This window comes from Halovibrio variabilis, assembly GCF_007991175.1.
Taxonomy (GTDB): Bacteria; Pseudomonadota; Gammaproteobacteria; order Pseudomonadales; family Halomonadaceae; genus Vreelandella; species Vreelandella variabilis.
Window position 1 is genome coordinate 1 of record NZ_BJXV01000001.1, and the last position, 56,913, is coordinate 56,913.

Annotated in this window: 52 protein-coding genes (1 of these 52 only partly in view); 25 read left to right on the forward strand and 27 right to left on the reverse strand. The window is 56.6% G+C overall.

Annotated features, from left to right (window positions below; genetic code table 11):
* Positions 1-50 precede the first annotated feature (50 nt).
* The 3 genes from HVA01_RS17350 to HVA01_RS00010 form a co-directional block, all read right to left on the reverse strand.
* On the reverse strand, positions 51-203 hold the full coding sequence (locus HVA01_RS17350) for a hypothetical protein (protein WP_170243430.1): 153 nt from the start codon (positions 201-203) through the stop codon (positions 51-53).
* 108 nt (positions 204-311) lie between these two features.
* A complete protein-coding gene (locus HVA01_RS00005) occupies positions 312-2,435 on the reverse strand; it encodes a putative bifunctional diguanylate cyclase/phosphodiesterase (RefSeq protein ID WP_146872425.1) in 2,124 nt (707 codons plus the stop codon).
* A gap of 587 nt (positions 2,436-3,022) precedes the next feature.
* Positions 3,023-4,654 (reverse strand): YifB family Mg chelatase-like AAA ATPase, encoded by a 1,632-nt coding sequence (locus HVA01_RS00010; RefSeq protein ID WP_371860112.1) that lies wholly within the window; start codon positions 4,652-4,654, stop codon positions 3,023-3,025.
* A gap of 85 nt (positions 4,655-4,739) precedes the next feature.
* On the opposite strand from HVA01_RS00010, the gene HVA01_RS00015 reads away from it, so the two are divergent.
* A complete protein-coding gene (locus HVA01_RS00015; protein WP_146872427.1) occupies positions 4,740-5,075 on the forward strand; it encodes a type II toxin-antitoxin system PrlF family antitoxin in 336 nt (111 codons plus the stop codon).
* The gene (locus tag HVA01_RS00020; protein ID WP_146872428.1) at positions 5,072-5,569 is read left to right on the forward strand and encodes a type II toxin-antitoxin system YhaV family toxin; all 498 of its coding nucleotides are present in this window, start codon (positions 5,072-5,074) and stop codon (positions 5,567-5,569) included. The genes HVA01_RS00015 and HVA01_RS00020 overlap by 4 nt, the downstream gene beginning before the upstream one ends.
* Before the next feature lie 53 nt (positions 5,570-5,622).
* On the opposite strand, the gene HVA01_RS00025 is transcribed toward HVA01_RS00020, so the two are convergent.
* From HVA01_RS00025 to HVA01_RS00040, 4 genes are all read right to left on the reverse strand, one after another.
* Positions 5,623-6,510: an ABC transporter substrate-binding protein gene (locus HVA01_RS00025; protein WP_146872429.1), complete on the reverse strand. Its 888-nt coding sequence runs from the start codon at positions 6,508-6,510 to the stop codon at positions 5,623-5,625.
* A 191-nt stretch (positions 6,511-6,701) separates the two neighbouring features.
* Positions 6,702-8,837, reverse strand: coding sequence for a TonB-dependent siderophore receptor (locus tag HVA01_RS00030; RefSeq protein WP_146872430.1), 2,136 nt, complete (start codon positions 8,835-8,837; stop codon positions 6,702-6,704).
* A gap of 160 nt (positions 8,838-8,997) precedes the next feature.
* Positions 8,998-9,996, reverse strand: coding sequence for a helix-turn-helix transcriptional regulator (locus HVA01_RS00035; RefSeq protein ID WP_146872431.1), 999 nt, complete (start codon positions 9,994-9,996; stop codon positions 8,998-9,000).
* Between the two features lie 364 nt (positions 9,997-10,360).
* The gene (locus HVA01_RS00040; protein ID WP_146872432.1) at positions 10,361-10,744 is read right to left on the reverse strand and encodes an accessory factor UbiK family protein; all 384 of its coding nucleotides are present in this window, start codon (positions 10,742-10,744) and stop codon (positions 10,361-10,363) included.
* Between the two features lie 346 nt (positions 10,745-11,090).
* Between HVA01_RS00040 and HVA01_RS00045 the strand changes: the two genes are divergently transcribed.
* The 3 genes from HVA01_RS00045 (at position 11,091) to glnK (ending at position 13,319) form a co-directional block, all read left to right on the forward strand.
* Complete coding sequence (locus HVA01_RS00045) at positions 11,091-11,429, forward strand: P-II family nitrogen regulator (RefSeq protein WP_146872433.1); 339 nt, start codon at positions 11,091-11,093, stop codon at positions 11,427-11,429.
* 101 nt (positions 11,430-11,530) lie between these two features.
* Positions 11,531-12,778: an ammonium transporter AmtB gene (locus HVA01_RS00050; RefSeq protein WP_146872434.1), complete on the forward strand. Its 1,248-nt coding sequence runs from the start codon at positions 11,531-11,533 to the stop codon at positions 12,776-12,778.
* Positions 12,779-12,980: 202 nt separating this feature from the next.
* Positions 12,981-13,319, forward strand: coding sequence for a P-II family nitrogen regulator (gene glnK / locus HVA01_RS00055; RefSeq protein WP_146872435.1), 339 nt, complete (start codon positions 12,981-12,983; stop codon positions 13,317-13,319).
* 310 nt (positions 13,320-13,629) lie between these two features.
* On the opposite strand, the gene HVA01_RS00060 is transcribed toward glnK, so the two are convergent.
* Entirely contained in the window at positions 13,630-14,406 is a 777-nt protein-coding gene (locus HVA01_RS00060) for a ferredoxin--NADP reductase (protein ID WP_146872436.1), read from the reverse strand.
* 180 nt (positions 14,407-14,586) lie between these two features.
* On the opposite strand from HVA01_RS00060, the gene HVA01_RS00065 reads away from it, so the two are divergent.
* Positions 14,587-15,513 carry a LysR family transcriptional regulator gene (locus tag HVA01_RS00065; protein WP_146872437.1) on the forward strand — a complete coding sequence of 309 codons (927 nt, stop codon included), beginning with the start codon at positions 14,587-14,589 and terminating at the stop codon, positions 15,511-15,513.
* Positions 15,514-15,515: 2 nt separating this feature from the next.
* Here the strand turns inward: HVA01_RS00065 and HVA01_RS00070 are convergent, their stop codons facing one another.
* From HVA01_RS00070 to HVA01_RS00080, 3 genes are all read right to left on the reverse strand, one after another.
* A complete protein-coding gene (locus tag HVA01_RS00070) occupies positions 15,516-17,636 on the reverse strand; it encodes a methyl-accepting chemotaxis protein (protein WP_146872438.1) in 2,121 nt (706 codons plus the stop codon).
* Between the two features lie 20 nt (positions 17,637-17,656).
* Positions 17,657-19,522 carry a methyl-accepting chemotaxis protein gene (locus tag HVA01_RS00075; protein WP_146872439.1) on the reverse strand — a complete coding sequence of 622 codons (1,866 nt, stop codon included), beginning with the start codon at positions 19,520-19,522 and terminating at the stop codon, positions 17,657-17,659.
* A gap of 123 nt (positions 19,523-19,645) precedes the next feature.
* Positions 19,646-20,074 carry a host attachment protein gene (locus tag HVA01_RS00080; RefSeq protein ID WP_146872837.1) on the reverse strand — a complete coding sequence of 143 codons (429 nt, stop codon included), beginning with the start codon at positions 20,072-20,074 and terminating at the stop codon, positions 19,646-19,648.
* 88 nt (positions 20,075-20,162) lie between these two features.
* On the opposite strand from HVA01_RS00080, the gene HVA01_RS00085 reads away from it, so the two are divergent.
* Positions 20,163-20,756: a histidine phosphatase family protein gene (locus HVA01_RS00085; RefSeq protein WP_246129351.1), complete on the forward strand. Its 594-nt coding sequence runs from the start codon at positions 20,163-20,165 to the stop codon at positions 20,754-20,756.
* On the opposite strand, the gene HVA01_RS00090 is transcribed toward HVA01_RS00085, so the two are convergent.
* The 7 genes from HVA01_RS00090 to hemE all read right to left on the reverse strand — a co-directional run bounded on the left by HVA01_RS00090 (position 20,753) and on the right by hemE (position 27,733).
* Positions 20,753-21,148 carry a RidA family protein gene (locus tag HVA01_RS00090; protein WP_146872440.1) on the reverse strand — a complete coding sequence of 132 codons (396 nt, stop codon included), beginning with the start codon at positions 21,146-21,148 and terminating at the stop codon, positions 20,753-20,755. The genes HVA01_RS00085 and HVA01_RS00090 overlap by 4 nt on opposite strands.
* Positions 21,149-21,275: 127 nt before the next feature.
* Positions 21,276-22,037 (reverse strand): amino acid ABC transporter ATP-binding protein, encoded by a 762-nt coding sequence (locus tag HVA01_RS00095; protein WP_281288452.1) that lies wholly within the window; start codon positions 22,035-22,037, stop codon positions 21,276-21,278.
* 54 nt (positions 22,038-22,091) lie between these two features.
* Positions 22,092-23,192, reverse strand: coding sequence for an amino acid ABC transporter permease (locus HVA01_RS00100; protein ID WP_146872441.1), 1,101 nt, complete (start codon positions 23,190-23,192; stop codon positions 22,092-22,094).
* 15 nt (positions 23,193-23,207) lie between these two features.
* Positions 23,208-24,398: an amino acid ABC transporter permease gene (locus tag HVA01_RS00105; protein WP_146872442.1), complete on the reverse strand. Its 1,191-nt coding sequence runs from the start codon at positions 24,396-24,398 to the stop codon at positions 23,208-23,210.
* Between the two features lie 88 nt (positions 24,399-24,486).
* A complete protein-coding gene (locus tag HVA01_RS00110) occupies positions 24,487-25,512 on the reverse strand; it encodes an amino acid ABC transporter substrate-binding protein (protein ID WP_146872443.1) in 1,026 nt (341 codons plus the stop codon).
* A gap of 242 nt (positions 25,513-25,754) precedes the next feature.
* Positions 25,755-26,621, reverse strand: a complete 867-nt coding sequence (gene speE / locus HVA01_RS00115; protein WP_146872444.1) for a polyamine aminopropyltransferase — start codon at positions 26,619-26,621, stop codon at positions 25,755-25,757.
* Complete coding sequence (gene hemE / locus HVA01_RS00120; protein ID WP_146872445.1) at positions 26,618-27,733, reverse strand: uroporphyrinogen decarboxylase; 1,116 nt, start codon at positions 27,731-27,733, stop codon at positions 26,618-26,620. The genes speE and hemE overlap by 4 nt, the downstream gene beginning before the upstream one ends.
* Positions 27,734-27,987: 254 nt before the next feature.
* On the opposite strand from hemE, the gene ribA reads away from it, so the two are divergent.
* The 3 genes from ribA (at position 27,988) to cheZ (ending at position 30,153) form a co-directional block, all read left to right on the forward strand.
* The gene (gene ribA / locus HVA01_RS00125; RefSeq protein ID WP_146872446.1) at positions 27,988-28,623 is read left to right on the forward strand and encodes a GTP cyclohydrolase II; all 636 of its coding nucleotides are present in this window, start codon (positions 27,988-27,990) and stop codon (positions 28,621-28,623) included.
* A 45-nt stretch (positions 28,624-28,668) separates the two neighbouring features.
* The gene (trhA, locus tag HVA01_RS00130) at positions 28,669-29,355 is read left to right on the forward strand and encodes a PAQR family membrane homeostasis protein TrhA (RefSeq protein ID WP_246129353.1); all 687 of its coding nucleotides are present in this window, start codon (positions 28,669-28,671) and stop codon (positions 29,353-29,355) included.
* 108 nt (positions 29,356-29,463) lie between these two features.
* Positions 29,464-30,153 carry a protein phosphatase CheZ gene (cheZ, locus tag HVA01_RS00135; RefSeq protein ID WP_146872447.1) on the forward strand — a complete coding sequence of 230 codons (690 nt, stop codon included), beginning with the start codon at positions 29,464-29,466 and terminating at the stop codon, positions 30,151-30,153.
* A gap of 45 nt (positions 30,154-30,198) precedes the next feature.
* On the opposite strand, the gene djlA is transcribed toward cheZ, so the two are convergent.
* The 4 genes from djlA to HVA01_RS00155 are packed head-to-tail and all read right to left on the reverse strand — an operon-like array spanning position 30,199 to position 34,115.
* Positions 30,199-30,960, reverse strand: a complete 762-nt coding sequence (gene djlA / locus HVA01_RS00140) for a co-chaperone DjlA (RefSeq protein ID WP_146872448.1) — start codon at positions 30,958-30,960, stop codon at positions 30,199-30,201.
* Between the two features lie 49 nt (positions 30,961-31,009).
* On the reverse strand, positions 31,010-32,935 hold the full coding sequence (gene dxs / locus HVA01_RS00145) for a 1-deoxy-D-xylulose-5-phosphate synthase (RefSeq protein WP_146872449.1): 1,926 nt from the start codon (positions 32,933-32,935) through the stop codon (positions 31,010-31,012).
* A 2-nt stretch (positions 32,936-32,937) separates the two neighbouring features.
* Positions 32,938-33,831, reverse strand: coding sequence for a (2E,6E)-farnesyl diphosphate synthase (gene ispA / locus HVA01_RS00150; RefSeq protein WP_146872450.1), 894 nt, complete (start codon positions 33,829-33,831; stop codon positions 32,938-32,940).
* The gene (locus HVA01_RS00155; RefSeq protein ID WP_146872451.1) at positions 33,825-34,115 is read right to left on the reverse strand and encodes an exodeoxyribonuclease VII small subunit; all 291 of its coding nucleotides are present in this window, start codon (positions 34,113-34,115) and stop codon (positions 33,825-33,827) included. The genes ispA and HVA01_RS00155 overlap by 7 nt, the downstream gene beginning before the upstream one ends.
* Before the next feature lie 236 nt (positions 34,116-34,351).
* Between HVA01_RS00155 and serA the strand changes: the two genes are divergently transcribed.
* A complete protein-coding gene (gene serA, locus HVA01_RS00160) occupies positions 34,352-35,596 on the forward strand; it encodes a phosphoglycerate dehydrogenase (RefSeq protein WP_146872452.1) in 1,245 nt (414 codons plus the stop codon).
* 351 nt (positions 35,597-35,947) lie between these two features.
* On the opposite strand, the gene HVA01_RS00165 is transcribed toward serA, so the two are convergent.
* Positions 35,948-36,637 (reverse strand): pirin family protein, encoded by a 690-nt coding sequence (locus HVA01_RS00165; protein WP_146872453.1) that lies wholly within the window; start codon positions 36,635-36,637, stop codon positions 35,948-35,950.
* Positions 36,638-36,885: 248 nt separating this feature from the next.
* Here HVA01_RS00165 and trhO point away from each other — a divergent pair, with 248 nt between their 5' ends.
* The 4 genes from trhO (at position 36,886) to ybiO (ending at position 41,891) form a co-directional block, all read left to right on the forward strand.
* Positions 36,886-37,878: an oxygen-dependent tRNA uridine(34) hydroxylase TrhO gene (trhO, locus tag HVA01_RS00170; protein ID WP_146872454.1), complete on the forward strand. Its 993-nt coding sequence runs from the start codon at positions 36,886-36,888 to the stop codon at positions 37,876-37,878.
* Positions 37,879-38,058: 180 nt separating this feature from the next.
* The gene (locus HVA01_RS00175; protein WP_146872455.1) at positions 38,059-38,880 is read left to right on the forward strand and encodes an IclR family transcriptional regulator; all 822 of its coding nucleotides are present in this window, start codon (positions 38,059-38,061) and stop codon (positions 38,878-38,880) included.
* Positions 38,881-38,897: 17 nt separating this feature from the next.
* Positions 38,898-39,329: a YqaA family protein gene (locus HVA01_RS00180; RefSeq protein WP_146872456.1), complete on the forward strand. Its 432-nt coding sequence runs from the start codon at positions 38,898-38,900 to the stop codon at positions 39,327-39,329.
* A 153-nt stretch (positions 39,330-39,482) separates the two neighbouring features.
* Complete coding sequence (ybiO, locus tag HVA01_RS00185; protein ID WP_146872457.1) at positions 39,483-41,891, forward strand: mechanosensitive channel protein; 2,409 nt, start codon at positions 39,483-39,485, stop codon at positions 41,889-41,891.
* Between the two features lie 61 nt (positions 41,892-41,952).
* On the opposite strand, the gene HVA01_RS00190 is transcribed toward ybiO, so the two are convergent.
* Positions 41,953-42,726 (reverse strand): SDR family oxidoreductase, encoded by a 774-nt coding sequence (locus HVA01_RS00190; RefSeq protein WP_146872458.1) that lies wholly within the window; start codon positions 42,724-42,726, stop codon positions 41,953-41,955.
* Positions 42,727-42,889: 163 nt separating this feature from the next.
* On the opposite strand from HVA01_RS00190, the gene folK reads away from it, so the two are divergent.
* Both folK and HVA01_RS00200 read left to right on the forward strand, forming a co-directional pair.
* Positions 42,890-43,336 carry a 2-amino-4-hydroxy-6-hydroxymethyldihydropteridine diphosphokinase gene (folK, locus tag HVA01_RS00195; protein WP_146872459.1) on the forward strand — a complete coding sequence of 149 codons (447 nt, stop codon included), beginning with the start codon at positions 42,890-42,892 and terminating at the stop codon, positions 43,334-43,336.
* 74 nt (positions 43,337-43,410) lie between these two features.
* On the forward strand, positions 43,411-44,229 hold the full coding sequence (locus tag HVA01_RS00200; RefSeq protein ID WP_146872460.1) for a flagellin N-terminal helical domain-containing protein: 819 nt from the start codon (positions 43,411-43,413) through the stop codon (positions 44,227-44,229).
* 28 nt (positions 44,230-44,257) lie between these two features.
* On the opposite strand, the gene HVA01_RS00205 is transcribed toward HVA01_RS00200, so the two are convergent.
* Complete coding sequence (locus tag HVA01_RS00205) at positions 44,258-45,811, reverse strand: BCCT family transporter (RefSeq protein ID WP_146872461.1); 1,554 nt, start codon at positions 45,809-45,811, stop codon at positions 44,258-44,260.
* A gap of 138 nt (positions 45,812-45,949) precedes the next feature.
* Positions 45,950-47,518, reverse strand: a complete 1,569-nt coding sequence (locus HVA01_RS00210; RefSeq protein ID WP_146872462.1) for a BCCT family transporter — start codon at positions 47,516-47,518, stop codon at positions 45,950-45,952.
* Positions 47,519-47,864: 346 nt separating this feature from the next.
* On the opposite strand from HVA01_RS00210, the gene HVA01_RS00215 reads away from it, so the two are divergent.
* The 3 genes from HVA01_RS00215 (at position 47,865) to HVA01_RS00225 (ending at position 50,678) form a co-directional block, all read left to right on the forward strand.
* Positions 47,865-48,923 (forward strand): ABC transporter substrate-binding protein, encoded by a 1,059-nt coding sequence (locus HVA01_RS00215; protein ID WP_146872463.1) that lies wholly within the window; start codon positions 47,865-47,867, stop codon positions 48,921-48,923.
* Positions 48,924-48,925: 2 nt separating this feature from the next.
* Complete coding sequence (locus HVA01_RS00220) at positions 48,926-49,708, forward strand: ABC transporter ATP-binding protein (RefSeq protein ID WP_146872464.1); 783 nt, start codon at positions 48,926-48,928, stop codon at positions 49,706-49,708.
* 199 nt (positions 49,709-49,907) lie between these two features.
* Positions 49,908-50,678, forward strand: coding sequence for an ABC transporter permease (locus HVA01_RS00225; protein ID WP_146872465.1), 771 nt, complete (start codon positions 49,908-49,910; stop codon positions 50,676-50,678).
* Positions 50,679-50,680: 2 nt separating this feature from the next.
* On the opposite strand, the gene HVA01_RS00230 is transcribed toward HVA01_RS00225, so the two are convergent.
* Positions 50,681-51,463: a DUF481 domain-containing protein gene (locus HVA01_RS00230; protein WP_146872466.1), complete on the reverse strand. Its 783-nt coding sequence runs from the start codon at positions 51,461-51,463 to the stop codon at positions 50,681-50,683.
* A 100-nt stretch (positions 51,464-51,563) separates the two neighbouring features.
* Between HVA01_RS00230 and HVA01_RS00235 the strand changes: the two genes are divergently transcribed.
* From HVA01_RS00235 to HVA01_RS00255, 5 genes are all read left to right on the forward strand, one after another.
* Positions 51,564-53,252, forward strand: coding sequence for an ATP-binding protein (locus HVA01_RS00235; protein WP_146872467.1), 1,689 nt, complete (start codon positions 51,564-51,566; stop codon positions 53,250-53,252).
* A gap of 62 nt (positions 53,253-53,314) precedes the next feature.
* Positions 53,315-54,058 (forward strand): response regulator, encoded by a 744-nt coding sequence (locus HVA01_RS00240; protein ID WP_146872468.1) that lies wholly within the window; start codon positions 53,315-53,317, stop codon positions 54,056-54,058.
* 172 nt (positions 54,059-54,230) lie between these two features.
* On the forward strand, positions 54,231-55,229 hold the full coding sequence (locus HVA01_RS00245; RefSeq protein WP_146872469.1) for a Bug family tripartite tricarboxylate transporter substrate binding protein: 999 nt from the start codon (positions 54,231-54,233) through the stop codon (positions 55,227-55,229).
* Between the two features lie 111 nt (positions 55,230-55,340).
* On the forward strand, positions 55,341-55,823 hold the full coding sequence (locus HVA01_RS00250) for a tripartite tricarboxylate transporter TctB family protein (protein ID WP_146872470.1): 483 nt from the start codon (positions 55,341-55,343) through the stop codon (positions 55,821-55,823).
* A 56-nt stretch (positions 55,824-55,879) separates the two neighbouring features.
* Positions 55,880-56,913, forward strand: the 5' portion of a protein-coding gene (locus HVA01_RS00255; protein ID WP_146872471.1) for a tripartite tricarboxylate transporter permease. It continues 472 nt past the right edge of the window; the window shows 1,034 of its 1,506 coding nt (coding positions 1-1,034); it begins with the start codon at positions 55,880-55,882; its stop codon lies beyond the right edge, outside the window.

The window sequence follows — 56,913 nt, forward strand, 5'->3', positions numbered from 1 at the left end:
TTAGGGGAGTTATTCGGTGGTTTTAACCCTCTAGTACATGCTTATGCTCGCTACTCAGTGTTCAGGAAGTCCTCCACATTGAGCAGTATTAGCTCATTATCGTCAGCGCGTCCTTGTTGGCGGCCAATTGAGAAAGGGTAGTTATTGTCGTTGGCGACAATGATGGTGCTTTCATCGACACGCTCCACGTTTTCAATGGTCACAAAGGGAAAATTTAAACAGCCTCCGACTAACTAATCAAGCGGAAGCTCTTATGATTGATGATTTGTGTGTAATTGAAAGCCGGTGACTCCATCTTGAGCCGAACGTCTTTAAGAAGGCTTTGTCTGGCGATCCTGTTTTAGCAATGCCTCGAAATCATCCTGGCGAAGAGGCTGGGAGAACAGGAACCCCTGAGCATAGTCGCAGCCGGCTTGGGAGAGGAATTGCAATTGTTCATCCTTTTCAACGCCCACTCCAACCACTCGGACGTTTATCGCGTGAGCCATGGCGATGATGGCTTCCAGCATGCGGTCGGCATCGCCACCCTGGCCGGCGTCCTTGATCAGTTTTCTGTCTACCTTGACACTGTCCAGCCCGAACTCCTGAAGAGCCTTCAGGGAGAATGGTTCGATTCCAAAGTCGTCGATTGCTAGGCGTAGCCGCAAACCTGCCGAACTGAAGTTCTCGGCTGGACTGAACCCGAAGGCACGAATGTTGTTAAGGGAGGCCGGACTCAGTTCCATGGTGATCCGGCTGTCACCGAGACCAATGTGTGTCAGCCGCGCTCGCCATTGGTCCACAAGGCTACGGGTAACAAAGGAGGCTGGTGATTCGTTGATGTTGATCGGAAAGGGCTCGCCATCGAGATCGGGCCACCGGAGCGAGCAGCTCGCCGCCTGCTCCAGGACGTAGGCGTTGATCTTGTCCCTCATGGTGCTTTGTTCAGTGATGCCGAGAAAAGTGGCCGGAGTCAACAGTCCCTTGTTTGGGTGATACCATCGGAGCAAAGCTTCTGCGCCGGATATGGCTCCAGTGGGGATATCGATTATAGGCTGGTAGTAAACCTCCAGTTGGTTTTCCTTGAGGGCATCATTCAGCTCCCCGTTCAACCGCATATGCTCCGATTCGATCTGCGCCATCCAGGGCTCGTAGACCTGAACCTGTTGGCCTCCATGCTCCTTGGCGGCGTACATGGCCTGATCGGCTTTGTGCATTAGCTGGTCGAGATCCTTGGCGTCATCGGGGAAAAGAGTCAGGCCGATACTGCCCGAAATGTGTACCCGTTGACCATCAACGTCAAACGGCTGTTCGAGGCTGCTCAGAAGTGTCTCGGCAACTTCCTTCGCACCATGTCTACCGGATTCTTTCAGAATTAGGGTGAATTCGTCTCCGCCAAGACGGGCCACGGTGTCCATGGCCCGGATCCCAGTGCTTATCCGTTCGGCCACCTGCGCCAAAAGCCGGTCACCGGCCTCGTGGCCGAGCTGGTCGTTGGCTTGCTTGAAGTGGTCCAGGTCAATGAATAACAAAGCAAAGGAGCTGCCCTTTCGCTCGACCTCCAGCACGGTCTGCTCAAGCCGATCGAAGAACAGCTGCCGATTGGGGACGCCAGTGAGCGAATCAAAATTGGCGCTTCGCCAGACCTGATATTCAGTCTGTTTACGCTCAGTGATGTCTCGCGACGTCGTAATGACAGCTTCAACTTCGTTCTGGTCGTTGATAACCGGGACAAGTTGACAGTCAAAGTACAATTCACGGCCTGAGGGTGAATGGCAGCAAAATTCCATACGCTGGGACTGGCGGGTTGTAACGGTTGTGGTGATTTCGTCCTGAAGCGCTGTGGCAAAGTCCAGACCCAGCTCAATGGGGGTTTTATCAATGACTTCCTGGTGCGGCGCATTGATCAGATCGGCCATCGCCGTATTGAGAGTCAAGAGCTTGCCATCGGGATCGAATATGGTGGCGGGATCGGGGGAGGCTTTCAGCATGGTTTGGAACAGGCGTGTTTCCTGTTCTTTGCGCGTTGAGTAACTCGACACCGAGTGGACAATCAACTCGTCGACGGCCTCGTTGAATCGCACCAGTTCATTGATGTCTTTTGTGGTGAGGCCCTGCTGCTCGTCGCCCCAGGCTTTGGTTACCCGCGCCCGCAAGGCCCGGAGTTCCTGTATCATCTGAAGTGTGGACAAGCCCTGCCTGAAACGGTCCCTACCATGCCCTTCATCGAAGCCCAAGCCAGGGGCTTTGTGTTTGCCTAGCGCTTTGCGAGCCGACTCGTCTGTGGTCTGTGAGGTCAAGAGATCTTCGATGATGAAATCCAGCATCTCACGGGCGTGGTCCCTTAGGGCGCGGCTATCTTCGCCCTTCAGTTCTGGCGCAATTTTCAGCGCGGCTTCTTCCCAATCTTCGAGCAGTTGCTCCATTTTCGTCTGGATGAATTGAGCAAGCTTCATAACCAAAGTCCCTTATTCGCTGGAGAGTTTCAGTCTGGTCCATTCACAACCAGGAGCCTAGGCTCGTCTTACCCCAACGACCCGCTATTGAGAATAGGTCATTGGCGTATACACATCAAAATCCGATATCGAGTTGGAACAGGCTGATTGCAGAACGAGTCGCAGTGGTGATTTTGGGTGTGTATGTAGTGGTCCAATGAAACCGACGCACCGGGTTCCAAACATTGGGCGACAATCTCGGCGTTGAATTCCCGGGAAAACCGGCGGCAGCGCCAGGCTCAAGAGGGGATTACCGGCTTTCAATTATTCACATCCGAGTAAGGGTTGTCATTGCTCACTCTCGGTCGACTGTAAGACATCAACATCCCCAGCTCGGTTAACCTTGCTTTAAGCGTATAAGACGTCATCGGCGCCGTTATCCGAGTGCAACACCGGGGTCTGATGCCAGCATCCTTCTCGTAGTAAGGCGCGTTCCAGCCGCTGTTTCGCTAACTCGCCTGATGCCGCATCATGGGCTTCCCAGGCGATGATGTTGCGACTGTAGATATCCATGATCAGATAGGGATACCAGTGCTGACCACCCAGCGCTAAGCGCCCTTTAGCATACGATCCAACTGCCGGTAGCCAATCGCTTCAATGAGGTGCGGTTGGGTAGGTTTGGGAGCACCCTGCAGGTCGGCGAGCGTTAGAGCGACGCGTAGCACACGGTGGTAGGCGCGGGCGGAGAGCTTGAGCTTTTCTAGCACGCCTGCCAGCCAGGCGCGCTCTTCATCATTAAGCGCGCAGGCGGCTTCGAGGGCTTTGCCGCTCAGCTGGCTGTTCAGCGCACCTCGGGCCATTTGGCGTTCCCGGGCCGCCACTACTCGCTCGCGAACGGCTGCTGATGATTCGCCTTGGGTTTGCGCGGTAAGTTGTTCTGGCGGCAGCGCGGGGACTTCCACCTGGAGGTCGATGCGGTCTAGTAGTGGGCCGGAAAGCCGCGCTTGGTAGCGTTGGATTTGACTGGCGGTGCACTGACAGCGCTGGCGGGGGTCGCCTAAATGCCCACACGGGCAGGGGTTCATCGCGGCGACTAATTGAAAGCGGGCTGGGTAACGGCGCTCATGGCTGGCGCGAGCTAAATGTATTTCGCCTGTTTCCAGTGGTTGGCGAAGGACCTCTAACACGCTGCGGGAAAACTCCGGCAGCTCATCCAAAAACAGCACGCCGCGGTGGGCAAGTGAAATTTCGCCGGGTTTGGGTTTTGAGCCGCCGCCTACCAGTGCTGCTGCACTGGCACTGTGGTGGGGTTGCCTAAACGGCCTTTTACCCCAGTCGGCTTCCAGCGGTAATCCGCAAACCGAGCGCACGGCGGCAACTTCCAGGGCATCTTCTTCGGAAAGTGGCGGCAGTATCCCGGGTAGTCGGCTGGCCAGCATGGTTTTGCCGGTACCGGGTGGGCCAGCAAACAACAGATTATGGCCCCCAGCCGCAGCGACTTCCAACGCCCGCCGCGCTTGCTGCTGGCCACGTACATCGGCAAGATCATCCACCGGGGTAGTGTTTTTCACCGAGGCACTTAGCTTGTGCGGAGGGATCTTCTCCTGGCCGAGCAGGTGGGCGACGACTTGCCAGAGGCTGTCGGCGGGCAGCACAGGCAAATCACCCGCTAATGCCGCTTCATCGGCGCAGTCGCGGGGTATGATCAGCGCTTTTTTCGCCCGCCGTGTGGCCAGCGCAAAAGGCAGTATTCCCGGCACGGCACGCAGCTTGCCGTCCAGGGCTAGCTCACCCGCACACTCCATGCCTTCTAACGCCTCCACCGGGATTTGCCCCGAGGCGGCGAGAATACCCAAGGCAATGGGCAGGTCGAAACGGCCACCCTCTTTGGGCAGATCAGCGGGGGCAAGGTTTAACGTGATACGTCGCGTATTGGGAAAATCAAAGCCCGCATTGACGAGCGCGCTACGCACCCGTTCGCGGCTCTCTTTTACCGCCGTTTCCGGCAAGCCCACCAGCGTAAGGCCCGGCAAGCCATTAGCCAGATGTACTTCAACATGCACCGCCGGTGCATCTAAACCTACGCCTGCGCGCGTGGCGACAATGGCTAGCGTCATTGCGTTCCCTCGCTGTTGGTTGCTAGAAGCTTTGACCTCAAAGTAAGCGAAAACTACTTTAGCGTAAGTGCTTAAAATACCGTACTTAAGAACGCTTTGGTAGCGCTTAAGCAACCGGTTCAAGTAGCGGAGACGGCTTGACGAGGTAATGCGCTTGCATTAACTTTGTATGCATTACCTTTGCATTGCTATCAAGCGGGGAGCGACAGTGAGCACGCTTATCGAAGACGACTCAACTCTGACGGATCGCTATCAAACGACTGTTCCGGCATCGATTCGCCGGGCGCTAAAGCTGAAACGCCGAGATCGTATCCATTATACCGTGCGTCCAGATGGTGAAGTGGTGCTTTCCCGGGCCAGTGATGAGGCCAAACATGACCCTGTGATGGTCAACTTCCTTAATTTTCTGGAGCGTGATCTTCTGGCGCATCCAGAAAATATTCGCCCGATAACTGCCAGTAGCTTTGCCGAGGCCGAACGGCTTACCGCAGGTATTGAGGTAGACCTCGAAGAGGCTCTGGAAGAGGATGATGACGACGAATGAAGCCTCTGGAGGTTAACGGCTGGACGATCTATGCCCATCCGCTGTTCCTGGCACAAGTCGAAGCTCTCACCGTGAAGGTGAGACATCTTCAATCGAAAGATCCTGCCGGTTATCGCAATAAGGCGGCCACCAAGCGCCTGGCAGCGATCATGAAGCTGGCTTTGCATGATATCCCGCAGGATCCATCAAGCACTCAATACCGCCAAGGGAACACGCTGGGCACAGAGCATACACACTGGCAACGAGCAAAGTTCTACCAACAGTACCGGCTGTTCTTTCGTTACGATGCTGCGAGCAAAATCATTATTTACGCGTGGGTCAATGATGACGCTACGAAGCGCGCTTACGACAGTAAGCATGATGCGTACACTGTCTTTCAGAAAATGCTCAGAAGTGGTAATCCACCAGACAGCTGGAAAGCCTTACGGGAAGCCTCAATGAGAGAAGTTGAACGCATCGATACGCTCTTTGCGGCTGATAGTGATGAACACTAATGGAGGCATGATGTGAGAGCGCTATTGTTTTGTAGGCTCCACATCCCACTGCCCTAGTTGCTAACCACTGGCGCTGCCTCCAGCGCCCCAGCCAGTTTCCGGGCAAAACGTTGGGCGGAGGGCAGCGCGCCAAAGCTCCATACCGGCGGGAGGCGCACGAGCCTGTCGTTTTTGACGCTGGGGAGCTGTTGCCACAGGCCGCTTTTTGCCAACTGCTCTTCGACCCCGGCGGGCAGCGGGTCGATGATCACCAGCATTGCCTCGGGGTAGCGCGCCAGCGCTTCAACCCCTACCAGGGAAAATCCCCAGGCATTGGTGGCTTGGCCCCAGGCATTGGGAAGGTCGAGCTGCTCCAGCACGGCATTGTATAAGCTGTTCTCCCCAAACACCCGCACATGGCGGGCATCCATAAACTGCACCATCAGCAGCGGCGCGATTTCGGACTGTGAGAGGGGACGGGATTCGCGCAGCGTAGCCATCAAGGCTTGGGTCTCTTCAATAAGCTGCTCTGCCTGGGGCTGGTACTCGGTTAACTCGCCTAGTTCGCGGGTTCGGGTTTGCATTTCTTGCCAGGTGTCAACGCCGGGAGAGTAGAGCGAGAAAGAGGTGACCGGGGCAATTTTCTCCAAGCGCGGTGTTAAACCCGCAAACATGGGCGAAATCAGCGTTTGCTGTGGCGGCTCCTGGGCCAGTAGCTCCAAGTTGGGCTGGGAGCGCAGCCCCATATCGCTCACGCTATCAGGAATACGCGGCTCGCCCACCCACTCGTGGTAGGCGCTCTGCTGGGCGACGCTGCTGACCGGTGCGTCAATGGCCAGCAAGGTTTCGGCGATCGTCCAGTCCACCGTGGCCCACTGGGCCTGGGCGGTTGACAGGTGCAGCATACAAACGGCAAACAGCCCGCAGCGGGCGAGCAAAGAGAACGGGTTGGTGTGGCGCATGGTTGTGAGAGGCCATCCGAAAAATAAGAGCTGTATTTAAACGATAATATTTATTGTTTGCAAACCTCTATTCAAGAAAAAGGCTCTTTACCGCTGCGTGTGGAGTGACCTCTGTCAGCCCGATAGTGGCTCCAGTGGGAGGGAGCTTTAGCTCGCGATTATTTAGGCTGCCAGCTTTCTAGCACGAGCGTTTAGAAACGGTAGTGGACGCTGGCGGTCACGCCGCGCTCAGCGCCAAAGTAGCAGTACTCCAGCGAGTTGCAGGAAGCTACGTACTCTTTATCCAGCAGGTTGTTCACGTTTAAGCGTGTCTCGACCCCTTCAACGCCGAGTTGGCTGAGGTCGTAACCAATAGTGGCATCGACCAGGGTGTAGTCAGGCACGGTTTCAGTGTTGGCCCGGTCAGCGGCGATATCCGCATAGTGGCGGACGCCGACACCCATATCCACGCCGTTTAGCCAGCCGTCGTTAGCCTTGTAGCGGCCCCAGAGCTGTACTTGATGGCGTGGGGAGTAAATGGCGTTATTACCTTGGTTGCCGTCGTCGCTTTTGGCGTAGGTGATATCGGTGAAGCTGTAGCCCGCCTGCAGCGAGAGGGTATCCGTTAGCTGGGTTTGGGCTTCCAGCTCCAGCCCCTGGGATTCGATCTCCCCCACGGCGCGGTAGGGGTCGGTGGGCTGCTCCTTGGTGGCAACGTTCTCCTGGCTGATATGAAACAGCGCCGCGCTGTATTGGTTTTGGCTACCGTTAGGCTGGTATTTAACCCCGGTTTCCCACTGTTCGCCTTCCATCGGGGACAGCAGATCACCATTCGCATCCACGAAGCTGGTGGGGGTGAAGGCGGTGGAGTAGCTCAGGTAGGGCGCGAGGCCATTATCAAACAGGTAGACCACCCCGGCGCGGCCACTGAACTGGGTGTCGCTGAGGGAGCTGGTGCCACCGCTATCGCGGTTGGTATTGTCGATATTCACCCAGTCGTAGCGGCCGCCGAGGGTGAAGCGCCAGTTATCGAGGGCGATCTGATCTTGCAGATAGACGCCGGTCTGGTCGATCTCATGGCGTTCACGCACGGGGGCGTAAAACTCGATGGGGTCGCTGCCATAAACAGGGTTAAACGCATTGATCGACGGGAAATACCCCGAAGGCCACGACACATCGTTTTCCCGCTGCTGGTAATCTGCACCAAAAAGCAGCGTGTGATCCATAAAGCCGCTGCTGATGTTGGCTTCTAACTGGTTATCGAGCGTCCAGGCTTGTAGTGACTCATCGCTGCCGGAATAGTAACGGGTGAGCTCGTTAGATTCCGGTGACGTCCAGCCAAAGCCGTAGACCTGATTGAGCACTACGTCAGAATTGAGGTAGCGCATCAACTGACGGCCGGTCACCTGGTCGTTAAAGCGGTGCTCCAGGGTGTAGCCAAGCATGCGCTGGGTGCGCTCATAGGTATCGTAATCCTCTTCGCCATCGAAGAAGTTATTGCTGATTTTGCGGCCATTGTGGGCGACTACGGCCCCTTCATAGGGGACGCCGGAGTGGTAGCCGCCTTCCGGCTCATCCTGCAGATACGCCTCCACGGTGAGGCTGGTGTCGTCGGTCATATCCCAGGTGAGGCGTGGCGCAATGGCGTAGCGCTCTTCTTCTGCCGGGCCAAACTGGGTATCCGCGGCGCTGGCAATCCCGGTCAGGCGGAAGGCCAACCGCTGCTCTGCGCCAATCGGCCCGGTGAGGTCAAATGCGGCGCTGCGCTGGTTGTTATTACCGATCCGGAAACGCAGCTCACCGCCCTGCTCAAACTCAGGACGCTTACTGTTCAGAGCCACCACTCCGCCAGGGGAAGCGCGGCCATAGAGCACCGAGGCGGGGCCGCGTACCACTTCAATGCTCTCCAAGAACCAAGGGTCAACGCGCATGCTGCTATGGGAATTGGCATCGCCCATGACCTTTAGGCCATCCAGAAAGGTATTGCTCAGACTGCCGTCAGAAAATCCGCGCAGTACCAGGTAATCGAAGCGGTTGGAGGCGCCAATTTGGTTGCTGTAGACACCCGGCGTGTAGTCGGTGGCGCGTTGCACGGTGTCTACCCCGCGGTTATCCATCTGCTCCCGGGTAATGGTGGAGACGCTCTGGGGCGTTTCGATAAAGGGGGTTTCCACCTTGGTGGCGGCCTGCTGCGCAGTCACCGTAACGGTATCCAGCTCGGCTCTTTTTTGGACGTGCAGCTCTTGGGCGTGCAGCGGTGATACCGCCAGAACGGCGATAACGGCGGCGCTGATGGGTGAGCGTAAAAACAGCGCAGAGGGTAGAAAGCGGTGATGGGGAGTGAACATGGGTAGCACCTGCAATAAGAATCAATTAACCAATGTGTTAATGAGAATTATTGCGCCTATTTGGTTATAAAAGGTATGTGCAATGACAAAAGGCGTATGCGCCATGCCAAAAAGCCTCCTACAGAGGAACTTATCGCTGCAAAAAAACACCCTGCAGCTTTTAATGACGGTTAAGCACTTCATGGGGCGCGATGCCGAAGGCGCGCTTAAAGGCGGTAGCAAAATTGGTGGCGTGTTGATAGCCACAGGCGTGGGCGGTTTGCTGCACGCTATACCCTTTGCGTAAGTACGCCTGTGCCTGGGCCAGGCGGCAGCGGCGTAGGTAGTCGAAGATCGAGCAGCCGTAACAGCGCTGGAACTTGCTGCGTAGGCTACTGGGGCTCATGGCCGCATTGCGGGCCAACTGCTCCAGCCGATACGCCTGGCAGGGATGCTCTTCGAGCTGCTGGCGCAAGCGTTCCAGGCGTTGGTGGTCGCGATGCGAGAGCCCCAGCGGTTGGCCTACCGCTTGCCCTTCGTCGCTGGGCTCGAGGCAGGCGTCGGGTAGCCCGTGAGCGAGTAGTTGGAGCGCGAGGCCCTGCCATAACAGGCGCTGCCGCTCTGCTGGCCAGTTCGACGCCAGTGCCGCTTCGAGACTATGGCGAAGAAGCGGAGGCACCTGCCAGGTATGCAGCACTGGCGCTGACGGTGGCGCCACCTTGATAGGCGAACCGGTAGCGGGTAAGAAAGAGTGGGATCCGCTGCTGGCGAGAATCGAGACGTTGAGGATGCGCAAGCGTTGTGGCGCGGGCTGGAAGACGTCGAGCCCGGTCTGTTCGTTGAAGTGCGCACTGAAGGCGTCGCCGGCCTGCAACTGGAACGATTGGCGACCAAGCCCCACCTGGATACGCCCCTCGAGTATCACGCTGAGAAACCATGGCGCAGCACGCCGGGAGGTGGAGGCATAAGGGTGCAGGACGTCAAGATCCGAGTGTGTCACCCGTAGAGTGGGGTCGATCTCAACGTCCATTACCCGCCCGCGGGCAATGTAAGGCGCTGACTGGGCGCGGTCAGGCGCCTCGGGAAAGCGGTAGTCGATCCCGAAGCGCTGACCAATAGCCAGCAGGTCGTGGGTGCTCAGGGGTTCGCAAGATGGCGCTATCGAATCGGGGGTCGCCATTCTCATTCTCAATATCTCACTTTGAGTACCTGTCAGCGGCTAGCTAACAGGCCATTGACCCGTTCAGGGTGTAAGTGCGCCCACGGCACGCATGTTATGCCCATCATTGGTGCGCCGTTGGAGAAACCCAGCAGCAGACCGGGGCTAATCAGCCCAGGCATTAAGCAAGACGATGTTGAAAAAGGCAGGGCGCACATAGTGAGCAATCCGCAACCTGTTGGGAATTAAACGGCGGAGAGTAACATCGAAAAATACAAAGTCAACGATAGTGATTCGTATTTATTGATAGTGTGTTGCTGTTGGTATGGTGAGTGCAGCAACGGGCCATCGCCCTGTTGCTGCTACTGCTCATAAAGCTGGAGCGTTAAGTGGGCTTATGGTTCTCTTCTTCAGAGTCAGAGTCAGAGTCAGAGTCAGAGTCAGAGTCAGAGTCCGGCTCCGGCTCATGTTGGTCGGGCACCGGCGGTACTTCTGCTTCCATCGGTGTGGCGGCAGGTGCCGTAGAAGCTTCAACGGCGGCTTCAAGGTTGGCGACTTGGCGCTCCAGCGTCTCTACCCGCGAACGCGTGCGCTGCAGCACATCCATCAAAATATCGAAATCTTCGCGTGAGACAAGTTCAAGGCGATCGAAGGCGCCGCGTACGACCTGCTGTACGCCCTTTTGAATGTCTTCCGGGGTTTGAGACGCGTGCTGTAAACGGTCGCCAATCTGTTGGGCCAGTCGGCTGATGCGGTCTTGAGGCGCCATGGCTCTCTCCTAAGTGGTCACGCATAGAAAATGATCTGCTTACCCTTAAGGATACGCAACAGTTGGCGACTTCGCATGCATCAATGGCAATTACTGCGCTGGCCATGGCTTGCATCGAAATGGAGCACCCAACTTTTAGTTGCGCTCTTTTTTGGTGCGTTGGCCGTGATATGAAGGTAATTTTGCCTATAACCGCCGCCACTAAATTGCGTTTTTTAATATTAATTAATTGAATTTTAAGTAAAAAAATACAGCTGGCACAGTATGCGCATTAACGGTTCAGGCGCTTATTCTGGCGGCAATGCCGCTACTAATCAGCAGGACTTATCCAGCAGGGAGATCCGGGATGAAACTCATCACCGCTATCATCAAGCCATTCAAGCTCGACGATGTTCGTGAGGCATTAGCCGATAACGGCGTGCAGGGCATTACGGTTACCGAAGTCAAAGGCTTTGGTCGTCAGAAAGGGCATACCGAGCTATATCGCGGTGCAGAATATGTGGTCGACTTTCTGCCCAAGGTGAAAGTCGAAGTCGCCGTAGACGATACCCGATTAGAGAGCGTATTGGATGCGATCTGTAACGCTGCCAACAGCGGCAAGATTGGCGACGGCAAGGTGTTTGTGACGCCGCTTGAAGACGTGATCCGTATTCGTACCGGTGAACGCGGCGCTGACGCCGTATAGCTGATGCCACGTAACTGATGCGATTGTACCAGGGCTGGCTGAACAGTCTTTACGTATAACGTCTTACGTATAACTTCTCATAGTATAACGGGGAACACTTTATGAATGAGTTAGCTGATCTGAGCTACGCGCTCGATACGTTCTACTTTCTAATTTGCGGCGTGCTTGTCATGTGGATGGCCGCTGGCTTCTCCATGTTAGAAGCAGGCTTAGTCCGCTCCAAAAACACCGCTGAAATCCTTACCAAGAATATTGCGCTGTTTGCGATCGCCTGCACCATGTATCTGCTGGTGGGCTACTACATCATGTACTCCAGCAGCGCGGGCGGCTTCCTGCCCAACCTGGGTTTCCTGATTGGCGCTGAAAACAGCGTTGATGCAGTGACCGCAGGCGGCGATGACGCCCCCTACTACTCCATGCGCTCTGATTTCTTCTTCCAGGTCGTGTTTGTCGCAACCGCCATGTCGATTGTGTCAGGTGCGGTGGCTGAGCGTATGAAACTGTGGGCATTCCTGGCCTTCGCCGTGGTTATGACCGCGGTTATCTACCCGGTGTCCGGCTACTGGACGTGGGGCGGCGGCTGGTTGTCTGCAGTGGGCTACTCTGACTATGCCGGTTCGGGCATTGTCCATATGGCCGGTGCAGCTGCGGCGCTAGCGGGTGTAATCGTGCTGGGCCCACGTAAAGGCAAATACGGTAAAGATGGCTCTATCCACGCGATTCCAGGTGCCAACATGCCGCTGGCCACGCTGGGTACGTTCATCCTGTGGATGGGTTGGTTTGGCTTTAACGGTGGCTCTGAGCTGAAAATGTCGGATATTGGCTCTGCCAATAATGTGGCGCAAGTCTTCGTTAATACCAATGCCGCGGCGGCGGGTGGCGTGATTGCCGCGCTGATTCTAGCCAAGCTGTGGTTCCGTAAAGCCGATCTCACTATGGCGTTGAACGGTGCGCTGGCAGGGCTTGTCGCGATTACCGCTGATCCGCTTTCTCCTTCGGCGCTGAGCGCTGCCATTATTGGCGCGATTGGTGGCATCATCGTAGTGGCGGCCATCGTCACCCTCGATAAAGTGAAGCTGGACGATCCGGTGGGCGCCATCTCGGTACACGGTGTTGTGGGTATCTGGGGCGTGCTGGCGGTGCCATTGAATAATGCCGACGCATCGTTTGGTGCTCAGATCATCGGTATCGCCGGTATCTTCGCCTGGGTCTTCCTGGCAAGCCTGGTGGTATGGTTAATCCTGAAAGCTATCATGGGCGTCCGGGTTAGCGAAGAAGACGAGTATGAAGGTGTCGATATCGCTGAGTGCGGTCTTGAGGCTTACCCTGAGTTTGGTATTAAAAAGTAAGTTCGACCGCAAAAATAAAGCTTGGTATCAAAACGTCATGCAACGTTAAAGAACAAGCTTGCACTTCCTAGCCTTCCCTTCGGGGGAGGCTTTTTTCTTCTCTGCCAATAGCGGTGTATGCTGGTGGTTAGCGGTCCTCGGTTGCGACAAGCCGTCGTTGTAGCCCGACCCCATTACAGCCACCCCGTTAGAGGATATCGCCATGAAATTAATTACCGCTATTATCAAGCCGTTTAAGCTCGACGATGTGCGCGAGTCGCTGTCCGATATTGGCGTACAGGGTATTACGGTGACAGAAGTGAAAGGCTTTGGGCGCCAGAAAGGCCACACCGAGCTGTATCGCGGTGCTGAATATGTCGTGGATTTCCTGCCCAAGGTGAAGCTGGAAGTGGCCGTTGACGATGACATGGTCGAGAAGGTTATTGATGCCATTACCCAGGTGGCTAACACCGGTAAGATCGGCGATGGCAAAATCTTCGTTATGCCGCTGGAGCAGGTCATTCGTATCCGTACCGGCGAAACAGGCAAAGACGCGGTTTAAATTTGTGAATTGTAAGGGGGCTCTTCGTTACTCAGTGTGGAGTTATCTCCGCTAGGCAGATAACTAAACCTGTGGGAGGGAGCTTCAGCTCGCGAATGTTCAGGCACCTAGCCAGCTTAACCTAAGGGGTGCTTTCAGCACCCTTCGCGCGCTAGAAGCGCCCTCCCACAATATTGATAGCTTACTTAGTGGTTTCACTCTGAAACATGAGGTACAAAATATAAATCCACATGAAACTACAAAGAGCTGTAAGGGATAAGTAGCACAAAGCCCCTGCGGATCATCTCCAGCAGGGGCTTTGCATGACGCCTCACTTCTCGACAAAGGCACGTTCAATCACGTAGTCGCCCGGCTCGCCCATGCGTGGCGAAATATTCAACCCTAGCTCGTCTAGCAAGGCGCTGGTGTCGTCAAGCATGGCGGGGCTACCACAGATCATCGCGCGATCTTGGCGCGGGTCGATGGGCGGCAGGCCGGTGTCTTCAAACAGCTTGCCCGAACGGATATGGTCGGTCAGGCGGCCCATGGTGTGGAACTCTTCACGGGTAACGGTGGGGTAGTAAACCAGCTTTTCAGCGATGTCTTCACCCAGGTACTCATGGGCTGGCAGCTCTTTGGTGATGAAGTCGGCGTAAGCCAGCTCAGAGACTTCCCGCACGCCGTGCACCAGCACGACTTTCTCGAAGCGCTCGTAGACTTCAGGATCCTGAATCAGGCTCATAAACGGTGCCAGGCCGGTACCGGTGGAGAGCATATAGAGGTTGCGGCCGGGCAGTAGGTCGTCGCATACCAGCGTGCCGGTGGGCTTGCGGCTGACCATAATGTGGTCGCCCACTTTCAGGTGTTGAAGGCGTGAAGTGAGCGGGCCGTCCGGCACCTTGATACTGAAAAACTCAAGGTGGTCTTCATAGTTAGGGCTGGCAATCGAGTAAGCGCGCATCAGCGGCTTACCGTTTACTTCCAGGCCGATCATCACAAACTGACCGGTTTTGAAGCGCAGGCTGCGCTCGCGGGTAGTCCGGAAGCTGAACAAGGTGTCGTTCCAGTGATGTACGCTGAGGACTTCTTCCAGAGCAAACTTACTCATACTATTTCTCCCATTAGACGACGCTGGTGCCAGATCGCATCGTGCATATTATTAAAAAGAATAAAAAAATTTAAATATGTTGCCGACAAGTCTAAGCAAAGGGTGGTATATCTGTTAAGCGAATTATATTGATAACAGTTATCTGAAAAATAGATATAGATCAAATAAAGGTCAGACGCTATGCACTACACCCTGCGCCAGTTGGAAGTCTTTGTTGCGGTTGCCCAACATGAGAGCGTCTCCCAGGCGGCGCGGGCGCTGGCCATGTCGCAGTCGGCGACCAGCACGGCGCTGGCCGAGCTTGAGCGGCAGTTCGATTGCCAGCTACTCGACCGGATCGGCAAGCGTTTGAAGCTCAACGCACTGGGCTTTCAGCTGCTGCCCAAAGCGGTGGCGTTGCTTGACCGTGGCGAAGAGATCGAAGAGCTTTTGCGCGGCCAGAAAGGGGTGGGGTCGTTGGATGTGGGCGCCACGCTGACCATTGGTAACTACCTGGCCACGCTGCTCATCAGTGACTTTATGCAGCTTCACCCTGGCAGCCGGGTACGCTTGGCGGTGCGCAATACGCGGCATATTATCGAAGGGGTGCGTCAACACTCGCTGGATTTAGGGCTGATTGAAGGGCTGTGCGACGACGATATGATCATTAGCCAGCCGTGGGTGGAAGATGAGCTGTGCGTGTTTTGCTCGCCGCGCCACCCGCTGGCCGGCCGTGAGCACCTGGAGCTTGATCAGCTGCTGCGCGAAGACTGGATTATGCGTGAGGAGGGTTCTGGCACGCGGATGACCCTTGAACACGCCGCCCGCCACCGCCGCAGCCGGTTCAATACCCTGCTGGAGCTTGAGCACACCGAGGGGATTAAGCGCGCCGTGGAGTCAGGGGTGGGCATTGGCTGTGTCTCACGCCTGGCCCTGCGCGATGCCTTCCGGCGCGGCAGCTTGGTGCCGCTGCCCACGCCGGAGTTGGATTTAAAGCGCCAGTTCACGTTTATCTGGCACCGGCATAAATACCTCACTACCGGCGTACGCGAGTTTTTGCGCCTGTGCCGTGAGATGACCGCCGGGGCCAAACGCAGCGATGATATCCCGCTGCCGCCGATTCCCTAGCATTAGCCGCGTATGCGCGCCGGGGCTTCAAGCGCGGGCGCTGCGGCGACATTGCTGCCGTTCGTGGCTTCCAGCGTGAACCCGCCTACCAGGGCGGCCAGCCGATTTGCCTGATCTTTTAACTGCTCGGCGGCGGTGGTCGACTCTTCCACTAGCGCGGCGTTTTGCTGGGTCATTTGATCTAAGTCTGACACCGCAATGCTCACCTGGCCGATCCCATCGCTTTGTTCGCTGGCGGCGGTGCTGATATCGCCCAGCATCTGGGTTACTCGGGTGACGCTATCGGCCAGTTCACGCATTGCCGTTTCGGCATTGCGAACGATGTTAGTACCGCTTTCTACCTTGCTTGCCGATGCTTCAATGCGCTGGCGAATGTCTTTCGCCGCCTCACTGCTGCGCGAGGCAAGCTGACGGACTTCATCGGCCACCACTGCGAAACCGCGGCCATGCTCGCCCGCGCGTGCCGCTTCAACAGAGGCATTGAGCGCAAGCAGGTTGGTTTGAAAAGCGATGCCGTCGATGACCGTGACGATGGTTTGAATTTCGCTGGAGGTGTCGCGAATATCGTCCATCGTAGCCACCACCTGCTCAAACGCGGTGTCGGTACGCGAGGCTAGCTGCGAGGCGGTTTGGGAAAGCCCGCTGGCCTCTTGGGATGCCTGTGTGGTGTGGCTAACGGTGCTGCTGATCTCTTCCATTGCAGAAGACGTTTGCTGCAGGCTAGCGGCGGCGTTCTCGGTACGCCGGGATAAATCCTGGCCGCCCATGGCAATTTCGTTAGCCGCATGGTGAACGGATTCGCTGCTGGTGCGCACGTCAACCAGTACATCGTGGATCTTGACCGCAAATGCATTGAACTGAATCGCCAACTCAGCCCCTTCGTCACGTCCCCGCACCGGTAGACGCTGGGTTAAGTCGCCATCCCCTGAGGCGATATCACGCATGCGATCAGCCAGTTGTTTCAGCGGGCGCGAGATGCTGCTCCCCAGTAGCCAGCTGGCAATCAGGCCCAGAAAGGCGATAACCAGGCCCATGCCAATCATACCCAGTGTCGAGGCCTCGCGCTGGTTTTCCATTTGCGCTTGTAAGTCATTAAGTCCTGCAAGCACGGCGCTTTCAGGCAGTCGAATTATCAACACCCAGGGGTTGCCACTCTCATCAATGGAGAAGGGCCAGTAAAGTTCGGTCATACCCTGCTCGGTGTCTAGCCTGCGCACTCTCTCCCCTTGCTGAGCTTGAGCGATGCCAGCCTGGAGGTCAGCCTCCAGCACATTTTCAGCGTGCTTACCTAGCAGTTCAGGTGCGCTGGTATAAGCGGCCAAGGCCCCTTGAGAGGCGATCAGCGCGATTTCCCCTGCACCGTCGTAGAGTGACTGATTAGCCTCTTCCAGCAACCCTTGAATGAACTCGACAGACAGATCAACACCGGCGCTGCCGCGAAACTCATTGTCTACCAGAATGGGTGCATTAAACGAAGTAACCAGTAAAGTCTCGCCGTTGTAGTCGTACAGGTGTGGGTCGACAACACAGCTACGCTTCGTTTCTTTAGTGCATAGATAATATTCCCCGCGCCGAATGCCGTCGGCATCACGCTCTTGGTTTTCCATGTCACTGCCTAGCGCCAAGACCTCAATATCACCGCTTTCGGTGCGGTACCACCACGGCATAAAGCGACCATCGGGGCCATAGCCTTGATCTTCACGCCCTGTATAGAGCGCATCATTGCCAAAGGCGTTGGGCTCCCAGCCAATAAAGGCATCAAGCAGCTCGCTATTATCAACAACGGTTTGGCGCACAAGCATCGAAAGCTCGTGGCGACTCATGGTCATTAAAGGCTGCCCGTCTTCGCCCTCCTGGCCTAACATGGCATTGGTGTTGGCCAGGCTAGTGGCAAGCGTCAAAGCGTGTTCGAGTTCCCCTTTGATTTCTTTGGTCTGGGCTGATGCGATAGCCGCAAGGCGTGCTTCGATGTTGCGTTCGAGCAACTCACTAGTCTGACTTTCTACCAGTGCCTGTGAGCGGGCGTTGGCAATCACCGAATAGATGACCAGTGCAGCGACAACCAGCAGGATGCAGCCACCGACCAGCGTGGCAATGAGGGTGCGGACGGACTTAAAGTTCATTATTGTTGTTTCTCCTTGTGTTAGATAACCGCACGTTGCTGCAGTGGTGAGAGTAGCCGGCCATTCTGGGGGACTGAGCCGCTTGACAGAGTGAAGGCGCCCACGGTGCCTGCCAGGTGGTCGGCTTGCTCTTTCAACTGCTCGGCAGCGGTAGTGGATTCTTCCACCATGGCAGCATTTTCTTGCGTCATGCGATCCAGTTCGGCAACCGCAATGTTGACCTGGTTGATGCCATCGCTCTGCTCGCTGGTCGCGGCGTTGATCTCTTCCAAGACATCGGTCACGCGGGTGATGTGCGCGACGATATCCTGCATGGTGGCGCCCGCATTGCGCACGAGCGTGGTACCGTTATTCACCTTGGTTTGTGAATCTTCGATCAGTTTCTGGATATCGTTGGCCGCCTCGCTGCTGCGCCCGGCCAGTTTGCGTACCTCGTCGGCCACTACCGCAAAACCACGACCATGCTCACCGGCCCGGGCAGCTTCTACCGAAGCGTTAAGCGCCAGCAGGTTGGTCTGGAACGAGATACTGTTCATTAAAGTAACGATTTCACCGATTTTATCGGAGGCGTGGGTAATGTCTTCCATGGTGGTCACCACATTCGCGACCACCTTGCCGCCTTCGTTGGCCACCTCTGAGGCGGTTTGAGAGAGCTTGTTGGCTTCCTGAGCCGAGGCAGCGGTGTGCTGCACGGTGCTGGTGATTTCTTCAATCGAAGCGGACGTTTGCTGCAGGCTAGCGGCGGCGTTCTCGGTGCGGCGCGATAAATCCTGGCCGCCCATGGCAATTTCGTTAGCCGCATGGTGAACGGATTCACTGCTGGTGCGCACATCGATTAAGACAGCTTCCATTTTGCCTACAAAGCGGTTGAAGGCGCTGGCAATTTGGGTCACTTCATCGTTGCCATCTTCGGGCAGACGTTGGGTCAAGTCACCTTCGCCTGAGGCGATACTGTCCATCGCATCACGCGCAACCAATAACCGGCGCAGCAACAGTGAGAGTAGCAAGCCAAATACCAACGCAGTGATGGCAGCCACGATTAGCAGCGTCACTATTGACGTGGTTGCAATGGCCCTAAGCCCTGCGGTGGCTTCGGTTTCATCCAGTGCTACCACTAGTTGCCAGTCGCTGTTACCGCCAACGGTGCCCGCCTGTAATAGTTTATCGCTGCCTTGCAGCGTCAGGCTTTGGGGCTCATGGGCAGTGGCTAAGGTGTGTAAATAGTCGCTATCCAAACGCTCGCTTAGTGCGGTGGAAGGTTCTAGTGTCAGGTCGCTATCTGGGTGAGCGACGAGCGTACCGTCGCCAGTCACCAAAAAGCCAAAGCTTGCTGGCGTTGGCGAGATGTTGCCGACAATAGCGACAACATCGTTGATGTTGATATCGGCACCGATTACCGCAATCAAATCGCCGTCTTGGTAATAAGGACGAGCAAAGGTAACCACCAAATCACCGCTCTGAGCATCCACGTAGGGGGCAGTCACAATGGTGTCTTTAGCCTGAGTGGCGGCTAGGTACCAAGGGCGCTCACGGGGATCGAAGTCACTAGGGGGTTCCCAGCCGTTAAAGAAGATGGTGTCGCCAGTATCAGGATAGCCAATATACGTCGCCATAAAATCGCCCGAGGCTGTCAGCTGCCTCAATGCGGCGCGGGGATCATTGCTGGCAGCGGCTTCTTGCATGCCGCTCAGCATGGTCGCGCGCGATGACATCCACTCGTTTAGCGCTTGTGTATTACCTTTAACCACGGCGCTAAGGTTGCGGTTAACTTGCTGGTTATTATGGTGTTTAACGGTGGTGTAGCTGGCAATGCCGTTGATCACCAGGGCGAGTGTAATCGCCACTAGAGCGGCCAATAGGATGCGTGCTCGGAGGGTAGATAGCATGGTCGCTCTCGACGTAAAAGTTCATGTCAGTACTCGGGGAGGTACCGTTTATAATGTCTTTTAGAGCATCGGCGAGAGCGACCCTTTCTTTAGCGTTAAATGAGAGTTAAATTTCGGATATTACTAGCGTAAATCGCTAACGGCCTGTTGGATATCGGCCAGTGAGGCTTTGCTTAGGTCTTTTGATAGAGAATGAATAACCAATTTTTGCGTGGCTCCGTCGAGTTTGTCGCGCAGCAGACCCAAGAACTTGGGGGGAGCCACCATGATCAGCTTCTCCATGCTGTTCTCCACGCGGGCATTGTATAAACGGTTGGCGACCTCTTTGGCAAATAACTCGTTTTCGTGCTTGGAGGCGCCCCCCTCATCGCTTGACGAGCGTGCCGCGCTGGACATCGACTCATGTACATCACCGCGACGGTCGGTGATCAAGTCACCTTCGTGCAACCGGCCTTCTGCGTGAACCAAGCTTTCCTGCTCTGCTAACGTTAAGGCATCACGCGTAAAAATACGTGCGCGAGCGGCATCGGCTACCACAATATAGGTGGTCATCGTCATACGTACTCCTTGTCGTCAGTCGTCACTTAAACATGGCAAGCGTTAAGCGATAGGTCAAACGATATTACTAAGAGAAAAAAGCATGGCTATTGATATACAAACCGCTCCCTCCCCCTGGCGAAATCGCTATTTACTGATGCGCCATGGCCATAGCCAGGCTAACGCCGCCGGGTTGATTATTAGTTCGCCCGAGCGCGGCATAGAGAACTTTGGTCTTTCCGAGTATGGCGAGCAACAGCTTGCCCAGCGAATGACTGACTGGCAGTGGCCAGCGCCGACTCGCGTGGTGCATTCGGATTTTTTGCGTACCACCCAAACGGCGGCCCGAGTGGCCGCCGCGTTTGGGTTAGTCCCTAGCGTGGATATGCGCTTAAGAGAACGCTATTTTGGCGAATTGGAGGGGCAGGGCGACGATGGCTACCCACGTATATGGGCGTTTGATGCTCAAAACGCGGAGCATCAGTACCACCAGGTAGAAGCAGTGAGCGCGGTGGCAACGCGCATGCGGGCCGCGATAGACGACTGGGAACAGCGGGTCAGTGGAGAAACCATTGTCCTGGTCAGCCATGGTGATCCGCTGCAAATCCTGCTCACGGCGTTGGCCGGAAAGCCGCTGAGCCAGCACCGTGAGCAGGCAGCCCTACTGCCCGCCAGTATCACGTTGATAGGGCCCTAGGCGCTGCCTTCCGATGGCGGAATCCAGGCAATCATATCGACTTCCACGTCGGCGCCACCGGCAAGACCCGTGACGCCAATGCAGGTGCGCGTGGGCAACGGCTGGGGGAAATAGCTGGCGTAAACCTTATTGACCTCGTCGAAGTGGCCCATGTTGGTAATAAACACCCGCGATTGCACTACGTACTCAAACGCGCTGCCGACTTCTTCCAACACGATAGCCAGATTCTGCATCACCCGGTGGGTCTGCTCGGTGAAGGTGCCCAACAGCATCTCGTTGGTCTCGGGCACCGTTGGCATCTGCCCGGTAATAAACACCAAGTCACCTACGCGACAGGCGTGGGAAAACGGCGCAATAGGCTGGGGCGCGCGGTCGATAAATAGCTTTTCCATGGTGTCGCTATCCTTTGTAGATTGTTTTTAACTGCTTTTTTCAAAAGCCTTATAACCATCATGGGCCTCGAGTGAGGCCCATGATGGTTGATTTATCCACAGCGGCTTATGCAAAACAGGCTGTGTATCAATGCCCGAGAATCTGGCTTAAGAACAGCTGGGTACGCTCAGACTGGGGGTTGTTGAAGAACGGTTCCGGCGCGTTCTCTTCAATGATCTGCCCCTGATCCATAAAGATCACCCGATCGGCGACGGTTTTGGCGAAGCCCATTTCGTGGGTGACACAAATCATGGTCATGCCTTCTTCCGCCAGCTCCACCATCACGTCCAGCACCTCTTTGATCATTTCTGGATCAAGGGCGGAGGTGGGTTCGTCAAACAGCATCACATCGGGGTGCATGCATAACGAGCGGGCAATCGCCACGCGCTGCTGTTGACCGCCCGAAAGCTGGCCGGGGTACTTGTCCGCTTGCTCAGCAATACGCACCCGCTCCAGGTATTGCATGGCCAGTGCTTCGGCTTCCTTGCGCGGCTTCTTCTGCACCCACATTGGCGCGATACAGCAATTTTCCAGCACCGATAAATGCGGGAAAAGATTGAAGTGCTGAAACACCATGCCCACGCTGCGGCGAATTTGCTCAATTCGCTTAACGTCTTGGGTTAGCGCGACACCGCCCACGGAGATATCGCCTTTTTGGTGCTCTTCAAGGTGGTTAATGCAGCGAATAAGCGTTGACTTACCCGAGCCCGAAGGGCCACACACCACGATGCGCTCGCCGCGCTTTACTTCTAGATAGATATCGCGCAGCACGTGAAAATCGCCGTACCACTTGTTGACGTTGTGCATCTCGACCATCAGGTCGGAGGCGTTGGTGGCTGCTTGTGTCATGTTGAAATCCTACTCAAAATCGAAAGAAAGCGGCATCAAGCGCTGTGGGTAAGCCTATTGCTTATGGCCGGTATTTAGCTTGCGTTCCAGGTACTGGCTGTAGCGCGACATACTGAAACAGAAAATCCAGAACACGAAGGCGGCAAACACATAGCCCTCTATCGAGAAGCCCAGCCAGCGCGAGTCGGAAAGCGCCGCTTGCACAATGCCCAACAGGTCAAACAACCCGATAATCATCACCAGCGTGGTGTCTTTAAACAGCGAGATAAACGTATTGACGATACCGGGAATCATCATTTTCAGCGCCTGCGGCATCACGATTAATCCCATGCGCTTCCAGTAAGTCATGCCTAGCGCCGCCGCCGCTTCGTCCTGACCTTTGGGGATGGCCTGTAAACCACCACGAATGACCTCGGCCATATAGGCGCTTTGGAACAGCGTCAGGCCGATCAAAGCCCGAATAAGACGGTCCACGTTCATTTCTGAAGGCAGAAACAGGGGCAACATCACCGAGGCCATAAACAGAATGGTGATGAGTGGAACGCCGCGCCAAAACTCGATAAAAATCACACAAAAGGTTCTGACGATGGGCATCGTGGAGCGTCGCCCCAGCGCCAGTACAATGCCAATCGGTAGCGCGCCCACCATGCCCACCGTGGCGAGTAGCAGGGTCAGCATTAAGCCGCCCCAGCGGTGGGTGGAAACGCGCGGCAGGTCAAAATAGCCGCCGTGCAAAAGCACGTAAGCGATCACCGGGAAAACCAGTAGGGCAAACAGCGTCATCCAGCGTTTAAACGGCAGGCGAGGGATCACCATCCAGGCAATAATGCCTGCAAACATGGCAAAAACAATGTTGGCGCGCCAGTACTCCTCACTGGGGTAGAGACCGTAAATAAACTGGGAAAAACGCGCGTTAACGAATACCCAGCAGGCGCCGACCCGTGAGCAATCCTCACGGCTGGTGCCTACCCAGTCGGCATCGATAAACGCCCACTGGATCGTAGGTACCACCAGTAAATACAGCACGTACAGGCCCAGCAGCGTGAATAGGCTATTGATGGGGCCGTTAAACAGATTGCCACGTAGCCAGGCAATCGGGCCAATGCTGCCTTTGGGCGCTGGTTGCTGAGGTAGGGTGTCTTTATTGTGAATCATGGAATCGCCTCCGGCCTAGCGTTCGACCAGCGCAACGCGAGCGTTGAACCAGTTCATGAACATGGACACCAGCAAGCTGATGATCAGATAAACCGCCATGGTCATGGCAATGACTTCGATTGCCTGACCGGTCTGGTTGAGCGTGGTGCCAGCAAAAACCGACACCAGGTCGGGGTAGCCGATGGCGGTGGCCAGTGACGAGTTTTTAATCAGATTGAGATATTGGCTAGTGAGCGGCGGAATGATGACACGCATGGCCTGCGGTATCACCACCAGGCGTAGCACCAGTTTGCGCGGCAAGCTGAGTGCCTGGGCGGCTTCCGTTTGGCCATGGGGGATAGCCTGGATACCCGAGCGTACGATTTCGGCAATAAACGATGCGGTATAAATGGAAAGCGCCAGCCACAGGGCCAAAAACTCGGGAATGATGGTGATGCCGCCACCGAAATTAAAGCCGCGTAGCACCGGCATCTCCCAGGTGACCGGCACGCCGGTTACGACCAATACCAGCAAGGGAAGGCCGAAAATAAGGACCAGCGATATCCAGAAAACTGGCAAGCGCTTGCCGGTGGCCTCATGGCGGCGCTTATTCCAAATGACCAGCGCGATGCTGGCAATGATTGCCACCACAAAGGTAGCGGGGATCAGTCCAAAGCCCGATTCAAACAGCGGTTCAGGCAAATACAGCCCACGGACATTAAGAAAGATGGCCTCGCCAAACGCCATGCTCTCTCGGGCGCTGGGTAGCGAGCGCAAAACGGCGAAGTACCAGAAGAAAATTTGCAGCAGCAGTGGGATATTGCGGAAGGTCTCGATGTAGGCGTTGGCCAGCTTAGCGATCAGCCAATTAGGCGATAACCGCGCAATACCAACAATAAAACCAATAATCGAGGCGGCTAATACCCCCAATCCACCGACCAGCAAGGTGTTGAGTAGGCCAATCACGAAGGTGCGGCCATAGGAGCTTTGTGACGAGTACTCGATCAAGGTTTGACCAATACCAAAGCCAGCTGTGTTGTTCAGAAAGCCAAAGCCCGTGGTGATGCCCCGGGCATCCAGATTGGTTTGGGTATTATTGACAATATAGATCAGGAAAGCCGCGACAGCGGCGACGACGATGATCTGAAAAATAAGCGCGCGCTTCGCGCGGTCTCGCCAAAACGGCGGCTTGTGGCCGGCGGGGCGAAAGTTGGGTCTTACCGACATGGGTGGCGTCTCCGCGATACGGAAGGTCAATCAAATAGCCCGCCATTACCTGGGAAAGGCAACGGCGGGCCAGGGTCAAACGAGACGCTTAGCGAATCGGGGGGGCATACTGGAAGCCACCGTCGTTCCACAGGGCGTTAACACCGCGCTCAATTTCAAGCGGAGAGCCCATGCCCACGTTGCGGTCAAAGCTTTCAGCGTAGTTACCGACTTGGCTAATAATGTTGTAAGCCCAGTCAGCTTCAAGGTTCATGCCTTCGCCGTAGTTGCCGTCCTGGCCGAGCAGACGCGCAATATTGGGATCTTCGGATTCAAGCATCTCTTCAGCATTCTCGCTGGTGACGCCGTACTCTTCGGCATTGATCATCGCAAACAGCGACCATTTCACGATGTTGAACCAAGTGTCATCGCCTTGACGAACGACCGGGCCCAGCGGCTCTTTGGAGATGACGTCGGACAGGATCATTGAGGCCTCTGGATCCTCAAGCTGGATGCGCAGCGCGGCCAATTGCGACGTATCAGATGTCAGCACGTCACAACGGCCGGCTTGATAGCCACCCACGGTTTGTTCAGAAGTATCAAAGACGATGGGGTTGAATTCCATGTCGTTGGCACGGAAGTAGTCGGCCAGGTTTAGCTCGGTGGTGGTGCCGGACTGGATGCAGATAGAGGCGCCGTCAAGCTCATCGGCGCTGGAAATGCCCAGGTCACGGGCGACCATAAAGCCTTGGCCGTCATAGAACGTGACGCCGGTGAAATTCAGGCCCAGGGTAGTGTCGCGAGTAGTGGTCCAGGTGGTATTCCGTGACAGTACATCGACTTCGCCGGACTGCAGCGCTGTGAAGCGTTCCACGGCGTTAAGAGAAATAAAGTCTACCGCCTCAGCGTCACCGAGTACCGCTGCCGCCACGGCGCGGCAAACGTCAACATCGATGCCTTGCCAGTTGCCTTCGTCATCCGGAGAGGAGAAACCCGGCAGGCCATCGCTGACACCACAGCGAACCGAGCCGTTATTAATCGTGTCTTCCAGCGTGTCGGCCTGAGCCGTTGCCATGCTCGCCAGTGTCAGCGAGCCAGCAGACGCTAATAGCGCTAGGTGTTTTTTATTGAACATTGAGTTCCCCTCGAAGTCGTTGAAATCAGTCATTGAAATCGTTATGCATGCCGAAGCATGTCACTTAACCTAGCAAGGAAGATGCCAACAGGGGTACAGGGGCTAATTCAGCGCTTTTCAACGCTACTTAACTAATTCGAGACGAACGTCTAGGTGCAAAAACGTCATCGCCCGCCTCGCTTTGCACCTTTTTAGGGCGAGCTGGGCGGGCGGTAGCACCAAGACAGGTGATCGGTGCGCGTTTACTCGGCCGCGAATGCCTTGCGCATAAACGGCGGGAGGACGAGCGCGCCACGGTGTGCTTCAACGCTGTAGTACTCAAGCGGCAGCGCGTGGTTCGCTGCCGCCTGCTCGCGAAACGTATTAACGTCGGTGGCTTTGCCTGCCAGCGTAATGCTCCACCAGCCCGATGGGTAAACCGGCTGGGGGAAGGGCAGCGTGGCAACGCTGTTAAAGCCCGCCTCGCGCATATCGTGACGCAGTTCGCGGATAATCGAACCGCTGTGGTAAAGCGGCGATTCACTTTGCTGCACCATCACGCCGCCGCTTTTCAAAATGCGGTGGCAGCGCTTTAAAAAATCGGTTTTAAACAGCCCTTCAGCGGGCCCAACCGGGTCGGTGGAGTCGATGATTAAAACATCGATGCTTTCATCCGGTGCATCGTCCACCCACTTGACGCCATCGGCAAACAGCAGTTCGGCGCGCGGGTCGTTGTTGGACGCCACCAACGCTGGGAAAAAGCGCTCAGCTGCCTTGGTCACTTCTGCGTCGATATCTATCTGGGTGACTTTCTCAACGCCAGGGTGGCGCAGGACTTCTTTCAGTGTGCCGCAGTCGCCGCCGCCGATAATCACCACTCGCTTGGGATCCTGATGGGTAAACAGCGCCGGGTGGGCGATCATCTCGTGGTAGAGGAAGTTATCGCGATCGGTGAGCATCACGCAGCCATCCAACACCATCAGGTTGCCGTAGGTCTCGGTGGCGTACACCTCCAGGTGTTGGTAGTCGCTCTGCACATCCAGCAGCTTTTCAGTGATCTTCAGCGAGAAGGCGCTGCCGTGGCTATCAAAGACTTCGGTAAACCACTGGTCGTCGCGTAGTTCGCTCATGAATCGGCTCCTGAATGCAGCTGGTCTGCGTGGGTTGGGATATCCCGATGATACTGCGGGCTTAACTCGTGCAGCGCTTCCATAAAGGCGCTGACGTTATCCGGGTTGGTAAATTGGCTGATGCCATGGCCCAGGTTAAACACGTGACCAGGACCGTGGCCGTAGCTTTCCAGCACGCGGGCGACTTCGGCGCGAATAGCCGAGGGGCGGGCAAACAGCACGTTGGGGTCCAGGTTGCCCTGCAGCGCTACTTTATGGCCCACGCGGGCGCGGGCATCGGAAAGCTCGGTGGACCAGTCGATACCCACCGCATCAGCACCGGCACAGGCGATATGCTCAAGCCACTGGCCGCCGTTTTTGGTAAAGAGAATCACCGGTACGCGGCGGCCGTCGTGTTCGCGAATCAACCCGGCGACAATTTGCTCCATGTAGCGCAGCGAGAACTCAAGGTAGGCAGGCGTCGAAAGCGCGCCGCCCCAGGTATCAAAAATCTGCACCGCCTGAGCGCCCGCGCGAATTTGCGCGTTCAGGTAGTCAGTCACTGCATGCGCTAATGTATCCAGTAGCTGGTGCATGGTGTCCGGCGTGTCGTAGAGCATGGTTTTCAGGTGGCGGAAATCTTTGCTGGAGCTACCTTCAACCATGTAGGTTGCCAGCGTCCAGGGGCTGCCGGAAAAGCCAATGAGCGGCATGCGGCCATTCAGCTCGCGGCGAATGGTGGACACCGCGCGCATCACGTAATCCAGGTCGCGCTCGGCATCGGGCACGCTTAGCGCGGCGACTTCTTCCGCGGTGCGCACGGTTTTGCGGAATTTGGGGCCTTCACCGGTTTCAAAGTAGAGCCCTAAGCCCATGGCATCGGGAATCGTTAAAATATCCGAAAATAGAATCGCTGCATCCAGCGGGAAGCGTTCCAGCGGCTGCAAAGTGACTTCGCAGGCAAGGTCATGATTGCGGCATAGATCCATAAAGCTGCCCGCATCGGCCCGTCTGGCACGGTATTCCGGCAGGTAACGGCCGGCTTGACGCATCATCCATACCGGCGTGCGGTCGACAGGCTGGCGCGCCAGGGCGCGAAGAAAACGATCATTTTGCAACGGTGTGGTGGTCATAAATACTTGCTCTTAAGAAATTTGCCCGCATCGTATGGGGGAGCGTGTAGGCGGGATTGTATGCGGCCAATTGTACTTGAAAATAGCGGATAGGGCGGTGTCCGGAGTGGCAAAAATCGTCGCACCCGGCGAATTTTTCTCCTTTATTTAGCCACCTCGCCAGCGTGAGGCGGGCGCCGCTTCCTGATAGAATAGCTGCCTATTTTGCCAACACTGGTGTGGTTAACTGGTTTGGTCTATCAGCGAGGTAACCTGTGACCATTCGCTTCATTGCCGCTTCCCGGCTGCCCACCCCTTGGGCGACATTTACCATGCATGGCTTCGAAGATGAAGCCACAGGCAAGGACCATATTGCCCTCACGCTGGGCGATGTGACCGGTGACGAGCCGGTGTTGGGACGGGTCCATTCTGAGTGTCTCACCGGCGATGCGCTGTTCTCGATGCGCTGCGACTGCGGCTATCAGCTGCAGGAGGCGCTCAAACGCATCGCTGAAGAGGGCCGCGGCGTGCTGTTTTATCTGCGCCAAGAAGGCCGTGGCATTGGCCTGTTAAACAAAATCCGTGCTTATCATCTGCAAGATCAGGGCGCTGACACTGTCGAAGCCAATGAGCAGCTTGGCTTTGGCGCCGATATGCGCCGCTATGATCTATGCGTACCGATGCTCGACCACCTGGGGGTGACGGCGTTGCGGTTAATGACCAATAACCCACGCAAGGTGGATGCGTTGACCCGGGATGGGGTGAACGTTGTTGAGCGCTTACCCATCACCACCGGTTTAAACCCCCATAACGAACAGTACCTTGCCACCAAAGCAGGCAAGCTCGGTCATATGATGGCCCTGGATGACTTTACCCAAGCTAGCGACGTGGATATTGAGCGTAAGGGGTGATAGCCAGCGAAGTAGTAACCAGGGCCCGAACGTAAGGAGCGCCCTATGACGCAAACAATGCGCGACATACCCGCAAATCTCAGCGAATTCAGCGCGCTCGAAGAGCGCTTGAACAGCATTACCCACGGCATCGGCGCTGTGCTCAGCCTGGTGGGGATGGTGGTGCTAATAGTAGCGGCTAGCTTAGCCGCTCGTGTCGACCCGTGGAAAATGGTTAGCTTAAGCCTGTACGGCACGACCCTGGTGTTGCTATATACCGCCTCGACGCTTTACCACGGTGTTCCCCATCGGCACTGGAAGCAGCGTTTACAATTGCTTGACCACTGCTCGATTTATCTTTTGATTGCGGGCACTTATACGCCTTTTCTGCTCGTTAATATGCGCGGCACGACGGGCTGGGTCTTGTTTGCCGTCGTTTGGTCGTTGGCGCTTTCGGGGATTGCCTTTAAGCTACGCTGGCCCCAGCGCTTTGCGTTATTGCGCGTGGTCATTTATCTGCTCATGGGCTGGATGATCGTCCTGGCGTCAGAAGAGATGGCCGCGCATCTATCGCCGACGGGTATCGTCCTGCTGGCCGCAGGCGGAGTCACCTATACACTCGGCGTGATCTTCTACGCCGTGCGCGCTATTCCCTATAATCACGCCATTTGGCATCTTTTTGTCATCGCCGGTAGCATTTGTCACTACTTTGCCGTTTATAGCGCCGTTTTGCCCCATACATCGCCTGCGTAACACTCGCATTGTCTCATTAAATTGTATTACGTCCTTGAGGTATGCAGCGTTAGTTGGCAAGATCAAAAAAAGAGAAGCTCAACGAGCTTTTCCACCCAGAGGATTAGCATGAGTTCTACTAATAATAACGCCCACGATACGACAATGCCGTCAGTGCTTGGGAAGCAAGATCAATCTGATGACATGATTCATCGCATCGGCCATTTAACCCGGCTACTGCGGGACAGCATGAAAGAGCTGGGGTTGGATCAGCAGATTTCCCAGGCAGCGCAAGCTATTCCTGATGCCAATGACCGGCTTAACTATGTCGCTTCGATGACCGAGCAGGCCGCGGAGCGGGCGTTAAACGCCGTCGAGCGCGCCCAGCCCGTTCAAGATAGCCTTGAAAGTGAGGGTGCCGCCCTGGACAAACGCTGGCAGGCGGCGATGGCGAAGCTAGTGGAGGTAGAGAGCGACCCGGCGCTGGTGGCCGATACGCAGCACTACTTGAGTAATACGCTTCCCAAAGCGACCGGCGATACGCAAAAAGAGCTGCTCGAAATCATGATGGCTCAAGACTTCCAGGATCTCACCGGTCAGGTGATCAAGAAGATGACGGAAGTGATTAAATTAATCGAAGAGCAGCTGGTACAAGTGCTGGTCGACAATGTGCCCAACGTGACCGACGGCGTTAAGCACGAAGACAACCGCGATGAACATGCCAAGCTGCGTAATGGGCCACAGGTGGGCAAAGACAAAGCCGATGTGGCCACCGGCCAAGATCAAGTCGACGATCTGCTCGACGATCTCGGCTTTTAACGGACACCCCGCCAGGTTCGCAAGGCACCGAATTAAATCGTGTTACTAAGCGCCCCGCGCCTCACGAATACGCTCGTAGGCGTTGCCAATTTCGCTGGTGCGCGCTTGGGCGACATCGCGCATGCTGTCTGGCAGGCCTTTGCCGGCCAGTTTGTCGGGGTGGTTTTGGCTCATTAAGCGGCGGTAGGCCTTTTTGATTTCGCTGTCGCTGGCGTCTTCGGAAACCCCTAGTACGCGGTAAGCGTCTTTCAGCGCTTCTTCGCTGGCGCCCTGGGAGTTGGCGGCGGCGCCGTGCAGCATGGCTTCGATCTGCTGGACTTCGGTTTCGCTGCAGCCTACCCCGCGGGCGACGCGTAGGATCATTTCTTGCTCGGCGGGGTGGAGCACGCCGTCGGCGGCAATAGCGCTGAGTTGAACCTGAATAAATACCTGACGCAACACCGGCTGGCGCTGGGTCAAGCGATTAACGGACGCCAGCTCGGCGTCAAGGTCGAAATCATCGGCACGCCCGCGCTCGAAAGCGGCGCGTGCTTTAGCGCGCTGTTCGCCCTGTAAATGCATCTGGTCAAACAGTTTTTCGGCAACGTCTCGCTCGTCGTCGGTCACTTTGCCGTCGGCTTGGCACAGGCAGCCCATGACGGAAAAGATCGACTCCAGAAAGCTTTCTTGGATGCGCATTCGCGCGATTTTCAGGCGACGACTTAGGCGTCGCCCCAGCCACCAGCCCAAACCGCCGCCAATAAGCAGCCCCACCGGGCCGCCAAATGCGAGGCCGATCAGGGCGAAGATAATAATCAAAAATAGCATGGCAATCTCAAAAGTGGTTGAAAGTTACACGTCATTAAACGCTAAAGGGCTAAGGCAGCCGGGCGCGAATAGCACGCTCAATGCCGGCGCTATCCAGCTGGCAGTCGGCGAGCAGCTCTGCGGGGGTGCCGTGTTCGACAAAGGCATCGGGCAGGCCGATGTTGAGCACTTCGACCTGCACGCCTTCGGCGTTGAGTAGCTCATTGACGGCGCTGCCTGCGCCACCGGCAACCACGTTTTCTTCCAAGGTCACCAACAGCTCGTGTTCGTCGGCGGCGTGCAGCAGCGTGTCGCGGTCCAGGGGTTTGATAGAGCGCATATTGATATGGGTGGCATTGAGCCGTTCGGCAACTTCCGCCGCCGCGCTGTTGAGGCTGCCAAAGGCCAGCAGTGCAATGCGTACACCGTCGCTGGCGGCGTGGCGGCGCACGTCAGCCTTACCAATCGCCATGGGCTCAAGGTGCGTAGGAATCTCTACGCCTGGCCCGGTGCCGCGGGGGTAGCGCACCGCCGCAGGGCCAGGGTGGTGATAGGCCGCACTGAGCATAGCGCGGCACTCGGCTTCGTCTGCGGGGGCTAAAATCACCATGCCGGGCACGCAGCGCAAAAACGACAGGTCCATGCTGCCGTGGTGCGTGGGGCCGTCCTCGCCCACTAAGCCCGCGCGGTCAATCGCAAAGGTGACGTCGAGGCTTTGCACCGCCACATCGTGAATGAGCTGATCGTAGCCGCGTTGGAGAAAAGTGGAATAGATGGCGACCACCGGCTTCATGCCTTCGCAGGCCATGCCCGCCGCGAGCGTTACCGCGTGCTGCTCAGCAATCGCCACATCGAAATAGCGCTGAGGGTACTCTTTTGAGAAGCGAATCAGATCGGAGCCTTCGCGCATCGCCGGGGTAATGCCCATTAGGCGTGGGTCCGCCGCGGCCATATCGCACAGCCAGTCGCCAAACACGTTGCAGTATTTTTTCTTGGGCGGTGGCGGTGTCTCCGCCGGTTTTTTGACCGACGTCGCCGTGGCCGAGGTACCGGGCTTTTCTAATTTGGTAATCGCATGGTAGCCAATCTGATCCGCCTCGGCGGGCAGGAAGCCTTTGCCCTTGACCGTTTTGATATGCAGAAATTGCGGGCCTTCCAGGTCGCGCAGGTTCTCCAGCGTCTCGGTTAACGCGTCGAGGTCGTGGCCATCAATGGGGCCAACGTAGTTAAAGCCCATTTCTTCAAACAGCGTGGCGGGGCTGACCATGCCTTTCATGTGCTCTTCGGTGCGGCGGGCAATTTTGAGCGCACCGGGCAGGTGTGAGAGCACTTTTTTGCCCTCTTCGCGCATTTTCAGGTAAGGCTTGCTGGACAGTACCCGGGCGAGATACGTCGCCATACCGCCGACGTTCTCGGAAATCGACATCTCGTTGTCGTTGAGCACTACCAGCAGGTTGGCTTCCACATGGCCTGCGTGAGCCAGCGCCTCGAAGGACATGCCCGCGGTGAGCGCGCCGTCGCCAATAATCGCGCACACGTGGCGCTTTTCGCCTTGGGCCTTGGCCGCCAGTGCCATGCCCAGCGCCGATGAAATGGACGTGCTGGAGTGGCCCACGCCAAAGGTGTCGTACTCGGATTCGGCGCGGCGCGGAAAAGCGGCCAGGCCGCCGTGCTGGCGAATGCTCAGCATGGTCTCGCGGCGGCCGGTAAGAATCTTGTGCGGATAAGCCTGATGGCCAACGTCCCACACCAAGCGGTCGTGGGGCGTATTAAAGGCGTGGTGCAGGGCAACGCTCAACTCGACAACGCCGAGCCCGGCGCCAAAATGACCGCCTGAGACGCCTACGCTATACAGCAGGTAGGCGCGCAGCTCGTCGGCCAGCTGGGCGAGCTGGTGGGCGTTCATGGCCCGCAGGGCAGCGGGGTGGTCAAAAGAGTCGAGCAGTGGCGTGGCCGGGCGCTCGCGGGGTATCTCGTCGAACAGCTTCATGGGCATGTTTAGTGGTCGCGCTCGATCATGTAGTGGGCTAAGTCGGCCAGCGGTGCGGCACCTTCGCCCAGCGGGGCGAGGGCGGCAATGGCCTCGTCGATCAGGCTTTGGGCTTTGCGCTGCGCGCCCTCCAGCCCCAGCAGGCTGGGGTAAGTGGGCTTGGCACGGGCGGCATCGGCGCCTGACGTTTTGCCTAGGGTAACGGTGTCGCCGGTCACATCCAGGATGTCGTCGTGAATCTGGAAGGCTAGTCCAATGGCGCGGGCGTAGCGAGTCAGCGCGTTCAGGCGGGGGTCATCCTCCGCCACTGCGACCAGTCCACCCAGGCGCACTGCGGCGACGATCAGCGCGCCGGTCTTATGGGCGTGCATATGGGCCAGGGCGTCAACATCCGGATGGCCGCCGACGGCGTCTAAATCCAGCGCTTGGCCCGCCACCATGCCATCACGACCGGACGCCGAGGCCAAGGTGTGGATCAAGTGACTGAGCCGCGGGTGAGCCGTGCTGGCCAGTACCTCAAAGGCCAGCGCCTGCAGGGCATCGCCGGCTAGAATCGCGCTGGCTTCATCAAAGGCTTTATGCACCGTGGGTTGACCGCGGCGCAGGTCGTCGTCGTCCATGGCGGGTAAGTCGTCATGGATCAGCGAGTAGGCGTGGATGAGCTCGATGGCGGCGGCCGGTGCGTCTAACGCTTTAGCGTCGGCACCCAGCGCTTTCCCGGCCATGTATACCAGCAGCGGGCGCAGGCGTTTGCCCCCCACCAGCAGGCCATGGCGCATGGCGGCCTCAAGCCTTGGCGCTACCGCGGGGCGGCTGTCGAAAAGAGCCGCTAATGTGGCGTCCACGCGGGTATTGCTGGTTTGGCGCAGGGTGGCAAGCGGGCTTTGCTGCGTGGCTACCATGGGGGCGTCTCCTTGCTGTCTTCATCGGCGGCATCCTTGGGGTCGTCGGGGCCGGCAAAGGGCGCCACGTTCAAACGCCCTTCGCTGTCTTCGCTGAGCGCACGCACTTTAAGCTCGGCGCTGTCCAGGCGCTGCTGGGCGTCGCGGGTTAGCCGCACACCCTGTTCAAACGCGGTCAGTGAATCTTCCAATGAGAGCTCGCCTGACTCGAGACGTTCAACGATGGTTTCGAGTTGCTCAACCGTCGCGGCAAAATCCTGCGGGGGTGGTGTTGTATCACTCATTGGGAGGTGCCTGCCAACCGGTATTGTGAAAATAGACCCTAGTATACACCGACGCCTGGGGGTGGCGTCTGCCTTTCAGCCTACGCCAATGGTGGCGACTTGCGATCCATTCATCGTCAGGACGCAGACTTTTCATCATCTTGAACCGGTCTGAAGCGGTTGGGCTGTGCTACGATATGTGCCTCCTGTAAACCGATACACGGCGCTTGCCGCCGACCATAGAGGTTGATTCAGCCATGGCCAAAACGTCCCTGGACAAGAGCAAGATCAAGATCCTGCTACTCGAGGGCGTCCACCAAAGCGCGGTGGACAATTTTCACACGTCAGGTTACGCCAATATTGAGCACCTGCCGACATCGCTTGATGAGGACGCGCTGATCGACAAGATCCGCGATGTTCACTTCATCGGTATTCGTTCCCGTACCCAGTTGACGGAGCGCGTGTTCGCAGCGGCGGAGAAACTGGTCGGCGTTGGTTGTTTCTGTATCGGCACCAATCAGGTCGATTTGACCGCTGCCTTAACCCGCGGTATCGCGGTGTTCAACGCGCCTTACTCCAATACCCGTTCGGTGGCTGAACTGGTGCTGGCGGAAGCCATCATGCTGCTGCGGGGGATCCCTGAGAAAAACGCCCGCGCCCACCAGGGCGGCTGGCTTAAGTCAGCTAAGAACTCCCACGAAGCGCGCGGTAAAACGCTGGGTATCGTTGGCTACGGCAGCATCGGCGCCCAGCTTTCGGTACTGGCCGAGTCATTAGGCTTTAACGTTATCTATTACGATGTGATTGCCAAGCTGGGCATGGGCAACGCCAATCAAGTAGGCAGCCTTGAAGAGCTGCTGGGGCGTTCTGATGTGATCAGTTTGCACGTGCCTGATCTTGCCTCTACCCGTTGGATGATCGGCGCCAAAGAGATCGCCGCCATGAAATCCGGCGCAATCTTTATTAATGCTTCCCGCGGTAGCGTGGTTGAAATCGAACCGCTGGCCGAGGCACTTAAAGCCGGTAATCTCAACGGGGCGGCGATTGATGTCTTCCCGGTCGAGCCAAAAGGCAACGGAGAAGAGTTTGAGAGCCCGCTGCGCGGCCTGGAGAACGTGATTCTGACGCCGCATATCGGTGGCTCTACCCTGGAAGCCCAGGAGAACATCGGTATCGAAGTATCAGAAAAACTGATCACTTATTCCGATAACGGCACCACCGTGACCTCGGTTAACTTCCCCGAAGTCGCGCTGCCCGCTCACCCTGACAAGCACCGTTTGCTGCACATTCACCACAACGTACCGGGCGTGCTGTCGCAAATTAACCGCGTGCTGTCTGAAAACGGGATCAACATCTCGGGTCAGTACCTGCAGACCAACGAAAAAGTCGGCTATGTGGTTATTGATGTGGATAAAGCCTACGGCCCCCAGGCGCTGGAAGCATTGAAGCAGGTGGATCACACGCTGAAAATTCGTGCGCTCTACTCGTCACAAAACAGCTAACGTATTGAGTTAAATAAGTTGGGCTATTCGTCATCTAATGTGGATTTAAGATTGGTTGGCTATTTTGTATCTCACTGTTCAGATCGCAACCACTAAGCCAGCTATCTGTTGTGGGAGGCCGCTTCAGCGTGGTCCGACACTTCGGTGGTCCGACACTTCGGCGAAGGGTGCCGTAGGCACCCCCTTGGTTTCATCATGCTAATAGCCCAAACATTCGCGAGCTGAAGCTCCCTCCCACGAGAGCTACCCTCATGCTGGCAGAGTTAATTCCATACTGAGCGACGAAAAGCCATAAGTCAGCTATAAAAAACGGCGCCTCTTGTGAGGCGCCGTTTTAGGAGGTGAAGGTGATCAATCCAAATCAAACAGCAACACTTCGCCCGCTTCCTTGCCGGTCAGGCTAATCGACTCGTCCGGCTGAAACGCCGCCGCATCGCCTGCGCTTAGCGTCTCGCCGTTGATCTCCATTTCGCCTTTTACCACGTGTAGCCAAGCGTAGCGCGAAGGCGGTGCTGTTGCCTGTTCGCCAGGGTTGAACAGGCCCGCGTAGAGGTTAACGTCTTGATTGATACTGACGGAGCCTTCGCTGCCCGCCGGCGAAGCCACCAAGCGCCATTGGCCTTGCCGCTCGGCGGCTGGAAAGGCTTTTTGCTCGTAGCTGGGTTTAATGCCGAGCTGCTTGGGTTCAATCCAGATCTGCAGAAAATGCAGCTCGTTCTCTTTGGAGTGGTTGAACTCGCTATGCAGCACGCCAGTGCCCGCTGACATGCGCTGCACATCGCCCGGGCGCATCACCTCGCCGTTACCCAGGTTGTCTTTGTGCTCCATTTCGCCCGCCAGTACGTAGGAGATAATCTCCATATTCCGGTGGGGGTGAGCGCCAAAGCCGTGGCCGCCCGCGACGCGATCTTCATTGATCACGCGCAGGGCACGAAACCCCATATGGTTGGGGTCAACATAGTTGGCAAACGAAAACGTATGGTACGAGCGCAGCCAGCCGTGGTCAGCGTAGCCGCGTTCATTAGCACGACGAATAATCATGGTCTACTCCGCAGGTGGCGTGAGAGGGAATCAAGCATAATATACGCCTCACGGCGGCTGAATGGCGTGAAGCTTTCAGCACGTTAGCTTCGAATAAATCGATGTTTTTCGCATTGGTTGCGCTAGATCAAAGGCGTTAAGCCTTTACATGGCGCGCTACGCTAAACTTTCGGTGCACTTTTCGTTAATATAGGCGCCTCTTTTAACCCGGTCCGCCCTTTACGCGGGTGACTACCTGGAGCAAGTGAATGTCTGTATCAAGCCCCGTTTCAAGCACGGTCTCAAGCACGGTTTCAAGCCCCGTGCTGCCTATCGTGGTCGCCGCGCTGTATAAATTTGTCACTCTGAACGATTTCGAAGCGCTGCGCGAACCGCTACGCCAAACCATGCTCGATCATGGCGTCAAGGGCACGCTGCTGCTGGCGAAAGAGGGTATTAACGGCACGGTAGCGGGCAGCCGCGAAGGCATTGACGCATTGCTTGCTTGGCTGACCGCCGACCCGCGTTTCGCCGATATCGATCACAAAGAGTCCTATTGCGACGAAACGCCGTTCTATCGTACCAAGGTCAAACTTAAAAAAGAGATCGTGACGCTCGGCGTGGCGGATATTGACCCTAACGACACCGTGGGCACCTACGTTGAGCCGGAAAACTGGAACGACATCATTGCCGACCCGGAAGTGCTGGTGATTGATACCCGCAACGATTACGAAGTAGCCATCGGCAGCTTTGAACGGGCGATAGACCCTAAAACCACCGCGTTCCGCGAGTTTCCCGAGTACGTGCGCGAGCACTACGACCCTGAGAAGCATAAAAAAGTCGCCATGTTCTGCACCGGCGGTATCCGCTGCGAAAAAGCCTCTAGCTTTATGCTTAAAGAGGGCTTCGACGAGGTCTACCACCTAAAAGGCGGCGTGCTGAACTACCTGGAAAAAGTCCCCGAAGAGCAATCGCTATGGCGCGGTGAGTGCTTTGTGTTCGATAACCGCGTTACGGTTCGCCACGATCTAAGCAAAGGCGAGTTCGAGCAGTGCCACGCCTGCCGTATGCCCATCTCCGCCGAGGATATGCAGTCTTGTGCCTATGAGCCGGGCATTAGCTGCCCCCACTGTATCGATTCGCTGCCGGAGAAAACCCGCAACGCTGCGCGTGAGCGCCAGCGTCAAATTGAACTCGCCAAAGCGCGCGGCGAACCGCACCCCTTAGGCCGCGATACCCGCAAAATGAAATCGCATGGCTGAAAAATAGAGCGGCTAGCATCGTTGCAAGCATCGCTGAGTGAGTGGAATTCGTTTCCGTAAACGCGACAGCGGCGGCGTTGACACGTTATCCTGACGGTCTTTGTGTATCCCAGCGGGGCGTCTTTAGGCAGTTTGCCTTCCCCCGAGACGCCCTCAGGAGAGGCTTTTAGGAGAGAACCAGTGAGTGACGCCAAGCGCAGGACGGTCGGCCGTCCGGCGAATACTGCCAAAGCCAGTGGAGGGCACAGCCAATCCCTGGTACGTGGCTTAACGCTGCTGGAACACCTCGCGGCCAGCCCGCTGGGGCTGGCCCTTTCAGACGTGGCGGAGATGACCGAATTAGCGCCGTCTACGACCCACCGCCTGTTACAAGCCTTACAAAGCCAGGGCTTTGTGACCCAGGAAAACGAGCAGGGCCTGTGGCGAATCGATGTCAAAACCTTCCGTATCGGCAATAGCTTTCTTGAAGCCCGCGACGTCGTGGCGACCAGCCGGCCCTTTCTGCGCCGTTTGACCGCAGAAACCGGTGAAACCGCCAACCTGGGTATTCGCGATGAGGCCACGGCGGTGTTCTTGGCTCAGCACGAATCCCCACAGATGATGCGCATGATCACCCGGCTGGGCTCCCGCGCGCCGCTGCACGCCTCCGGCGTAGGCAAAGCACTGCTCGCGTGGATGCCCGATGACGAGCGTGCCCAGCTGCTAGCCAATCGTGAGCTAGTGCGGGTGACCGCCAATACGCTCTACCAGACCGATGCCGTGCAGGCTGAGATGGCGCAGATTCGCGCCCAGGGCTTCGCCTGCGACCGTGAAGAACATGCGGTCGGCCTGCACTGCGCGGCGGCCTGCGTGTTTGATGAACACGGCGCGCCGCTGGCAGCGATCTCGGTGTCAGGCCCGATGGCCCGTATCCCGGAAGCCCGCCTGCTGACGTTGGGGGCGCTGGTTCGCCAGACCGCCGCCGAGATTACCCAGCAGTTGGGTGGGCAGTTGCCGCGCTAACGGGCGCGGCTAACGCTATGCTAAGCCTGTTTTGGGTCGCCTTGGTCAGCGCCACGTTATTGCCGGGTGGTTCGGAAGTATGGCTGGCGCGGCTGTGGTGCGTTGGCGAATCGCCGCTGGCGCTTTGGTGGGTAGCCACGCTGGGCAATACATTGGGTAGCATGATCAACGTTGCGTTAGGCCGCTACGCACGCCAGTTTCAAGACCGCCGCTGGTTCCCCGCCTCGCCACGTGGCCTGGCCCGAGCGGAAGGCTGGTACCATCGTTTTGGCGAGCTAAGCTTGTTGATATCCTGGGCGCCGGTGATTGGCGACCCGCTTACCGTGCTGGCCGGTGTGTTTCGGCTGCCCTGGTGGCGAGCGCTGGCATGGATTTTGGTCGCCAAAGGCACTCGCTACGCGGTGGTATTGCTGCTCGCGCATTATTGGCTGGCGCCGCTGTGTCAGTGAAGCGCCATTAAGTCATGTTATCCTGTACAGCTTTGTATAAAGCAACGAGCTATATTGGCAACATGGTCAAAAAATGGCCGGATAGAATCTAGTGGTGCAACAACATACGGCCGTTAGAGCGAACAAAATACCCACTAAAAAGGAGGTTCAGGTGTGAAGCCACTTCGTTTATTACCCTGGCTAGGTGTCTGGCTATTGGCCATGGTTGCCTTATTGGCCACGCCCGCAATGGCGCAGAGCACGTCAAGTGAATCGGCCAATGCCGATGGTGCGGCAGCGTCAGAAGCGGCGGCGCCGACGTCCTACCAAGCGTTGGCAGACCTCCTGGAAAACGAGCAGTCGCGACAGGAATTGATTGAGATGTTGCGCAATCAAGCCTCGTCGCTGCCCGGCGGTGTCGCCAGCTCGCCGGAAGCCGCCGCCCAGGGCAGCGATATCGCGCCGGAAGACGTGTCGCTGCCGCGTCAGTTGGCTGAGCTGACCAGTAGTGTGGTGAGCGACGTGGGTGGGCAGTTTGAGCAAGTGGTTGGCCTGGTAGGCGATCTGTTTGCAGGGCAAGAGGAAGACAGTGTCTTTGATATGGCCGCCTTCACCAGTGCGGCGATCAATCTGGGCATCGTGATTGTTGCGACCTTCGTTATTTTTGTGCTTTTCCGGCGAATTGCCAAACCGCTGTTTACTAAAATCAGCGGCTGGTCGTTAAATGGTCATAACCTGAACCCTGTGCTGCGCCTGATTGTCTGTGTGGCGATTGCGGCGGTTATTGATGTACTGCTGGTTAGTTTGTCCTATGTGGGCGGTAATCTGGTGGCGACGTTTGCGGTCGGTGAAACCGGTGAGCTGTCGACCCGCGCCTCGCTGTTTTTAAATGCGTTCTTAATTATTGAGCTGCTTAAAGCGGGTGTGCGGATGTTGTTCTCTTCACGCTACGAAGGGCTGCGTCTGCTGCCCATTTCTGCCCAGGAAGCTTCCTACTGGAACCGCTGGTTAGCGCGTTTGCTTGGCATGGTGGGCTACGGGCTAATGGTCGTGGTGCCGCTGGTTAACTTCTATTTAGCCGCGTCGCTTGGCCAGGCGTTAGGCACGCTGATTATGCTGTTGGCGTTTATCTACGCGATGGTCGTGGTACTTAAAAACCGTAAACGCCTGCGCGATAATTTGAACGAGATGGCCGCCAAAACAACGCTAACGGCAAGCCGTGTTTCGCTGCAGCTATTTGCGCGTACCTGGCACCTGTTCGCGTTGCTGTATTTCTTGATCGTGTTTGTGTTGACCTTAACGCGCCCTGGCGACGCGCTGCCGTTTGTGCTGTTCGCCACCTTGAAGTCGTTGGGCGCGATTGTGGTGGGGCTGCTGGTGTCGGCCTTTCTTACCCAGACCATTGGCCGCCGCATTAAGCTTTCTGACGACCTGCGGCGCAAACTGCCGCTGCTTGAGAAACGCTTGAACAGCTATGTGCCCAATGCGCTAAGGGTGCTGCGTACGATTATTCTTATCGTGGTCATCATGGTGGTGCTAAATGCCTGGGGCGCCTTTGATCTAGCCGCTTGGTATGCGTCTGAAGGCGGCGCCAATCTGATCGGCAACCTTTCCAGTGTGACGGTGATCTTGATTGTATCGCTCGCCGTCTGGCTGGGTCTGGCGAGCCTGATTGAGCACAAGCTCAATCCGGAAACCGGTTACGGCGAACCGTCGGCCCGGGCAAAAACCCTGCTTAGCCTGTTCCGCAATGCGCTGGCCATTGCCATGGTAATGATTACCGGCATGATTGTACTGTCGGAAATAGGCATCAATATCGGCCCGCTAATTGCCGGTGCAGGTGTGCTGGGTCTGGCGATTGGTTTCGGCGCCCAAAAGCTGGTGCAAGACGTAATCACCGGGGTGTTTATCCAGGTAGAAAATGCCATGAACACCGGCGATGTGGTCACCGTCGGTGGCATAACGGGTACCGCCGAGCGGCTGAGTATCCGCTCGGTGGGTATTCGTGACTTATCGGGGACTTACCATATCGTGCCGTTCTCCAGTGTCGACACGGTGTCCAACTACATGCGCGAGTTTGGTAACCACGTCGGCGAATACGGCATTGCCTATCGTGAGAGTATCGATGACGCCATTGAGCAGCTCAAAGTGGCGTTTGAGGATCTCAAGGCCAGCGAAGAGCACGGCCCCAAGCTGCTCGAAGACCTTACCGTTGCCGGGGTGGTGGCCTTAGCGGATAGCTCGGTCAATATCCGTGTGGTCATCAAAACCACGCCAGGCGACCAGTGGAGTGTGGGGCGCGCCTACAACCGCTTCGTCAAGATGCGTTTCGACGAAGCCGGTATCGAAATACCCTTCCCGCATACCACGCTTTACTTTGGCGAAAACAAGGACGGTAGCGCACCGCCCGCTAACGTGCGCGTTATCGACTCTATCGCCGAGGAAAAAGGCGCTAAGCCAACGCATCCGGCAGACCCGGAAGGTGAGCAGGTGCCCGCCTCCCATCAGGATGTGCAGCAAACGTCGGACACCGATCATATCAAGCCCGACCACGATGACGTCGACGCCCCTGAAGGGCGCTAAACGCCGCATCGTCTAAGCAAAAGGGGCTGCCTATCGGGCAGCCCCTTTTGTTGGCTGAGCGCTAACGTGACTGCGTGTTAACCGGGTAGTTTTCCGAGTGGCGGCCTTCTACATTGATCGACTCACCGCCATCGACAAACAGAATCTGCCCGGCGACAAAGTCGTTGTGGAGCAGATAGTGCAAGGCCTGCACCAGATGGTCGGGGTTGCCTTGATGCTTGACGGGAATGCCGTCGATGCGCCAGTCAATATAGTCGCTTGAGCGTTGGGAGGCAGGCAGCACCACGCCAGGGGCAATGCCGTTGATCCGAATGCGCGGGGCGAACTCCAGCGCTGCCATGCGGGTCATCTCTGCTAAGCTATTTTTTGACAGTAGATACGCCGCGTAAGGGTATTGGTGATAGGCCACTTTGTTATCAATAATATTGATTACCTGGCCTGCTTGGACGGTTTGGGCGAAGTAGCGCGTAAGCAGCAGCGGAGTAAACAGATTGACCCGGAACTGGGTCTCCAGCATTGCAAGTTCGGTCGCGCCAATCGGCGCCGGTTCATAGGCAGACGCGCTATTAAGCAGTAGTTTAAGGCCCGGGAAGCGCTGCTTTACCGCGTTAAGCAACTCGCTGAGTTCGGTGTTTAGTTCATCGCTTAAAAAATCACAGTAAAATATTTCACACTCCCGCCCTTGAGCACGAATGCTGCGAGCGACGTCTTCCGCCTCATCCCGGGAGCGATTAGCGTGCAGGGCAATGTCGTAACCCGCTTCGGCCAAAGCTTCCGCAAAGTAGCGTCCTAGGCGGGTGGCACCGCCGGTAATCAATGCTGCGTGTTGGTGCATACAACGTTTCCTGTGCATTGTTGGCATGGTGAGACTTTCTGCGTGAGCGTAGCGTTTGTCAATGTCTTGTACATGAATTGCACGCAGGGTTAGCATTGAATCTAATTTGCACCGCCACAATCGGGCGTGCGCTTGCCAGCGCCACATTGCACAGGATGTCGCTATGCCACCAATGACGTTGTCTTCCGAGCAGAACGCTTCTCGTCATGAGTGTTTAATCTCACTGGGGAGTAATATCGATCCTGACCACTATTTCGTTCAAGCACTGACCATTCTCAGTGATGAATGCGAGTTGCTGGCGCGGTCAAAAGCGATTCGCACAACGCCGGTGGGTTACCAGCAGCAGCCCGACTTCCTTAACGCGGCGCTGCTGGTAATCACTTCCCTGGAGTTTGAAGCGTTCCGCGGCTACCTCAAGGAAGTGGAGGACCGTTTAGGCCGCGTGCGGGGGGCGATTAAATCAGGGCCACGCACCATGGACCTGGATATTGTGGCCTGGGATGGCGAAGTGGTCGATGATGGCTACTACCAGTACGATTATGTGAAAAAGCCCGTCGACGAAGTATTGGTTAGCAGTGGCCGCCACCTTGAGCCGCAAAAATGCTTATGATTTTTGCCCGCCTGCCGATAGTACATCTATAGCCCGGTGCGTGTGGGCTGGCTGAATCAGCCTGGAGGCGCGCGGTGCTCAGTCTCAATACCAATCTAATCTCCCTCAGTGTGCAGCAGAACCTGCGCAGCAGTCAGCAAGCCATGCAGACCGCCATGCAGCGGCTGTCTTCCGGTATGCGCATCAACAGCGCCAAGGACGACCCCGCCGGTCAGGCGATTGCCAATCGTATGACGTCACAAATTAAAGGCATGACCCAGGCGATCCGCAACACCAACGATGGCATCTCCATGGTGCAGACAGCGGAAGGCTCGCTCAATCAGATTAACGACAACCTACAACGCATCCGTGAGCTGAGCGTTCAGGCGGCTAACGGCACCAACTCCTCTAACGACCTTGCTTCTATCCAAGCGGAGATTGGTCAGCGTATGGAAGAAATTGACCGCGTGGCAGGGCAGAGTAACTTCAACGGTATCGGGCTAATCAACGAGACCAAGTCGCTGAACATTCAGGTTGGCGCTAACGCGGGTGATCGCATTGCCGTGCGTTTTGAAGCCATGAATTTACAGGCGCTGGGGCTGGAAAACTTAAGCGTATTGGACGACGGCGGGCCGGGAACCCTTATCAATAGTGCGGATGAGGCCATTAAGCGGTTGGATCGCCAGCGCAGCTACATGGGCGCCGTGCAGAATCGCTTCGAGAGTGTGATTGATGGCCTCAATAACAGTATTGTCAACACCTCCGCCGCCCGTTCGCGTATCCAAGACGCCGACTATGCTCGGGAAGTCTCTAACCTTATGCGCGGGCAAATTCTGCAGCAGGCGGGTATCGCTATGTTGGCCCAGGCCAACCAGCAGCCGCAGATGATTTTGCGGTTGCTGGAAGGGCTATAGGGCTAAGGTCTATTAGAGAATAACGCGCTCAGTCAATAATGCCCTGTTCGCGGGCCATGGCGTAAGCCGCCTGAGGGCCATTCCATAGCGACGGCAGCAGGATGAATGACACCGGAATTGCGGTAATCACGATAAACTGCTGCAGCGCCGAGATTTGCCCAGCGCCCATATAGAGCAGCACCGCCGCCATAACGGCCATGGCGATACCCCAAAAGGCGCGCATGTAAGGGCTGGGGTTATCGTGGCCTGCGCCGACGACGGCAATGGCGTAGCTCATGGAGTCGCCGGTGGTAGCGACGAAAATCGTGGTCAGTAGCAAAATGGCCAGCGCCATCACGGTGCCGCCGGGCAGCGCCTGAGCAACCGTCAACGTGGCGACATCAAACTGGAAGTTATTCAGCGCCTCGGTGAGATCAATCACCCCGTTCAGCTGATAGTAAATGCCCGAGCCGCCGAGCAGGGTAAACCACACGGTGGTCGCGATAGGCGCCAGAATCGCAACCGCGATGATCATTTCGCGGATGCTGCGGCCACGCGATATCCGCGCTACAAAAATCGCCATCAGCGGTGCATAGCCGATAAACCAGGCAAAGAAAAACACCGTCCACCACTGCATCCACCAGGCGGGGGCGGTTTCGGCGGTCATGGTCGCCATGGTGAAGAACTCGCTGACATAAGCGCCCATACCGGAAAGATAGCTATTGACTAAAAACAGCGTTGGACCAAACACAATAATGACCGCCCCGATAGCCATCGCCAGCAGTACGTTAAAGCGGCTGAGTAGTTGAATACCTTTGTGCACACCGCTCATAGCAGACAGCACGTAGATGCTGCCTAATACCGCCAGAATGATCAGTTGACCGGTATAACCCTCAGGCAGGCCCACCAGCTCATGTAGGCCGAAGCTGACCTGGGTGGCCAAAAAGCCAATTGGGCCAACGGTGCCAGCCACCAGGGCAATCACGCAGCAAGCATCAACCAAGCTGCCTAATGGGCCGCGCATTAGCCGTTCGCCGAAAATCGGGTAAAGCAGCGTGCGCGGCTGTAGCGGCTGGCCTTTTACGTAGTGGGCGTGCGCCAGCACCACGGCGGTCAAAGAACCCAGCACGGCCCAAGCCATAAAGCCCCAGTGCATAAAGGATTGCCCCAAGGCGCCGGAGACAGCGTCAGCGGTGCCTGCTTCGCTATCAAAGGCGGGCGGCGTGACCACAAAGTGGTACACCGGCTCGCCAGCGGCAAAAAAGACCCCACCACCTGCGAGCAGCGTGCACAAAATGATCGAGAGCCACTTAAACGTGCTCATTTCCGGTGCGTCTAAGTTGCCGATTTTGGCTTTTGCCGCTGGGGTCATGGCCAAACCAATGGCGATAAAAAAGGTAAGCAGGAGCAGTAGTTGAAAGTAGCTGCCTAAGGCGCGCGCGGTCCAAGCGAAGCCTGCGCTGATGTTATCAGCCACCAGAGCGACATCGTAAAGCGACAGCGCCAAGAAGGCGACGATAAAGCCGATGCTCAAGATCAGCACGATAGGATCGCCAAGCGAAAACCGCTTGGCACCCTCGGCACTGGGGCCGGGTTGGGTCATGATAAATACCTTGTGGGGAGGAGGAAAATGAAAGTAACAGCCTATCAAAGCGGGGCGTTAAGCGGTTTAACGGCCAAGTAGCCGCAGAGGATTCTGCGTCTACTGGCAGGGCTATCGGTCTATTTTAGGGTAACGCGCTCAGTCAATAATGCCCTGTTCGCGGGCCATGGCGTAGGCCGCTTTGGGACCATCCCATAGCGAGGGCAGCAGGATGAACGACACGGGGATGGCGGTAATCACAATAAACTGCTGCAGCGCCGAGATTTGCCCAGCGCCCATATAGAGCAGCACCGCCGCCATAACGGCCATGGCGATACCCCAAAAGGCCCGCATGTAAGGGTTAGGATTATCGTGGCCTGCGCCGACGACGGCAATGGCGTAGCTCATGGAGTCGCCGGTGGTAGCGACAAAGATCGTCGTCAGCACTAAGATGGCCAACGTCATCCAGGCGCCGCCCGGCAATGCCTGAGCAACCGTCAACGTGGCAACATCAAACTGGAAGTTATTCAGCGCCGCGGTGAGATCAATCACCCCGTTCAGCTGATAGTAAATGCCTGAGCCGCCCAGCAGGGTAAACCACACGGTGGTGGCAATCGGGGCCAGAACCGCCACCGCGATGATCATCTCGCGGATACTGCGACCGCGGGAAATGCGCGCTACAAAAATCGCTACCAGCGGGCCAAAGCCAATAAACCAGGCAAAGAAGAACACCGTCCACCACTGCATCCACCAGGCGGGCGCGGTTTCGGCGGTGATGGTTGCCATGGGGAAGAACTCGCTCATATAGACCCCCATGCTGGAAAGGTAGCTATTGACTAAAAATAGCGTCGGGCCAAACACGATAATCACGGCACCCACTGCCAGGGCCAGGAACACATTGAAACGGCTAAGCAGTTGCATGCCCTTATGCACGCCGCTCATGGCTGAAAGCACGTACATACTGGCTAATACCGCGAGTATGACCAATTTGCTGGTGTAGCTGTTGGCCAGACCAAACACCTCATGCAGGCCGAAACTTACCTGAGTCGCTAAAAAGCCAATGGGCCCCACCGTACCGGCGACAACGGCTATAACACAGCAGGCATCAATGACCCCGCCCAGGGGGCCACGCATTAGCCGCTCTCCCAATAAAGGATAGAGCAGCGTGCGTGGTTGTAATGGCTGGCCTTTTACATAGTGGGCGTGGGCAAGCACGATAGCCGTTAGCGATCCGAGTACCGCCCAGCCAATGAAGCCCCAATGCATAAACGACTGTGCTAGGGCGTTGGAGACGGCTTCCACCGTGCCTGCCTCACTGCTAAAAGCGGGCGGCGTGACGATGAAATGATAGACCGGCTCGCCAGCGGCAAAAAAGACCCCGCCGCCTGCCAGCAGCGTGCACAAAATGATCGAGAGCCACTTAAACGTGCTCATTTCTGGTGCATCTAAGTTGCCGATTTTGGCTTTTGCGGCGGGGGTGACCGCCAAGCCGATGGCAATAAAGAAAGTGAGCAGGAGCAGCAGCTGAAAATAGCTACCCAACGCTAACGCCGTCCAGGCAAACCCTTTGCTGATCGACTCAGCGACGAAGGTGACGTCGTAAAATGATAGCGCCAGGAAGGCAACGATAAAGCCGATGCTCAAGATTAAAACAATAGGATCGCCTAGCGAAAGCCGCCCGGAACCATCAATGTTGGGGGCTTCGCCTTTGGGGGCGGGGTGATTCATGTTGAATACCTTGTAGGGGCAGGGCCAGCTTAAACCGCAGCCTATCAACGCCGCTTGCTGATCGGCGTGGTGCTGATTAAGGTGCCAAATAGCAGATAAAAAAAAGCGCCATTCAGAGAATGGCGCAAGGACAGGAAACTGAGTTCAGTATATCGCCTTTTTAGACTAACGTCTAATGTGATTTATTTTGGTGCGCTAGAAAAGCCCAATCGCACTATTGTGGCGCATTGAAAGGCCATCGCTTGCCGCAGGTGGTTAACAACAAATTGATAATTAACGATAAAAATTAATCTGGCAATATTGCTGCAATTGGTAAGGCATATTTTGTATACAAGGTAGGTTGACCATGATGACGCCCGATTCTTTACGCATAGCTGCTCCGCGCCTGCTCGCTGGCTGCGCGGCGGCTTTGTTGTTGCTACCCGCCATGGGTCATGCCGACGATACTCAGATACGCTTTCAGCTGGACTGGCGTTTTGAAGGCCCCTCCGCGCCGTTTTTAATGGCCGCAGAGAAAGGCTACTTCGCCGACGAAGGGCTGGACGTTCAGATTGACTCCGGCAGCGGCTCGGCAGGGGCGATTAATCGCGTTGCCTCGGGCGCCTATGAAATGGGCTTTGGCGATCTTAATGCACTGGTCGAGTTTCTCGCTGAAAACCCCGATGGCCCCGGTATTCAAGGCGTCTATATCGTCTATGACGGCACGCCCGCCGCGGTGTTTGCCCGCAAGGACCGCGGGATCGAAAGCCCGGCGGATTTGGCCGGTAAAACCATCGCTGCCCCCACCTTCGATACCGGCTACCGTGCCTGGGGCGTGTTTGCCGCTGCCAATGATCTGGACGCCGACGCGGTGGAATGGCAAAACGTCGACCCCACCCTGCGTGAAACCCTGCTGACCCGTGGCGATGTGGATGCGATTACCGGCTTCTACTTCACCAGCTTGCTCAACCTTGAAGAGCGCGGCATGAGTGAAGAGGACCTGACGATTATGCCCTTCCCTGACTACGGCGTACCGCTATACGGTAACGCCATCATCGCCAGCGAATCCTTCGCCGAGGCTAATCCAGACGCCGTGAAAGGCTTTCTGCGCGCCTTCAACCGTGCCCTGGGTGAAACCATTGCCGACCCTGAAGCGGCCGTTGAGTACGTTAAAAACCGTGACGGCCTGATTGATGTGGAGATGGAGACACGGCGCCTAAAACTGGCTATTGATGGCGTCGTCGACACTCCCGAAGTGCGCGAAAATGGCGTAGGTGGCGTGGATGACCAACGCCTGGCACAGTCGATTCAGCTGGTCGCCGATGCCTATGAGCTTGAGTCAATTCCAACGCCAGATCAGGTGTTTAATTCAAGTTACTTACCCACCCAGGAAGAGCGCATGCTGTTTTCGGCCGAGGGCGAATAAGTATGTCGGCAGCGTTCGTTACCTTTGATGACGTCAGCCTTGCCTATGACCAATCGGGCAATGCCATTGAAGATATTAACTTGAGCATCCACGAGGGTGAGTTCGTCGCCTTCGTGGGCCCTTCCGGCTGCGGCAAGTCGACCTTTATGAAGCTCTGCACTGGGCTGCATGCGCCCACCACCGGGTCGATTCAGGTGGATGGCGAGCCGGTTGCCGGGCCGCTAAAGATATCGGGCATGGCATTTCAAAACGCCAACCTGCTGCCCTGGCGCACCACCCTGGATAATGTCTTACTGCCGTTGGAGATCGTCAAACCCTACCGCCATCAGTTTCGTAAGCGGCGCGACGAGTTTGTCGGCTGGGCGCGCAAATTGCTCAAGACCGTGGGGCTTGAGGGCTACGAAGACCAATATCCTTGGCAGCTTTCCGGCGGTATGCAGCAGCGCGCCTCGATCTGCCGGGCGCTTATTCATCAGCCGCGCCTGCTGATGCTCGATGAACCCTTTGGCGCGCTGGATGCGTTTACCCGCGAAGAGCTGTGGTGCGTGCTGCGCGATTTGTGGGAAGCGCAGCGTTTTACGGTGGTGTTAGTCACCCACGACCTGCGCGAGGCGGCGTTTTTGGCGGATACCGTCTACATCATGAGCCGCCGCCCTGGCCGGGTGATTGAACGACGCCAAATCGAGCTGCCGCGCCCACGGGCGCTGGAAACCACCTACCAAAAACCCTTTATTGATCTGGTGCAGGAACTGCGCGCTCAGATTGGTGACGTACGTAGCACTTGATACCCGCACTTCATGGTTATTCATCAGCCTATGTGGGTTTACTATCATGTAGCTATTATGCCGACTATAAAGCTGGCAGCCTAAATGGTCGCGAGCTAAAGCTACCTCCCACCGGAGCTGTTATCAGGCTGGCAGAGCCAATTCCACTCTTAGTAACAAGAAACCTACTTAATATCAGTACAAAATAAAAGGCACATTTATGGCACAGAATACCCCGTTAATTGAACGACTGGCGCCCTGGATCGCTGTGGTTGTACTGGTTGTCATTTGGGAAGTCACGGTGCGTTTGTTTGATGTGCCCAGCTTTATCTTCCCTAGTGCCCTGGAGACGGCCCAGGCGCTGGTGACGTATTCCGGGCCTATCGCTATGCACTCCTGGCAAACCTTCTGGACCACGCTGATTGGCTTTGGCATGGGCGTTGCTGTGGGGCTGGTGTTGGGCTTTATCATTGGCTCGTCGCGCTTTCTGTATAACGCCTGCTACCCGCTGTTAGTGGGCTTTAATGCGATTCCTAAAGTGGCGTTTGTGCCGATCTTAGTGGTCTGGTTTGGCATTGGCTCGGTGCCGGCCATTCTCACTGCGTTCTTGATCTGCTTTTTCCCCATAGTGGTCAACGTGGCGACCGGTTTAGCCACCCTGGAACCCGAGATGGAAGACGTGCTGCGCGTATTGGGCGCGCGGCGTATGGATGTGTTGCTGAAAGTGGGCCTGCCGCGCTCGCTGCCGTACTTTTTTGCCTCGCTGAAAGTCGCCATTACGCTGGCCTTTGTGGGCACGGTGGTGTCAGAAACCGTGGCGTCTAATCAGGGCATTGGCTACCTGATGATGAGCGCCGGTTCGCAAATGCGCATGGGGCTGGTATTTGCCGGGCTGCTGGTGATCAGCGCGATGGCGATGGTGATGTACGAGCTGTTTGCGGTATTAGAAAAGCGCATGACCGGCTGGGCGCACCGCGGTCAGAATCGCTAGGTTTACCAACGATAAAGCAAGGACGCGCTGGTGGTGGTGTCGGTACGCTCGCGGGTGTCGTCGGGCGGTTGGGAGTTGTGTTTGATCTCGTGGGATAAGCGCAACGACAGCTTCGAGTTAAGCTGGGCGGTGAGCGCCGTTAGCGCGCGCGAGGTGGTGTTCTGATCGGTATACTCCACCGACATCTCCTGCTGAATATCGGCGTAGTCAGAAAAAACCCAATGGTAATCCAGCGCCGTATAGGCCACCGCCAGGCGGTAATCATCGTGATCGCGCAGTCGGTCGTCACGGTAGCCGGGGCCTGCTTCTAGCGACAACGTATGAATATCACCGTCTAAAATCTGCCGCCCGTAGCCGCCAATCGCTGAAAGCTGCTGATCGTAGCCGGCAAAGCGGTCTTTCTCCCAGCGGGCAAACCCAAACAGATAGTGCGGACCATCTAGCTCATAGCGCTCGCGCCCGGAAAGTAAGTATTGCTCGGCGCTGGTTTCGCCGTTTTTGCTGACGTTGCGTACTTCACCGCGCAGCGAATAGGTGAATTTGCCGGTCAACCATGTCAGTCGCGTTTTACCAATCAGCGTTTGGCTATCGGTGTTGCCGGTTAAATGGGTAAAGCCGAGCTCGGCATTGCCACTGAACACGGGCGCATCATCAGGCGGTGGGGGCGGGCCATAAAATGGGTTGGCATAAGCGGCCGCTATCCATAGCGGCCCGCAGGCTAGCACGAGCGTCCACCGAACGATGGCTACAATGATTGCCACAACATCCCTCCTTGAGTAAGGCATTCGGTCATTATATCAGCGAACGTTGACACCAAGTGACAACGATTAACGGGGTTTGCTGGCGCGTGTCATAATGCGGCTGTTACGTATTTCGAGTGTACTTATGACCGTTTCCCGCCCCCGAACGTTAACCTTGGCTGACCTGCAGCGTAAGCGCCGCAACCGGGCAAGGCGCAGTTGGTATAAACGCAGTTTTCGCCTTCAGGTGATGCTGTTAGTTGGGCTGCTGCTGGCGGGCATGCTACTGGCCCAGGGCACCTATCTCAATCATCGCAAGGCGGAAATTATTAGCCATCAGATGGGCGAGCGAGCGCTGGCGGTGGCCAAAACGGTGGCATTGATGCCGCAAGTGATCAATGCCTTTGGGATGGATGATCCTTCCGCGATTATTCAACCGCTGGCAGAGCGAATCCGCCATGAAACCGGGGCTCGCTACGTAGTCGTGGGCAATGCCCAAAGTATCCGCTACTCGCACCCCGTGCCGGAGCGCATAGGGCAGCGGATGGTGGGAGGCGATAACGATCAAGCGCTGATTCATGGCCAATTTTACGTGTCCGAAGCGACAGGCACATTGGGCACCGCGATGCGCGGCAAAGCGCCGATATGGGATGAAGAGGGCAATATCATCGGCATTGTGTCCGTCGGCTTTATGATGGATCGCGTGGCGATGGACGTGGCGCGCCACACCAGCTTCGGTTGGGTGCTGGTGGCGCTGATGATCTGCCTGGGCTTTGCCGGGGCGTACTGGCTGTCGCAGCACCTCAAAAGAGTCATTTTAGGCCTGGAACCCTACGAAATTGCCCGCTTGGCCATGGAAAAAGAGGCCATTTTGCAGTCCATCCACGAGGGCATTCTGGCGGTTAACCGCGAGGGTCATATCACCTTGGTCAATCAGCAGGCGCGACGTTTTCTCAATTTAGCCGATGAACATGTGCTGCTCGGCCAACCCATTCGTGAGGTCGTGCCCAACTCGCGACTATTGGAGGTGCTCAGGCGCGGCGAGCAGGAGTTCGACCAGGAAATGTGGCTGGGTGATCACCCAGTGGTCGTCAATCGCGTGCCCATTCTGCATGAAGGCGAGATTGAGGGCGCGGTGGCCACCTTCCGCAGCCGCCGTGAAGTTGTCGATCTCTCCCAGGCGCTTACCCAGGCCAGCCGCGATGTGGATATGCTGCGTGCCCAGGCCCACGAGTTTTCCAATAAGTTATATACCATCTCCGGGTTGCTGCAGTTAAAACGCATCGATGAAGCTTTGGCGCTGATCCATCAGGAAACCGAGCTCGCTCAGGCACAGATGAGTTTTCTAATGCGCAACGTGGCGGATGCCGTGCTTAGCGGCACGCTACTGGGTAAACTAACCCGTGCCCGGGAGCTGGGCGTGGCATTGGACATTGACCCGCAAAGCTCGCTCGCCTATCCGCTCACGCCTACTGGCCAAGAGGTGATGATGAGCGTGATCGGTAACTTGCTCGATAATGCCTGCCATGCGGCGTTGAATGGGCCTCGTACGGAACCTAAAGTACGTTTGTTTTTTACTGACTTAGGCGAGCAACTGCTGATTGAAGTCGAAGACAATGGACCGGGCGTGCTGGCCGAGCATGCCGAGTCGATTTTCCAGGAAGGCTTTTCAACCAAAGCGGGTAAACATCAGGGCATTGGCCTGGCGCTGGTTGCCAGGCTGTGCCGCCAGCATGGCGGTGCCGTGACGCTGGAAGAAAGCGAACTGGGCGGCGCGTGCTTTATCGCCGCACTCGACCGCTCGCTGTGCCAACAACACTTACAACACGCTTAAAGCACTGCACATTTAAAACAAGCACATTCAAAACAGTCAACACAACGGCTAGGGGGAGCGCAATGTCTGCGGTGCAATACGGCATTTTGGTCGTGGAAGACGATTTTCGCATCGCTGATATCCACAGGGCCTTTATCGAGCAGAGCGACGGTTTTTATGTGGTGGGCATGGCGCGCAATGCCAGCGAAGCGAAGGCGATAATGGCAGAACACGCCGCCAGTATTCAGCTGATTTTGCTCGATGCCTACCTGCCCGATGTTGAAGGCTTGGAGCTGTTGTGGGCGATTCGCCGTGACTATGTGCATGTGGATATCGTGATGGTCACCGCCGCGCGGGAAGTGGAAACCATTAGCGAAGCGCTGCGCGGCGGTGTGTTTGATTACCTTATCAAACCGATTGAGGCCGCGCGGATGACCCAAATGCTGACGCGTTTTCGTCGCGAGCGTGAAGCGCTAGCATGCCAGGGGGAAATGAGCCAGGACGAGCTGGATCACGTCCTGGCGCGCTTACAGCCTGGCGAGCCGTCGCGGGCAAAATCTCAAGCCCGGTCTCAAGCCCTACCCAAGGGCATTGATCGGTTGACGTTGCGCCGGGTTATCGATGGCTTGGCGGCGGCCCCGGACTCACTGACCGCGATGCAGATGGCCCGAACCATGGGCGCCAGCCGCTCAACCGCACGTCGCTATTTGGAGTTTTTAGTCGCCGAGAAGGCGGTGAGTGCTGAGCTAGGCTATGGTGATGTAGGACGGCCTGAACGGCGCTACCGGCTGTTAGAAACAGCGCACGAGTGGCTCGACGCTTTATAAGCGGCTAATGCCTCCGGCGATGAGCAAAATGAACAAAATGCCCATAAAGAACTTTTTGCCTTTTATGCGCACAAGCTTGTCGGTTAAGGGCATGGTCTTCTAACGTTCGCGGCGTGCAGTCTCATAATAAGACAGCCTCACATAACAACACTGATACGTGGAGAACGCCATCATGACGTCGCTTACCCTCAAGCGCTTATCGCTATTTGCCCTGCCCCTGGCTGCTGTTGCCGGACTGAACTCCGCCGCACAGGCACAAGAGTGGACGCCGAGTAGCTCCATCGAATTTGTCGCCCCGGCTAACCCCGGCGGCGGTTGGGACACCCTTGTGCGCACCATGTCGCGCGTTATCCAGCAGGAAGGGCTGGCCGACGAAAGCTTTGCTGCGATTAACGTCCCCGGCGGCGGCGGGGCGGTTGCCTGGGCGCAAGTCGCGCGCGATGAGGGCAACCCGCACAAACTGTTTGCCACCAGCCCGCCGATGATTTTGGTGCCCCTAGCCGGTGCCTCGCGCTATGACCATACTGACTTTACCCCGGTCGCGCGGATTAACACCGACTACTCGATCATTCTGGTCGCGGCGGACTCTGACTACCAAGACCTTGATGATCTGCTCACTGCGCTAAAAGAAGACCCTAGCTTGAGCGTAGGCGGCGGCAGTGCGCCCGGTTCCATGGATCACATCGCCATTGCGGGCCTCGCCTCGGCGGCTGGTATTGAAGCCTCGGCGGTTAATTACATTCCGTTCTCGGGCGGCGGTGACGCCATGACCAACCTGATGGGCGGCCACATTGAAGCCGTTGTCGGTGGTGCTGGTGAAGCGGTTGGCCAACTGGGCGAAGGCAGCCAGCTGCGCGCGCTGGGCGTCTCTTCTGAAGAGCGTTTGGGCGGCGGTTTGAGCGAAGTACCTACTTATCAAGAGCAGGGTTTCGATTACACCTTCGACATCTGGCGCGGCGTGATGGGCGCTCCCAACATGCCTGAAGAAGCGGTGGCCTACTACGAAGACCTGTTCGCCGAAATGCTTGAAACCGATGCCTGGCGTGAAGCGAGTGACCAGTTGGGCTGGATCGACGCCTACCAAAATAGCGAAGAATTTGGCGCTTTCCTGGATCAGCAGCAGGATCAGTTCAGCGATGTACTCAATGAGCTTGGTCTACTGCGCCAGTAACCTCAACGCGGTTTTATCCCTTCGCCTTGTCTACACCGGCTGCTTTAACGCAGCCGGTGGCCTCCTGTTGGTAAACGCTGGAGGCGCGCTAGCTCCTTCGGAGAGACTTGTATGACTCGTTTAAATACCAATCAGTGGTTAGCGCTGGTATTGGCGCTACTGGCTGTCGCTTATCTTGGGATGGCATGGCAAATCCCCACCTTTCCTTTGCCAAGACCGGTCGACTCTGACCTCTTTCCTAAAGTATTAGGCTTTTCGCTACTGATTCTGTCGGTGTTTCTGTTTTTTGAGAAACCCACGCCGATTGCCGGTGCCGATGAAATCGATGAAGAGGCGCAAAATGGGCCGCTGCTATTAACGCCCTGGGCGCGGGTTATCGTCACCTCGCTGGCGATTGCTGCCTATGCGTTTTTACTGGTGCCGCTGGGCTTTGTGCTTGCCTCTACGCTGCTCTGCGTTGGCTTGACGGCCTACTACGGTTATCGCCGCCATGGGGTTAACCTCGCCACCTCGCTGGGGGTCGTGCTTGCGCTCTACCTGGTCATGACGCGGGTGATGGATGTCTACCTACCCACTGGCGTGCTGCCTTTCTAAACAAAGCCGTGTTAGCAGGCCTTTAAGCCAGCCGATATTAAGAGAGTAATTTCGCTATGGATGCCTTCAATAATCTGATGTACGGCTTTGGCATCGCGCTTGAGCCGATCAATATCGCCTACGTTTTTGGCGGCGTGTTTGCCGGTACCATTATCGGCATGCTGCCGGGCCTGGGGCCCATCAGTGCGCTTGCCCTGATGATTCCAATTACCTTTGCCATGGAGCCGTCTTCGGGTTTGATCCTGATGGCCGGAGTTTATTACGGGGCTATTTTCGGTGGCTCTACGTCGTCGATTCTGCTGAATGCCCCCGGCGTAGCAGGGACCGTGGCGACCTCGTTTGACGGCTACCCGATGGCCAAGAAAGGCCTGGCGGGTAAAGCGCTGGCGATTGCTGCCTACTCGTCATTTGTAGGCGGCACGGTATCGGTTATTTTTCTGATGCTGATTGCGCCGCTGCTCTCGAAGGTCGCCGTGAGCTTTGGCCCATCCGAATACTTTGCCTTGATGGTGCTGGGGCTAACCGCCGTCGTGTCGCTCTCGGATAAATCGCTGGTGAAAGGGCTGATTGCCGCCGTGGTCGGGGTGATTATCTCGATTGTGGGGATTGATATGCAGACCGGCACCGAGCGTTTCACCTTCGACTCGGTACAGCTACTCGATGGCATCGACTTTCTGGTGGTGGCCCTGGGTATTTTCGCCTTAGCGGAAGTGTTCTACATGCTGCTGCGCGGTGGTGGCGGCAAAGAGGCGCCCCGCAATGCGATTGGCTCGCTGAAATTGACCCGTAGCGAAGTCAAAGAAATTGCCGGTCCGGTCGGACGCAGCTCGGTGCTGGGTTTCTTCACCGGCGTACTGCCGGGCGCGGGCGCGACCATCGGCTCGTTTCTGGGTTACAGCATGGAGAAGCGCATTGCCAAAGATGGCGACACCTTTGGGCAGGGCAATATCAAAGGTGTGGCGGCACCGGAAGCGGCCAACAATGCTGCCTGTACCGGCTCCTTTGTACCGCTATTGACCCTGGGTGTACCGGGTTCGGGTACCACCGCGGTGCTGCTGGGCGCGCTGCTGGTCATGGGCGTTAACCCTGG

Bases quoted from the DNA above. Each gene is read 5' to 3' on its own strand.
- HVA01_RS00005 (WP_146872425.1), bottom strand. From the start codon at position 2,435: ATGAAGCTTGCTCAATTCATCCAGACGAAAATGGAGCAACTGCTCGAA.
- HVA01_RS00020 (WP_146872428.1), top strand. From the start codon at position 5,072: ATGAAGCCTCTGGAGGTTAACGGCTGGACGATCTATGCCCATCCGCTG.
- HVA01_RS00025 (WP_146872429.1), bottom strand. From the start codon at position 6,510: ATGCGCCACACCAACCCGTTCTCTTTGCTCGCCCGCTGCGGGCTGTTT.
- HVA01_RS00030 (WP_146872430.1), bottom strand. From the start codon at position 8,837: ATGTTCACTCCCCATCACCGCTTTCTACCCTCTGCGCTGTTTTTACGC.
- HVA01_RS00035 (WP_146872431.1), bottom strand. From the start codon at position 9,996: ATGGCGACCCCCGATTCGATAGCGCCATCTTGCGAACCCCTGAGCACC.
- HVA01_RS00040 (WP_146872432.1), bottom strand. From the start codon at position 10,744: ATGGCGCCTCAAGACCGCATCAGCCGACTGGCCCAACAGATTGGCGAC.
- HVA01_RS00045 (WP_146872433.1), top strand. From the start codon at position 11,091: ATGAAACTCATCACCGCTATCATCAAGCCATTCAAGCTCGACGATGTT.
- HVA01_RS00050 (WP_146872434.1), top strand. From the start codon at position 11,531: ATGAATGAGTTAGCTGATCTGAGCTACGCGCTCGATACGTTCTACTTT.
- glnK (WP_146872435.1), top strand. From the start codon at position 12,981: ATGAAATTAATTACCGCTATTATCAAGCCGTTTAAGCTCGACGATGTG.
- HVA01_RS00060 (WP_146872436.1), bottom strand. From the start codon at position 14,406: ATGAGTAAGTTTGCTCTGGAAGAAGTCCTCAGCGTACATCACTGGAAC.
- HVA01_RS00065 (WP_146872437.1), top strand. From the start codon at position 14,587: ATGCACTACACCCTGCGCCAGTTGGAAGTCTTTGTTGCGGTTGCCCAA.
- HVA01_RS00070 (WP_146872438.1), bottom strand. From the start codon at position 17,636: ATGAACTTTAAGTCCGTCCGCACCCTCATTGCCACGCTGGTCGGTGGC.
- HVA01_RS00075 (WP_146872439.1), bottom strand. From the start codon at position 19,522: ATGCTATCTACCCTCCGAGCACGCATCCTATTGGCCGCTCTAGTGGCG.
- HVA01_RS00080 (WP_146872837.1), bottom strand. From the start codon at position 20,074: ATGACCACCTATATTGTGGTAGCCGATGCCGCTCGCGCACGTATTTTT.
- HVA01_RS00085 (WP_246129351.1), top strand. From the start codon at position 20,163: ATGGCTATTGATATACAAACCGCTCCCTCCCCCTGGCGAAATCGCTAT.
- HVA01_RS00090 (WP_146872440.1), bottom strand. From the start codon at position 21,148: ATGGAAAAGCTATTTATCGACCGCGCGCCCCAGCCTATTGCGCCGTTT.
- HVA01_RS00095 (WP_281288452.1), bottom strand. From the start codon at position 22,037: ATGACACAAGCAGCCACCAACGCCTCCGACCTGATGGTCGAGATGCAC.
- HVA01_RS00100 (WP_146872441.1), bottom strand. From the start codon at position 23,192: ATGATTCACAATAAAGACACCCTACCTCAGCAACCAGCGCCCAAAGGC.
- HVA01_RS00105 (WP_146872442.1), bottom strand. From the start codon at position 24,398: ATGTCGGTAAGACCCAACTTTCGCCCCGCCGGCCACAAGCCGCCGTTT.
- HVA01_RS00110 (WP_146872443.1), bottom strand. From the start codon at position 25,512: ATGTTCAATAAAAAACACCTAGCGCTATTAGCGTCTGCTGGCTCGCTG.
- speE (WP_146872444.1), bottom strand. From the start codon at position 26,621: ATGAGCGAACTACGCGACGACCAGTGGTTTACCGAAGTCTTTGATAGC.
- hemE (WP_146872445.1), bottom strand. From the start codon at position 27,733: ATGACCACCACACCGTTGCAAAATGATCGTTTTCTTCGCGCCCTGGCG.
- trhA (WP_246129353.1), top strand. From the start codon at position 28,669: ATGACGCAAACAATGCGCGACATACCCGCAAATCTCAGCGAATTCAGC.
- cheZ (WP_146872447.1), top strand. From the start codon at position 29,464: ATGAGTTCTACTAATAATAACGCCCACGATACGACAATGCCGTCAGTG.
- djlA (WP_146872448.1), bottom strand. From the start codon at position 30,960: ATGCTATTTTTGATTATTATCTTCGCCCTGATCGGCCTCGCATTTGGC.
- dxs (WP_146872449.1), bottom strand. From the start codon at position 32,935: ATGCCCATGAAGCTGTTCGACGAGATACCCCGCGAGCGCCCGGCCACG.
- ispA (WP_146872450.1), bottom strand. From the start codon at position 33,831: ATGGTAGCCACGCAGCAAAGCCCGCTTGCCACCCTGCGCCAAACCAGC.
- HVA01_RS00155 (WP_146872451.1), bottom strand. From the start codon at position 34,115: ATGAGTGATACAACACCACCCCCGCAGGATTTTGCCGCGACGGTTGAG.
- serA (WP_146872452.1), top strand. From the start codon at position 34,352: ATGGCCAAAACGTCCCTGGACAAGAGCAAGATCAAGATCCTGCTACTC.
- HVA01_RS00165 (WP_146872453.1), bottom strand. From the start codon at position 36,637: ATGATTATTCGTCGTGCTAATGAACGCGGCTACGCTGACCACGGCTGG.
- trhO (WP_146872454.1), top strand. From the start codon at position 36,886: ATGTCTGTATCAAGCCCCGTTTCAAGCACGGTCTCAAGCACGGTTTCA.
- HVA01_RS00180 (WP_146872456.1), top strand. From the start codon at position 38,898: ATGCTAAGCCTGTTTTGGGTCGCCTTGGTCAGCGCCACGTTATTGCCG.
- HVA01_RS00190 (WP_146872458.1), bottom strand. From the start codon at position 42,726: ATGCACCAACACGCAGCATTGATTACCGGCGGTGCCACCCGCCTAGGA.
- folK (WP_146872459.1), top strand. From the start codon at position 42,890: ATGCCACCAATGACGTTGTCTTCCGAGCAGAACGCTTCTCGTCATGAG.
- HVA01_RS00205 (WP_146872461.1), bottom strand. From the start codon at position 45,811: ATGACCCAACCCGGCCCCAGTGCCGAGGGTGCCAAGCGGTTTTCGCTT.
- HVA01_RS00210 (WP_146872462.1), bottom strand. From the start codon at position 47,518: ATGAATCACCCCGCCCCCAAAGGCGAAGCCCCCAACATTGATGGTTCC.
- HVA01_RS00215 (WP_146872463.1), top strand. From the start codon at position 47,865: ATGATGACGCCCGATTCTTTACGCATAGCTGCTCCGCGCCTGCTCGCT.
- HVA01_RS00220 (WP_146872464.1), top strand. From the start codon at position 48,926: ATGTCGGCAGCGTTCGTTACCTTTGATGACGTCAGCCTTGCCTATGAC.
- HVA01_RS00225 (WP_146872465.1), top strand. From the start codon at position 49,908: ATGGCACAGAATACCCCGTTAATTGAACGACTGGCGCCCTGGATCGCT.
- HVA01_RS00230 (WP_146872466.1), bottom strand. From the start codon at position 51,463: ATGCCTTACTCAAGGAGGGATGTTGTGGCAATCATTGTAGCCATCGTT.
- HVA01_RS00235 (WP_146872467.1), top strand. From the start codon at position 51,564: ATGACCGTTTCCCGCCCCCGAACGTTAACCTTGGCTGACCTGCAGCGT.
- HVA01_RS00240 (WP_146872468.1), top strand. From the start codon at position 53,315: ATGTCTGCGGTGCAATACGGCATTTTGGTCGTGGAAGACGATTTTCGC.
- HVA01_RS00245 (WP_146872469.1), top strand. From the start codon at position 54,231: ATGACGTCGCTTACCCTCAAGCGCTTATCGCTATTTGCCCTGCCCCTG.
- HVA01_RS00250 (WP_146872470.1), top strand. From the start codon at position 55,341: ATGACTCGTTTAAATACCAATCAGTGGTTAGCGCTGGTATTGGCGCTA.